Genomic DNA, 57,671 nt, shown 5'->3' with positions numbered 1-57,671 from the left:
GTCGACCTGCTGGACATCACCGGCCCGCCGGAGGTGTTCGCCCTGCTGCAGCGGGAAGTCGACACCGACACCGGCTACCGCGTGCTCCTGGCCGCCGAAACCACGGATCCGGTCACCACCGCGGCGGGCGTGCGCGTCCTGCCGGACGCCACGTTCGACGAGGTCAGCGGCCAGCGCATCGACACCCTCCTGGTTCCCGGCTCGGTGCGCATCGACGCCGACCAGCGCGTGACCGCCCTGACTGACCCGCAGGTCACCGCCCGCGTCAGGCAGCTCGCCGGCACATCTCGCCGCATCGCCTCCGTGTGCGTCGGCGCCCACATCCTGGCCGCCGCGGGCCTGCTCGACGGGAAGCGCGCCACCACGCACTGGTCGACCGCCCACCAGCTGGCCGCCGACCACCCCGCCGTCACCGTGGACGCCGACCCGATCTTCATCCGCGACGGCGCCGTGTGGACCGGCGCGGGCATCAGCTCCTGCCTGGATCTGTCCCTGGCCCTGGTCGCCGAGGACTTCGGCGAGCCTGTCGCGCTTCGCGTGGCCCGCCATCTCGTGATGTACCTGAAGCGTCCCAGCGGGCAGAGCCAGTTCTCCGTGCCCCTCGAACCGGTCTCCACCACGCGCCGGATCGAGGACCTGCGGCACTACATCGCCGGCCACCTGTCCCGGCCCATCGGCCTCGCCGAGCTCGCCGAGCACGCCCGGGTCTCCGAACGCCAGCTCGCCCGCATCTTCAAGGCGGAACTCGGCATGACACCGACCGCCTACATCGAATCCGCCCGCGTCGAACTCGCCCGCAATCAGCTGGAATCGACCGACGCGACCCTGGACCGCATCGCCACCACCTGCGGGTTCGGCACCGTCGACACCCTCATCCGCGCCTTCCGCCGCCAACTGGCGACCACGCCGAGCGAATACCGCAGCGGCTTCCAGTACGCCCCGCAGCGGTAGCCGCGCTTAGGATCCAGCCATCACATGCGTGTCAATGTTCGGGAGTTGGGCGTGCGCATCGGGGAACTTTCGGAGCGGACCGGCACTTCGCGGCGGTTGATCCGGTACTACGAGGAGCAGGGGCTGATCGTCGCCGACCGCTCCCCCAACGGCTACCGGGAATTCGCGGAGTACAACGTGGACCGGGTGATGCAGATCCGCGGGCTGCTCGACGCGGGGCTGCCGACCCGGATCATCAAGCAGATCCTGCCGTGCCTGGACAAACCCCGGGTCATCTACTTCCCCGACGCGACACCGGAGATGATCGCAACCCTGGAGCACGAGCGGGACCGCATGACGGACCGAATCAGGTGCCTGACCCAGAACAGGGACGCGGTGACGGAGTACCTCGACGCGGTCCTGGAGTACCGCCGCACCGGCGAGGCCCCGGAACCGCCGACTGCCTCGGCACCCGGTGGGGCGCGGCGGGATTTCGCACGGAATTGACCCGCCACCCGGGCGAACCGGGCGGTCAGGCGGGTTCGGCGTTTTCGAGGGCCACCATCGCCACCCATTCCCTGCGAGTCGGGGTTCGGGCCGTCGGGCCCGCTTCGGCGATGTGGGCGCGCAGGGCCGGAGGCAGCGCGATACCGCGGTTGGCCAGGTAGTACGTGGTCAGCTCGGACCAGATCCAGGTTCCATCGGTGCGCAGCGTGACCGGGACGACGGGTTCGTCGTCGCCCGCGAAGAGATCCGGGATGCGGTCCGCCTCCTCGGTCAGCGGCTCGCCGGATTCGAGGTAGGCGATCTGGGCGTCGCGGTCCGGGCCTTCGGGCTCGCGGTCCTCGCTCGTCTCGTCGAAGCGGGCGAGCTCGATGGTGGGCTGCGGGCCCACCGCGTAGATCTCGCGCCCCTCCACCAACGCGCCCGCGTGGTAGTGGAAGTCCAGCGCGCTTTCCGGCCGGAACACCTCCACCTGCGGGCTGGCGATCCCCGCGTCCCACAACCGGTCGGCGAGCTCCGCCGCCAGCATGTGCGGTTCCGGCCCGGCCTGGGTCTCCACGAGGTGCATCAGGCGGCCCGGGTTCGCGGTGTCGCCCTCCGGGAGGCGCAGCACCTGCCAGGCCGTGTGCTTGCCCGGCTGCGAATCGAGGTACTTTCCGACGACGTCCGCGCAGGCCGCCGAGAAGTCGTCGTCCGCCGCGCGGAACTCCCACACAAGCAGCGTCAAGTCCACCGCGTCCGCGAGCGGGGCGACCAGTTCCGCCGTGGCCGGGTCCACGCCGTCGAGCAGGACCTCGCGGGCCTCCGGCGGCAGCGGGTCGTTGCGGTCGCCGAAGACCTGGGCGATCAGCCGCACCGCGTGCGACCACTGCCCGGCGGCCAGCCAGCGCCGCGCCTGCCACACCACGTCGTCGGGCAGCAGCGGCGCGAACCGGAGCAACAGCTCGTGCCGCGCCTGGTCCTGTTCACCCATCCCGCACCTCTCACCGAAGAACCACGTTGCCCCGTCGAATCTTGCCGAGATCGGGCGGGCGGGCAAGTAACCGATATCGGGACTCCGCCCCGGGACCGACGTTCCGCAGTTTCAATTGAAACTGCGGCCCCACCGGGGGTTACGCGACGGCTTTGCGCAGCGCGCGGGCGAGGATGCGCATCGACGCGCGCGAACCGGGGTTGATCAGCACGTCGACGCCTTCGGTCGGCAACGCCCCGACCAGCTCCGAGGCGCTGGCCTCCCGCCAGCCCGCGACCCGCACCCGCTTTCGGTGTGCGGGGGCCGTGGTCACCAGCATCGAGGCCACGCCGTCCGGGGCCGGCGCGACCACCGGGTTGTCCGCCTCGTCGACGGCGATCCCGAACACCGCTTCGCGCAGCGTCGCCAGCAGCGCGTTGGCGGTGGCATCGCCCTTGTTGACCAGCCGCAACGTGGCGTCCACCGGGTCGGTCGGAGAGTCCGGTCCGGACGGCAAGTAGTCGACGTTGGCGTGGAAACGACCGGTCGTGCCGTCGGCCTCGACGTGCCAGCCACCCACCACGGCCTGGCGCGGCGGCCGCTGCGGATCGCCGCCCTGCGCCTGCCAAGCCGGGTCGATCAGGAAAACCCACCGGGGTTCCTCCGGCAGGGCCGAACCATCACTCATCGCAAAAGCCTCCTACCTGCTATCACGCTACCGCTCGTCCTTCCCGTCCTTCTCGTCCGGCGGGACCGGTCTGGCCTAGATGTCGTTCCAGGCAAGGGAGAACAACTCCCGCAGTCGCCTTTCGTACCCGGGTAGCACTGCCGGCAGCCTGACGCTCCGTCGAAGACGTTCGGGTTCGACCAGGTCCCGGGCCTGGTTCTCGTCGATGCCGGATTCCGGCATCAGGGCTCCACGGTGAGCGGCTGCGGTGGACGGCGCCAGACCACTTCCCCGGTCTTGTTGTTCCGGATCTCGACGATGTCCGCCGGCGGGATCGTGCCCGTGAAGGCGACCTCCTTCTCCCATTTGAAGGAGTAGTTGACGCCCCATCGCCGGAAGGTTTCGGCCACGTCGATGCCCGTCTCCGAAGGCACGATCTTGTAGCGGTACGGCCGTCGCTTGTAGTTGAGTTCGGAGTCGTAGGTCGTGGATACGAACTGGGTGCGTCCGGTGGTCCCGACGTGCGTCTCCAAGGGCCGGACGTTCTCGGGTTCCTTGGGCTCGAGCCCGTCGGCGAGCGCCGCGGCCGGCTCGGTGTCGAGGAAGCGGTACACCGCGCCCGGCTGCACCTCCACGATCCCCCGGTCCAGGTCCTCGGGCACGAGCAGGTCGTGCTTCACACCACCCAGCAGGCCACCCGCCGGTTTCGGATACCTGTCGGTGAACTCCTTCAGCCCGCGGGCGAACTCCAGTGCCGCCCGATCGCCCTGCTCCCGGCGAACCCGGTCGATCATGGCGAGATCCCGCTCGTACTGCGCCTGGGCGGCGGCATCCTCCGGTCCAAGGCTCAGGTGCTTGACGCCGGCCTGGTGCGCGATCGCCCGGGCGAGCGGCAGGGGCACATCAGCGGTCTTCCCCTTCTCCGCCCACCTTGACAGCCGGTCGTACTGCTGCCGCCATGACTCGTAGGACGCGGACTGAACGGCGGCCGGGCTGAAGAAGATCTCCTGCCCGTCGTAGCTCGTGCCGCGCGCGACATCCGAGCCGTTGCCCGGCTGGGAATCCGGAGTCGGGCTCGACGAAGCGCCATTGTCGGTCTGCTGAGCCGGTTTGGGCACCAGCGCCTGCTCGAACAGGTCCGCCAGGTTCTGGACCGACGAGTCCGAACCGGCGTCGGTCTGTCCGGTCTCGTCCTCTGTGGACGTCGTGGACTCGTCGGTGGCGGTCACCGACGCATCGCCGGTGCCAGCGGTGCCACCGGTGGAGGAGAAGCTGCCGAAGGTGCGCCGCACGGGATCAGCCCCGGACTGCGTCGACGGCCCGGTCGTGGCGGCGTCGGGCGAGATCTTCAGCTCCTCGCCCCACTCGACCCCCTGGATCCCGCGCTCCGCGACGGCGGTTTCGTTCGAACTCTGGTCGTGGCCGAACGTCTGCAGGGTGTGGTTTCCGCCACCCGCGGAGCTCTCCGGCACCATGTTCGCGGTGTGCTCGTTGTCGGCTGGCCGCTGCGTCGACGGGCCGCCGGTGCCGGCCTCGGTGTCCCCGGTGACCGGCGATTGCGCGCCGTCGAATGCGTTCCAGCTGCCACCGTCGGTGATCACCATGTAGGGGAAGAACGATTCCTCGTCGTTCATGAACCCGACGGTGACTTCCTCCGTGGGTGCGAACACGGCGCCGCCGCGGTCGAAGTTCGCGAGGGCCTGCTGGAAGTCGTAGGCGGCACCGCCGGGCTCGGCGAGCTTGCCGGCTTCGCACGCCAGCAGCAGGTAGGAGCCGGGGGCGGACGTCGGGCGCGCGGCACGGAACGCCGCCGACTTCGCGACGATCTCGGCGAAGGTCGCTCCGTCGACCGACACCGTCCTCCCGTTGAACAGCGTGACCTTCAGGGCCGTCGGGCCGGCATGCGCGTTGATGACGAACGGGGCTTCGGAGGAATCGGCCCAAGGAACGGGGGCCTGGGAGTTCGAGGGCTCCTCCAGCTGGCCGATGGACTGGGAGAACTCTTGGACGGATCCGGGGAAGAAGTAGTTCTCCTTGGCGGCGCTACCACCCTCCTCGGCCCACGCCTGCATGTGCTCGACCCATTCCGCGTCGCTCAGGAAGGTGACGCCGATGGCCTCGTTGTCGGCGCTGGTCAGCGTTCGCACCTGCACGGCATTCGGCTTGAAGAAGATCTCCTGGTCCGCGCCCCAGCCCCGCAGCACACCGGACTCGTCGTCGGACTCGGAATCGTCGTCGGACTCGGAATCGGTGGTGGACTCGGAATCGGTGGTGGCGTCGTCGCTCGACTGTTGCACCGCATCGGGCGACAGCACCTGTGCGAACAGCTCCTCCATGCTCTGGACGGACGAGCCCAGGTCGGCGACCGGCTGTTCGAAATCGCCTTGCCCAACCGAGTCCACTGTAGACGTCGTGAGGTCATCGGTGTCGACCGACGCCGACGTGTGACCATCGCCTTGAGCCGAGGAGTAGCTACCGAAGGTGAGCTGCGACATCGGCACGGACATCGATTCGATCCCGGCGGCGCCGTTGCCGGCGATCGCGGACCGCAGCTCCGCCAGCACCTCGTTGAACGCCTTCTCGTCGCCGCTCGCCAGCGCCTGCTCGATCGGCTCGTTGAACAACGCGAGGTGCTTCTGGTCGACGACGGCGACCTGTCCTTCTTCCCTTCGCTGGTAGAGGTGGTTGTTCACTTCCGCCGCGATCAACTCCGAAGCGGCCTTCGGCAGGTACTCCGGCATCCCGTCGAAGACGTTCGCGTTCAGCACGAAGTGGCCCGGCTGGTAGAGCACGCCGTCGATCTCGATCGGGCCGCTACCCAGGTACCTGCCACCGATGATGTACTTCTGGGCGATACCGCCGGCGAAGGTGATCTCGCGCTCTCGCTGCATGTCCGTCGCGGGACCGAGCGTGTGGTTCGCCGCGATGCCACCGGGCGCGAGGATCCAGTACTGCCAGGTGTGCGTGCCCTCCTTGGCGTAGCGCGAGCTGAGCGAAGTGCTCACGAACATCGAGTTCGTGTTCTTCTCGACGTACTCCACCAACGAGATGTTGTGACCGTCCGGGCGCAAGTTGCCCGGATTGCGCGGGGAGAAGCCCGGACGCCGTTCGCCGTCGGCGCCATCGGCGCGCTTGACGCTGTAGATCTCGCCAGGCGAGAGCTTGTCGACGCGGTAGACGAACAACGGCGCGTTGATCACCCGGGGCCGCGGGACGGTGTTGTGGAAGGGCACATCGGTGACGGCCGCCGGTGGCCTGCCGTCCGACCACTCGTAGCGCAGCAGCTCGGTGATCCCCGGCTCGACCGGGTGCATGGCACCGATCTTCGTGCGGGCCAGGATATCGGGCCCCGACCAGACGTACTCGCCACCGAGAACCTTCGCCGTGACGTTGATGGCATCCGAGGTGCCGGTCGCGGCGATTTCAATGCTGCCGTCCAGGGACGTGGTGCGAAGCCACAGCCAGTCCGCGCTGTACTGGACCACGCGACCGCCCTGCACCTCCCCCGGCTGCCACTGCTCCCAGATCCCGTGGGGCAGACTCGTATCGGCGTCGGGCGAATGGTGCCCTTCGTCCAACTTGATCGGAGACCGGACCGGCGCCTGGAAGACCGGCGAACCGCCGTCGTTCGAGTAGAGGGTGCGGACTCCACCAGGACCGGCGGTGATTTCGCCGGTGGCCTTGGTGAACTCCAACTGCCGGTAGTACTTGCCGTTGTCGTTCCAGTGCGGGAATTCGAACACCAAGCTCCCACCGGTGTCCGAGTGCAAGACGCCGAGGTGCGCCGCACCGATCCGGTCGACGAGCAGCACCTGGTTACCGTTGGCGGCGAGCCTGAAGTGGCCGATGTTGTCGCCGGTGCGGCGGATCTGCCGCTGCTCGCCCCACACGATGTCCTCGATCGGGCCGGGCTCGAGGTGGCCGACGCCTCGCTGCTCTACCGAATCGGGCGACAGCATGTGCGCGGACTGGTCTCCTCCGGCGTGCACCGCCGGCCCCGCGGCGAAGTCCGACTGTTCCGCACCGCCCTGGGCAGGTGAGTGCTGCGACGTTTCCGGATCGTGCGCCACGTTCCCGGGTGCGACCTCTTCGAGCACCGTCAGGCCGCCGCCGGTCGAGATCACCTTGAACCTGCTGCCCGCCGGGAAACCGAGCTTGCCGTCCGGCAACAGGTGCGCCGATCCCCATTCCGCGCCGGGCGCGGCCAGGAACACGACCTCTCCGTCGTTCGCCGACGTCGACGCGAAGGCCGTGGCGGTCAGGCTCACCTCGTCGCCGGGCTTCGCGTTGGCCGGCCAGCCCATTCCACGCGCCGCACCTCCGGCCACCGTTCCCCCGGCGGCGGTGGCCATCGGGAGCCGGCGCACGCCGTTGTTCACCAAACCATCCACCAAGAGCGCGTTCGCGTCCTGGTCGCCTTGTGCCGACGCGAGGGCGTTGCGGAAGTCGGCCGCATCCAGGACACCCGATGCCGCGTGGTGCGCGGCGACGAGCTCGATGTCGGCCGAGGTCCCTGTCATCGCGGTCTCGGCTCCCTGGGCGAACAGAAAGCCCATCACCGCGGTGAAGTCGTCCTGGAGTCGCCCGCTGCTCTGCCAGAGACCGGTGTAGAAGGCGTAATCCCCTTCTGTCGCTTGGAAGTCCTGGAGGATCTGCTCCGCCGGCTCCTGATCCTGGAACGCCGCACCGTCTGCCGCCTGTTCGACATCGTCCTGCGCGGTCCCGTCCTGGCCGTCCGGCTGCGGCGACGTCCGCAGGGCGTTCGACGCACCCTCGTCACCAACGGAGTTCTCCGCTGCAGCGCTGTTGCCGGTGAGCTGCCCCGCCGTCGATACCGAGAAGACCTGACCAGTCGGGCCGTTCCCCGCACCGGGGACACCGGTGTTCTCCGTCGGCACGGCGACGACCTCTTCGAGCACGGTCACGCCGCCGTCGGTGGCGACGACCCGGAACCGGCTGCCCGCCGGGAAGCCGACATTGTCCTGCGGCAGCAGGTACGCCGACTGCCAGTTCGTGCCAGGTGCCGGGCGGAAAACCACGTCACCGTCGGTGTCGTTCGCCGAAGCGAAGGCCGCAGCGGACAGGCTCACCTCGTCGCCGGGCTGGGCCTCGGCCAGCCAGCCGGCCCACCGAGCCCCGCCGGTCACCTGAGCGCCGGTGAACGCCGGGAACCGGCGCACGCCGTTGTTCACCAACGATTCGATGAGCATCGCCCGCGGTCGCTGCTGCTGCAGGCCCGCGGAGAAGCCGAGGTGGCCCGCGTCGTCCAGGGCACCTGAGGCCGCCTGCTGCGCCGCGTACAGCTCGATGTCCGACAGCGCACCCTGCAGCAGGTTCGGGTCGTGCTCGGCCGAGAACTCGTACACTTCATCGTCTGCCGCCAGCAGCTGCTCTTCCTCCCAAAGCCGCTGGTAGACCTGGTAGTCCTGGTCAGTCGGCTCGAAGCCCGCGGTGATCCGCTCCTGGGCCAGCGCGGTGTCCTGCCAGGCCCGCATCGACGTGATGGCCTCGTGCAGGCTGTCGCCGAGTCCGGCCAGGTCTTCGGTCGAGTCGGTGTAGAGCCGATCGGTGTCCTCGATGTCGTTGGCCTCCAGGAAGCCGCGCAGGCCGCTGGTGAACCCGCTCAGCTCCAGGAGATCGGCGGTGCCGAACCGGTCATCCGATGCGAAGGCGCGGGCCAGGCCGAGCAGCGTCGCTTCGTCGAAGTCCGTGGTGGCGCGGAGCTGCTCCAGCTGCTGGACCGAGATGCCGAGCTCGGTCGCGATCTGCTCGGACATCTGCGGGATCGCGTCGCGGATGGCCTGGGCCAGCGCGGCTTCGGCGGTCTCGTCGGGCCCGGTGCCCTCCGGTAGCTGGTGCAGCTGCCAGCCGTTGTGGGACATGGCGTTGGTCAGCGTCACCAGCTGGCCCAGGGTCGGCTCGGGCAGCAGGTCGCCGGCGGCTCCCCGGTAGTGGGGGTTGACCACGTGCAGGCCGCTCTCCTGGAGCAGCGCGGATCGCACGTACTGCTTGCCGACGCCGCCGGGGAACCCGATTTCCTGCTCGAACGCCTTGTTCGTGGCGGGTCCGAGCGTCGCGTTGACGTCGACACCGCCCGGCGGCGCCACGATCTCGAACTGCCAGGGAGTCCCCTCGATGCCGAACGACGCGGAGCGGGTGGTGCTGACGAACATCGAGTTGTAGTTCTGGTGCACGTACTGCGCGATGTCCATGTTGTCGGCGGAGAACCCGCCGTCGTCGTCGTAACCGCCGAGCGGAATCCGGTTCGACGTGTTCAGCGGCGCGAAACCGGCCGGGAACACGATGACCGGACCGCGCCGGTCGATGCGGAACAGGACATTGCCGTCCGTCCGCCACAGCGGCGGCGGGTAGATGTTGCTCAGGTCCGCGGTCGGGTCGGCAGCCACCAACTTCGGGTCGGCGGCCGGCTGCGGGCTCGGCGCTGGCGCGATCGGGTGCTGCTGGCCGACGTAGGTTCCCGAGACGTCGACCGGCGGCCCGGGGGCGCCCAGGTCGTTGCGGACGAACTGGTAGCCGGCCAGCTTCGCCTTGTCCTCGACCTGGCCGAAGCCGGTACGGAACTCGTTGCGGCGCAGCTCGCCCCGGATGTGCTCGCCGTGCGTGCCCTGCTCCGCCACCTCAACGGTGATCGAGCCGTTCGGGTGCGCCGTGCGACGCCAGTTCCCGTCCAGGCTGAGCTGTGTGACCGTTCCGCCGGTGACCTGCGGCGCGCCCCAGTTCTCCGCGGGGCGGCTCGGCCCCGTCACGGCCGGGTCCAACCAGTGCTCCAGCTGGATCGCGGCCACCTTGAACTCGCCGATCTGCCCGGTGTCCAGGCTGACGGCCACGTGCTCACCGGCGGCGAAGTGCAGCGTCGTCATGCCGTCCTGGTGCGGCGTCTGCGCGGTGACCAGGTGGGCGGCGCCCAGCACGTCGATGAGCAGCAGGTGCTCACCGTCGGTGGACCGCCAGATGTGACCGATCGGCGCATCGTCGTGGCGGAGCTCGCTGCGGTCCCAGCCGTCGGAGGGCGCATCGTTGCGAACACCCGAATCCACCGCGGGATTCAGGGAGTCGTCGTCGCCCGGCGACATCGAGCTTTCGTCCACTGTGGAATTTGTGGCCGCCGTGTTCTGGTGCTCGGGCGCGTCCTCGGCCGTGACGGTGTCGACCTCGTTCGGCTGCCCGTTCTCACCGGCTTCCTGCTGCGCGGCCGAGGAGTCCGCGTCCGTCTGCTGCGTCGTGAGCGTCAGCTCGGACTGGATGTGGTCGGCCAGGCCCAGAGCCGGGTCGGCCTCGGTGTCTTCGGCCGCTGCCTGGCTCACCGCCTCCTCGTACGGCGGCGGTGGCGGCTGGTACGTCGGGACCGGGGTCACGGGATCGGCTTCCTGCGACGGGTTGCGCCGCCGGCCGTCCAGGTACTCCTCCCACGCCGCCGTGCTGGTCAGCCCCCGGGTGACCAGCACGTTCCGGAGTTCCGCCAGACCAGCCTGCCCGTCCTCGACGTCCGCCGAGATGGCGTTCCAGTCATTGCGGAAGAACGTCGCCAGCGCGTACGGCTCTGCCCGGAGCTCCGCCGCCGCCCGCAACAACGTCGGCGCGTCCAGGTCGTTGGCCCGCGCTGCGCGCGGCAGTTCGTCGGGAACCCGCCCGAGCGCCTGGCTCAACTCCGCCAGCCTGGTCGCGTCGAGGCCGTGGACGTCCACCAGGTCGCGCAGTCGCGCGGTGTCCCGCGCGGGGTCGAACCACGACTCGCCCCACAGCTGCGGGAAGTGCTCCCGGGACCAACTCTCGAGCTCGGCGCCCCGGCCCATCAGGCCCTGCCACCAGTCCCGGATCAGGTGGTCCGACCTGGTGGTGGCCGAGTCGGGGCGGGCGTCCCGGTAGTCGCTGAAATTCGCCAGCTCGCCGGGGCCCACCGCCGGGATGTTCCGGAAGAACCGCAGGTAGCCCGGCGAGAGGTCGGCCAGCTCCAGCCAGCTGTCGATGGCGCCGGCCGCGACCTCGTGCAGCGGCTCCTGGGCGGCCAGGCTCCCCAGCCAGGACATCCGCAGCGCCGGGAAGATGGCGGCATCGGAGATCGCGGCGAGATCGCGCACCTGGCCCAACCGGATTCCCCAGCCCCGCGCCGCCGTCAACAGCTCGCCGCGACCGGCGCGGCGCAGCTCGTCGACCTCGCGCACCAGCGCCGTCCGGTCGCTCGCGTCCAGCCCGTGGGTGTTCGCGTAGGTGGCCATGTCCACCAAGTCGCGCGAACCGCGGGCTCCCGGCCGCAGGCCGAGCTGCCAGCCGGCGATCAGGGGACGCAGCCCGTGCCGGTTCGGGTGGTACGCGATCGAGATGGCCTTCATGACGTTCGGCCATGCCTGGGCCGCGTGGCCGAACCTGCCGCGGCGCGTCCCGTCCACGCTCATGCCGTGTTGGGTGAGGTAGTTCCGGAAGCCGTCCAGGTCCGTCCGGCCCAACTGCCGAACCTGGCCGCGGAAGGACGCGAGGTCCTCCGGACGCAGCCCGTATCCCGCCAGCGCATCGCGGAGGTTCGCGGCCACCGACTCCGGCGGGGCGTCCCGCCCGATCAGCGACTGGTCGAGCAGGCCCAGGTCGTCGGTCGTGACACCGAGCTGCTGGCCGACCTCGCTGCGGAAGTCCGAGCCCCCGTGCGCCGGCCCCGTCGCGGACAGGGCCGAGCCGGCGATCGCCTCCGCCATGCCGGCAAGGGACGCCCCGGAGCCGAAGATGCCCTGTGCGAGGTCGGCAACGGACAGGCCAGGCCCGGTGATCACCGGCGGAACGCCCATGTCGGCGAGGTTGAAGCTGGTGAGCCTGGAGCGGAGCACGTTCGTCCACGCAACCCTCGGGTCCAGCCCGGCGGCCACTTCCTCGTCCACCACCTGCCGGACTCCCTGCTCCTGGGCCAGCCCGGAAAGCTGGTTCGCGAAGACGCCCAGCTCCTGCGCGACCGACGCCTGGATGTCGGAGAACCGGAATTCCCTCGGCTGCTTGGAGTCCTGTTGCTGCGGTCGCGACGAGCTCGACGAACCGGCCGCGTTGGACGAATTCGCCCGGTTCGACGGGCCTGCCTCGTCGGAGCCGAACTCGCCCGTCAGGTGCGCCCAGTTCTGCGCACCGCCCAAGGTGCGCGGGCGGGGCGGGTACAGGTCGGGGTAGTTGCGCACCAGGCCCTCGGCGAAGTCCTTCGCCGCCTCCGAGCCGTTCTTCAGCTCTTGCCAGATCATCTTGATGTGGTCGTCGAACTGCCGACGGCCCGCGGTGTTGGTGGCGTCGATGCCCAGCAAGTGCACGCCGGCCTCGGCGGCGATCGCATGTGCCTGGTCGTACGCCCCCGGGTTGGTGGGCATCTTGCCCTTCGGCAGCCACGCCTCCAGCTTGGCGTACTTCGCCGCCCACTCCTGCTGGGTGCCGGAAACAGCGTCCTCGACCGGCTCGGTCGTCGATGTCTCGTCGTCGACCGCTTCCTCGGTGGACTGGTTCTGGGAATCCGCTTCGTTCAGGAGGTTGTTCGCGCCGGAGTCCTCCGGCAGGTCCTCGATCGGCGTCGGCTGCAGCGGCGGTCCGTCGTCCTGGTTCGTGGTCGAGGATTCGGTGTGGGCGTCCGTGGCCTGGTCGTCGTCGCTGGTCTGCTGGGCGGTCTGGGAGGTGACGGTCTTGGGGAGTTCCCAGCCGAGGGCTTCGGCCTCCTCCTTGGTGACCGTGGCCCACAGGCCGTCCCGGTGCACCGCGTCCTGCTGGTGGCTCGTCTCGATGCCGAAGCGGGACAGCGCCTTGGCCATGGCGGTGTACTGGACGTCGAAGGAGTACAGGTAGCGCGTCTGCGGCCCGTGCTCGGTGAAGACCTTCCGCTCGATCCCGTCGAAGGAGTCCTCTGTGGACTTGTTCTTGCGGCCGCCTGCGGCCTCCGCACCGATGTAGACGTCGCCCTTCATGCTCGTGCTGCCGAGCCCGAACTGCGTGCCGGTGCCGTTCGCCTTGGACTCCGACACCGACCAGATCTGGTCCTGCGACGTCTCCCCGCCGTTGGTGCGCAGCACCGTCAGCAGGCGCGGGTTGGCCAGCTGGTACTTCATCCCGATCTCGTAGTCGCTGGCGAACGCCTTCTCCGCCAGCTTCATCTCGTGCGTGACCGCGCCGGTCATGAACTCCTTGGCGTTCGAGCGCAGCATCTCGTCGGACAGCAGCTCGCCCAGCTGCATCCGGTGCGGGCTGGCGTGCCCGGCGAACCGCTGCGCGGCCGGAAGCACGTCCGTGCCGGACTTGGCGGCCTTGCCGACGGCTTGGGCCGCGAGGTCGACCAGGCCGTTGCGGTACTGCTTGGTCACCTCCAGCGACTTGGCGCTCAACGCCGCCTCGGTGACGTTGTTGTCGTCTGCGGCGAACGTGCCGAGGTGCAGGCCCCAGCTGTGGCCGACCACGTCCAGCAGGTACTTCGGCATCTGCAGCGTGGCCTGCGCCGGCACGGTGTCGAGCGTGGTGGACACCGCGGCCGCGTCGCGGAACGTCTCGGGCTTGAGGGTCTCCAACAGGAAGGAGTCGGCCTTGTAGTACTTGACCTCGTAGTGCAGCTCCACCGGCAGCTGCACCTCGATGTGCTCATCGCCGTGCTCGATCCGGGTGCTGTGCTGCCCGCGCGTGTCCCCTGTGGACAGATCTTCGGCCTCGCTGCGGTTGTACCCGGCCTGCACCGACGGGCCGGTGATGACGGCCGGGTCGGAGGTGTCGAGGAGGATGTTGAAGGCGCCGGACACTCCCTTGTTCGTTGCGGTGGAGCGCTGTCGCTGGTCCCCGTGGCCGCCCTGGGTCTCGGAGAAGGACCGCCCGGTGGGCAAGTCCGTCACGTTGGCCCGCTGGTTCCAGCCCTGCACGGGCTCGGCCCAGACGTGCAGGGAGAAGTAGCGCGCGCCCAGCTTCTTCGGGGCACGCTCGTAGAACGTCACCCCGCCGTTGAGCAGTTTCTGCTGCATGGCCGGGTTGTCGAGCTGCTGGAGCCGCCGCGACGTCGGCTGGTCCGCACCGCGCACCAGTGCGGGCGCGTGCTTTTCGAGGAACTTCACGAAGGGCTCGTCGAGCGGCTTCGAAGTGGCCAGCTTCGTCAGCCTGGTGTCGGAGCTCATCGCCTTGCCGAGGTCGGCGAGGCCGGCGGCCGGCTTCTCGGGGCCGAGCGGGATCGCGCCGCCGTCGAACAGGGCGTTGGCCTCCCGCTCGGACATCACCACCAGGTACGCATCGCGCATCAGGTAGCTCTGGGTCTTGCTGCTGCCCTTCGCCGGATAGGGGTTGAACAGGTCCCCGTGCAGCGCGTTCTGGCTGGTGCTCACCCGCTGGTCCACCACCGCATGGGCCAGCACCAGCACCTGCTTCTCCTGCGGCACCTGCTGGGTGATCTTCGTGGCGCCGCTGCTGGAGCCGGACTGCCCGGTCCCCCACGAGCCGGCCAGGGTCGCCACGCCGTCGACGCCGATCACGCCGAGCTGGCCGTTGACGCCGCCTTCGAGGCCGGTGCCGGTGCCGTGCGACACATTGCCGCTCAGCTTGGTGGCTTCCTGGGCCGTCAGCAGATCGGCGGGCACCTCGCCGAGCACCTTGGAGCCGAACAGCGTGATGCCGGCCTGCTCCATCGACGACCGGTCGTAGCGCCCCCAGGAACCGTCCTTGACCGCGTTGGCGACCACCTTGGGGCCCTGGTGCGCGACCGACGCGGCGGTGGCGAACGCGTTGGGTTCCGGAAGCACGTGAGACGTCGACCGGTGGGTGAAGGGCAGCTTCAGCCGGACGTCCTCCCACCACGCCTTCACCGCGTGCGTGCCGTCCATCTGCAGCTGCTTCGAGTGCTCCTTGAACAGCTCGAAGAGCTTGTCACCGTCGGGCGCCGAGACGACCAGCAGCTTGTCCGACGGCAGCTGCGGACCGAGGTCCGAGCGGGTGGTCGCGTCCTGGCCGGCGGGGAGGAGCTCGACGGTGCCCTGGTGCAGCTCGTCGGCGTGGTTCGCCTTGAACTCCGGGACCTGGTACTCCGCCACCGTCTCGACCGTGGCCTGGCGGATGCGCTGGAGACCGCCCTTGCCGGACACCTTGACCATGACGTCCAGGTCGAGGCCCTGCTGGAGCTGCACCGCCGGGCCGCGGTAGTTCTGCTTGGTCTCGATGGTCGAGGCGGAACCGGCGCCCGAGCCGGTGCTCCAGGACTTCTTGGCGTGGCCGCCGAGGTTGGCGTTGAAGTACAGGCGGTTCCCCGGGGCCGATACGAAGTTCCGGATCCGGAACCGGCCGTTGACCACTAGCTTGGCGGCGATACCGGTGCCGGTGCTGCCGCTGTTGGACACCTCGACGCCGCGGGTGCTGGAGAGCTCGGCATGTGCCACGTGGTCGGCCCGCAGGAAGTCCTTCGGGGTACCGGTGACCGACACCTCCATCTTGTAGTCGCCGAAGTCGAAGGTCGCGGTGAAGGCGTGCTTGCCCCGGTCGCGGGCCCGTTCCTGCTGGTTGTCCAGGAGCTGCTGGTAGACCTTCGGCCAGTCCTCCAGCTCCATGCCCTGCTTGCGCAGCTGCTGCTCGAAGTCCTCCAGCGCTTCGATGGCCGACTTGTCGCTGTGCACCGCGAACTTGCGGCCGCCCACCTCCACGTCGGTGGCGATGGAGGTGGTGCCGATCTGGTTGAACTCCCGCACCAGTTTCACCGGGTCCAGCGCGGCGGCCTTCTCCGCCAGCTCGGCCAGCAGCTGCTTGCGTTCGTCGGTGGTCAGCGAGGTGTCGGCGATCAGCGCGTCCCGGCCGGCCCGGAGCACCTTATCCAGCACGCCCTCGGAACCGTGCAGGTACTTCAGATCCGTCAGCGGGGTGTTCTTGGCGAGGGCGGCGTAGTCCTTCTTCCGCTGCTCGGTGAGGTCGGGGTCGGGCTTCGGCAGCGGCGCGCGCTGCAGCGAACCGTCCAGTGCGGACTTCAGCACCTGTTCGAAGTTCGCCTTGTTCTCGTCGCGCACTGTCACGTACACGCTGATCTGTTCGCTGCCCGAAACCTGCTTCGGGTGCGGCTTGCCGTCGACGTCGACCGACATCGAGAAGTCGAGGGACATCTTCAGCTCGTACTTCGTGCCCTCCGAGGTGTGGAAGGCCTTCTCCTTCAGGTAGGGCTTCTCCTTGCCGCCGAAGCCCTTGTCCTGACCCGCCCCCGCGCTCAACGCGCCGTTGATGCCCGCCTGCACCGGGAGCAGGGCGTTCATCACCGCGGTAACGGTCTTCAGGAAGCGGGCCGTGACGCCCAGTCCGAAGCCGCCGCTCGCGCTGTTGCCGAAGGTGAACCCGAAGTTGCGCCGCCGGGTGGTGCCTGCCGTGACGGTGGACGTGCTCACCTCCTCGACGCCGTGGAGGCGGAAATCCCCGGACAGGTTCAGGTCGAGCCGCTGGTTGCCCGCGGTGAACTTGTTGCGCAGGAACTGCGCGACGGTGTCCAGCTCCGGCGGTAGGCCGTCGATCGCAGGCCGCTTCGGGTCGAGCTGCACGACCGAAGTGGCGGGCACGGACATCTTCGTGAACACGCCGCGCAGGTAGTTGTCCATCAGGCCGTGGCCGGAGATCCGGTCCGCGACGTTGCGGTTCAGCGCCTTGTCGTGCGGCGCGATGTCCGCCAGGAGGTCCAGCACCTTCTGCCGGAAGCCCCGCAGGCCGGTGTAGCCCGTGACGGCGGCGATGAGGTTCTCCGCCGCGAACGGCATCGCCGGCGCCTGGCGTCCGGGCGGCAGGGTGTGGCGCACGGGATCGGTGATCTTGTTCCCAACGGCATCGGCCGGGTAGCCCAGATGCGCCTTCTCGGGCAGCTCGCTGATCATCTCGACCGGCGCCGCGTCCTTGTCGTGCAGCGTCGCGCGCAGCTCGAACCCGACCTCGAAGACATCGTCGATCTTGTTCTTCAGGACGTGCAGGTTGCTGTCCGTCTCGGTGAAGCCGAGCTTGACCGCGGTCTCCCCGGAGAGCTCCAGGAGCGGCAGCACGTAGAGCAGGTCTTCGCCGATCGGGGTGATCACCCCGCTGACCGCGTTCACCGAGATCTGGTGGGCGTGGGTTTGGGAGCCACCGCCCGCCGGCGCGGTCTCCAGCGCGGCCTGCTGCATCGCGGCCTCGGCCAGCGGGACGTTCAGCACGTGGGCCGCGGTCTTCGCGTCGAGGTGGAGCCACAGGCGGCGGTCGTCGCCCATCGGCACCATGACGCCCTCGCTGAGGGAGATCAGCAGGCCCACCGGGCCGCGACCGCTGTCGAGCGTCTCCAGGTGCGTGCGCAGCGCGGCCAGCGCATCGGCGTCGAGCGGGTTCCGCTGGTTGTTCCGCACCCCGTCGACGAGCATGTCGAGCAGCTTCGCCCGAGCGGCGTCGAGGTCGGCGACCGAGTGTTCGCCGATCTTGAGCAGCGCGGCATCGGTGGTGATCGTCTTGTCCTTGGCCAGCGGAACCGGCGTCCGCTCGTCGAAGGCCGGGCCGCCGTTCAGATCAGATAGGTTGGACGAGTCGCTGGACTGCTTCGGGGCGTCCTCCGAATCGGACTCCACGAGCGTCGTGGTGCCCAGGACCTTGTTCGAACCCTCGCCGGACAGGCCCGCGTGCTGCTGCGAAGGACCCGAATCGACGAAGTGGGCCTGGATCGGGGTCTGGAACCCGTCGAAGTCGATGGAGTCCACATCGGACAGGTGGGCGTTGTTCGCGACGTCGTCGTCCGGCAAAACCGGTTGCTTGCCCTTCGACAGGGCATCCGGCTTCGGGAGCCCGAACGAATCAAGCGACTCCACATCGGACAGCTGGGTCTTGCTCGCGACATCGTCATCGCGAACCGGCGTCTCCCGCTGCTGCTGGGCTTCCTGGATCGACTTCAGCAGCGCATCGAACTCGCCCGGATTGTTCGGGTCCGCGTTCGACAGCTGCTGCACGGCCCGGTAGTAGGCGGCCAGCTCTTCGTCGGCGCCGGCCAGCTCCTCGATCCCGGACAGGTCAGGGCCGGTCGACCGCGAGGTGGCACCGGTCGTCCGGTCCTCGGTGGTGGTCGTGTTCTCGTCGTGGGAGCGGACCTTCGCCGCATCCGCGGCGTCCACGTCGAACGACACGCTGTTCGGGTACTGCACCCGCTCGTCGCCGGCCTTACCCCACTTCCCGCCGCGCTTCTGGGTTTCCACCTCGATCTCGTAGACGACGCTGCCGTGGAAGCGCTCCAGCTCCGCCTTGGACGTCTTCTCGTTGCCCTCCTCCTTGGTGACGTTCTGGACGCCCAGCTGAGTCGCGGTCTTGCGGGTCAGCGGGTTGAAGCCGGTGTTGTTGGTGCTCGGTGGAACCGTGGTCAGATTGCCGGACCCGAGGTAGCCGCCCTTCTCCGCGTTGGTGGTGAGGTGGCCGGTGTGCTTCCGATCGTGCTTCTGCTGCTGCGCGGGCAGCTTCCAGGACACCTCGTGCTCGGGGTCGAACAACCGCATCTTCACGCGGAGCCGGATCTGCTCGTTGCGGGTGCGGTCCGGCACCTCGAACTTGATGGTCTGGCCGTCTTCGCTCAGGAAACTCCTCGCACTGTTCTGCAGCATCTCCGGGGACAGGAAGGTCTCCAGCTTGTTCCGGTTCGCCGTCCCGGGCCCGAACGCGCGGGCCTCCGGGGTGCCGAGCCCGCCGATGAGGTCGGCGGCCTTCTGGGCCAGGTCGCCGGGAAGCACCTTGGTGACGTGGAACGACGACATCCCGGGCACGTCCGCGGTGATCTCCGACGGCGGGTCAGTGGGCGCGGGCACGCCTCGCGAGTAGCCGTCGACGCCGCTGCCGATCAGGCCTTCCGGCAGCTCCAGACGCGTCACGCCGGTGAAGCCGTCGTCGGTGTGCACCGTGCGCGAGCCGACGTCGCGGAACGATTTGCCGCCGGCCAGGCCGTTGGTCAGCGTGCTCACCAGCAGCGACGGCCGGTCGACCTTGATCAGCTCGATCCTGAACCGCCCGCCCTGCTCGAACTGCGCGATGTCGCCGGTCCGGGTGCGGTGCTGGTAGTTGTCCGTGACCGTGTTGCTGACCTCGACGCCCTCCGCCACGTGCCCGCCGAACACGATGGCCGGTCCGGCGCTGCCGTGCGCGTTGGGGATCATCGGGCGCAGGACGAGACCGGCGGTGGTCTTGACCGACCGGGTGCCCTGCTTCTCGGCCGAGACGTTGTAGGCGGTCTCCGCCGAGCCGCCGGAGCCCTGGTGGATCAGCTGCGTGGCCGGACCGACCGGCTCGAAGGTGATCTTCACCGTGTAGCGGGTGCTGCCGCTGAAGAAGTTCGCCCGGGTGAAGGTGTGCGTCCAGCCGCCGTTGAGGATCTGCCGGATCGCCCCGGGGCTGTTCAGGCCGGACAGCGCGCGCACCGGGTCGAACGCCGGCGGCCGCCCGCCGCCGGACGGGTTCCAGTGCGGCACCACCTTCGGGAACTTCTCCGCGACGGACTTGACCGCCCAGTCGAACAGGCTCTTGTTCCCGTGCGGGATGAAGTCGACGACCTTGACGTCCTTGTCGAGGGCCTCGCCGATCCGGCTCAGCACCGGCACCCCGTTGGGCTTCTCGACGCGCTCGACGTGCGGCGGGGTCCACCCGTCCGGTGCCGGCAGGCCCTGCGCCACGCGCTGGTCCTCGGTGATCGCGACCACAGCGCTCTTCCGGTGCAGGAACTCCGTGCTGCCCTGGGTCGGCTTGGCGATCTTGGGGGCGATGTCGGCACCCTTGGTGTTGGTCTGGCCCCAGAGCTCCTGCCAGGTGTCGTGGAACACCGTCGCGTCGAGGTCGACGAGGTAGAAGTGGATCGGCGACGCATTGGACGCCGTGGTCTGCTTGTCCGTGCTGGCCAGCGCGTCCCGGTCGCTGTTCTCGGCCTGGTAGCCGAAGCCGGCGCCGAGTTCGCCGACACCGAACAGGACCGTGGCGTTCACGTCGCCGGCGATGCCCGAGCCAACGCCCTCGTGCACCGACTTCTCGCTCGTGGTGGCGCCGTGCCACTTCATGCCGTCGACGGTGCCGAGCGGCACCGGGTTGTAGTACTTGTACTCGAAGCCCCCGGCCCCGCGCCGGTCGAACGCGTAGCCGTCGACCGTCCCGAAGTTGCGCGTCTGCGGGCCTTCGCCCGCCGCCTGCTGCACGATGTCGAACCACTGGCGGCTCATGTCGTCGGCTTGGGTGAAGGGCTTGGTGAACCACAGCTTCGACTGGTTGCCGTTCGCCGTCTGCAGGTCCCGGAACTCGCTGTTGAGCGGCCGGTAGTTGTCCGGCGACCAGACCAGCATGGCGTCCCGCACCTCTTGCGCGAACGCCTCCGGGTTCTGCTCCATGTGCTTCGTCCGGGCATCACCGCTCAGCGGGGCATCGGTCTGCAGCTTCGCCGGCAGGTCGATCAGGGGCGCGGGCACCAGGTAGCCGGCGATCGCGTCGACGTCCACCTCACCGAGATCGGTGCGGATCTGCGACTGCCCGAGCTTCGTCAGGTCGGACGGCTTGTGCACGGCCGCGTTCAGCCGATCGCCGAGGCTGACGTCGAGGGTCTCCTGGACCTGCACGTGGAAGGTGACGGCGCGCTCGACGATGCTGCCCGGACCGGTGTACTTGAGCTTGTTCTCGTGGCCGGAGGCGGCGAGGTGGCCGCCGAGCCGGTGGCCGTCGCCCTTGCCCTGCGCGCTGGCCCCGACGCCGGCGTAGTTCGGGTTTCCGAAGCCGTCCTTGGCCAGGCGCCCGCGGAGGATGAAACCCAGGGTGCCCTGGAAGCCGAGGGTGTTCTTGTCCCGTTCGCGCCAGTTCGTGCTGTAGGAGCGGGTGCCGGTCGAGACGATCTTGTCCTTCTTGTGCTCGGCCAGCATGTCGCCCAGCAAGCCGTCCACGGTGACCGCGTAGTGCCGGTTCCCGTGATTCACCTGCACCTGCAGGGGATTGTCGGGCAGGTCGTCGTAGTGGTGGGCGAGCCGGGTGAACTTGGCCGCCAGTTCGAACGCGCCGAGCCCGGCGAGCTGCCTCTTGATGTCGCGCAGCGCGGCTTCGTCGAGTTCGACTCCTTGGTCGTTCAGGCGGCCGACGATCAGGTCGTACGCCTTCTCGAAGACCTGGTGCGCGTTCTCGACGTGCTTCAGGTCGTTCAGCAGCCCGCTGTTGGACACCACCGCGCGCAGCGCCGCGGCCCGCTGCGGGTCCAGCGCGGTCTTCGGCGGCGGGCCGGACGACTCCGGCTTCTCGCTCTGCAGGGCTGCGTCGAGCGCATTGCGGAACGCCTTGGTCTTCGACTCCTCGACGGACACGTAGTACGCCCCGCCGTCGCTTACCCCGAGGTCGTGCTTGGTGACCTTCAGGTCGCCGACCTGCCGCGTCTCCAGGTCCACCTGGAAGCCCGTGTCCAGCCGGAAGAGCCGCATCGGGGCGTCGACCAGCAGCTTCTGCTTGGACGTCCAGGACACCTTGTTGGTGTCGGTGCTCTTGCTGGTCGCCCCGACGCCGAGGTGCCCGTTCGGCGCGGCCTGCAGGTGCGGCAGGATCTCGCCCGCACCGCCGACCCGGATGCCGGGCTCGAAGCCCATCGTGGTGCTGCTCTCCTGCAGCTCCTCGTAGGTGTGCCGCCGGTCGATGCCGATGCCTGCGGTGAACTCGCCGAGGTCCTCGTAGCCGCGGACCTTCGGCTGGAAGTGCAGTGTGGACTCGGCGGGCTTAGTGCTCTGCCAGAACCGGAACCGCGGCAGCTTGCTCCCGACGTCCGGGCGGTGCGTGATGGAGAACCCGTGTGCCAGGGACGGGACGGACTCCTCTTCGAACTTCCCGGCGTTGACCTTCGCGCTGAGGTCATTCCACCACCCGGTGTGCTTGCGGATGTGGTCCGGGAGGTTCTTGAAGATGTCCTTGTGCAGGTTGCCGAGCTTGACCGCGTCCACATCGGCGGCCAGCTCGGTCACCTCGGTGGGCAGCGCGACCGGATCCTTGCGGACCGGGACGTTCTCGCGCAGGGCCTCGACCGCCGGGGCCAGCAGCTCCTTCGAGTAGGCCAGCTTCGCGGTGCCGAAGTGGGCCTGCCCGGAGAGTCCGCCGTCCGCCTCCCAGCGCAGGTCGAAGTCGACGTCGAAGATGCTCTTCGCCGAGCTGAACTTCACCGTGCTCGTCACCGAATCGGAGTGCCGGGCGCCGAACTTGTTGCCGCGATCCCCGTTCAGGGTGAGGGTGGGGACCACGTTGACGACGCCCCGCGCCACCGACAGCACCACGCCCAGCGCCGCGTTGAACGGCGTGCGCCGCACGTTCTCCTTGCTGTCGTGGAACGTCTCGGCGGTCTCGTTGACGGTCTTCTGCTGCAGGTTCGTGTCCGAAACGCCGGCCCGGATATCCGTGAGCGACAACTTCAGGTGCACGTCGTGGTGCTGCGTCGTGGTGCCGCTGCCATCGGCGTTCGGCACGTCCACCGCGACCTTGAACAACCTGCCGTTGGACAGCGCTTTCAGCAGGCCCAGCTCACCGCTGTTGTAGACCAGTTCGGTGAGCTGTCCGGTCAGGTTCTCGGTGGCCTTCTCGTCGCCCAGGTCGATTCCGCCCGCGACCTTCTCCGCGACCTGCTGCGCGGCCTGCCAGCGGGTCTTGCCCTCGCCCGGGCCCGGAACGACGTCGAACAGCTTCTCCACGCGGATGGTCTTGCCGGTGATGACGCCGTCGCGCACCAGCGTGATCGGCACCTTCTCCGGCATCTTCTGCAGCTTCTCGGCCGCCTGCAGGAAGTCGTCCCGCATGCTGCCGAGCCCGGTGTCGGTCAGCTCCAGCTTCGGCGCGCCGGAGGTCGAGGAGTCCTCGAACCGGCCCATCTCCTCCCGGAAGCCCGGGCCCCGGCTGTCGTTGTCGAGGCCCTTCAGCAGCTGCTCGGCGAAGTCCTTCGCCGCCGAGCCTCCGGACTGCTCGTTCAGGTTGGTGGTCGAGGCGTCCGCGTTCGGATGCGCACCGCTGTTCTGCCCCTGGTTCGACAGCACGGACATCTCGATGTCCTCGCCGGAGTCCTCGTCCGGAACGCGGCGCAGCGGGGCGTCCGGGCTCTCCGGCGTCTGGTGCGCGCCGGTGCCGGCGGACACCATCGTCGCCGCCTTCGAGAACTCGGCGAGCCGGTGCGTCCGGGCGTCGGGGTCGGGGATGTCGAGGTAGCGCAGTGCCGAGTCGGGCAGCCGGACCGGGCGTTCCGTGAATCCGGAGCCGTTGCTGTCGGTCACCGTCGTGACATCGGTGACGCTGGTGACCATGCCGGCCAGTTCCGGGCGAGACGCGAGGTAGCCGAGCGCGGCGGTCCAGATGACGTCGGGCCTCTCGTGCCGGGAGACCAGCTCGTCGACCAACGTCAGGTGCAGGTCGCCACCGCGGTTGTGCAGTTCCCGGATCAGCGTCTGGACGACCTTCTTGGTGAGGTTGACCGTCGCGGCCGGATCGCCGGCCCGCACCGTCTGGAGCGGAACCGTCTGCCTGGTCCACGAGCGGCCGCTCTCCACCTCCATGTCCGGTGCCTTCGGGAAATCCGCCCGGCCGCGCTCCAGTCCGAGGTTGGTCGCGATCTGGTCCAGGTTGTCGGGACCGGTCCGGTGCATCACGGAGAACCGGCGAGCCTGCAACTCGGGCAGCCCGTGGTAGAGGTTCGCGCCGGCGCTGCTTTCGAGGCTCCACTGGGAATCGGGGATCAGCTCGCGCTGCGACTTGGTGTAGTTTCCGGCGAGGTGCGCCAGGTAGGTATCCGCGAAGGGATGTCCCTTCGGCAGCACGAACAAATCGTTGCCGGCAGTGCTCGTCCTGTCCTCCTTGACGTGCACGCCGTACCCGGGGCCGGTGCTGGCGGTGGTGGCGGATGCCTGGAGGTAGCCCGCGCCGGTCACGTACTCGCCGTCGCTGTAGAGCCCGCCGAAGCGCTTCAGCACCTCCATCCGCAGAATGTCGCTGGCAGCGGCGTAGCCGGCCTTGGTGCCCTTCGCCAGCTCGGCCAGGAACGGCGTCTGCAGCTTCATCGGCGCGTCGCCGTTGAACACCTCGTGGACGTTGGCCAGGATGACCCCGTGGTCCTTCGCCCAGGCCTTCAGCTGGAGGACTTCCGGGGACGCGCCGCCGGCGAACTCGGCGCGCGGCACATCGATCCACAGGACGACCCGACCGCCGTTGCAGCCGAGCTCGGTGGTCGACTTCTCCAGGTTTTCGAGCATCTGCAACTTGCTCGCGGAAGAGCCGGCGAAGAAGTCGGTCACCGGACCGCCGAGCCAGATCGAATGCCGCACGTGCGGCATTTCGAGCTGTTCCGGAAGCGGTGAATCGGCGTTGGGAGCCCAGTTCGGATTGGTGGGCTGGTACACGGTCACCGGCACGACGCTGCCGTCGAGCGCCTCCGGCATCAGCCCGCCGGTGGTCAGGTCGTCGCTGGACCTGGCCAGATCGAGCTTCTCCAGCAACTGGATGCCCTGACCGGCGCTCAGCTTCTCGAAATCGGCACCGTAGCTGGTGCTCGGCACCGACTTCGGGAGCGATTCGGAATCCAGCAGGCCGAAGTAGTCAGGTTCCAGAACCGTGTTGGCGTGCTGCGGGCGCTGCGGGTTCGGCAGCGTGTCCTCGGTCAGCTTCGCGATCAGCTCGTTCGCCGCGGTGACGACGTCGAGATCCGGCCCGCTGCCCTCGTCCGGGGCGCGGCGCGGCGGGACGTCCGAGTCCTCGGCGAGCTGGTGCGCCTGCGTGTCGGGATCGCCGGTGTCGGTCACCGTCTTGTGGGTGTTCGCCTGGGAGATGTTGAAGGCGCCCATCTCGCGGGCGAGCCATTCGATCTGCCACAGGTGGCGGGGCTGGAGATCCTGGTCCGTGCTCGGCCTCGCGCCCATGAGGTTGTTCTTCGAGTCGTGGCCCCGGTGCCGGCGAGCCGGCGGCTTCTTCTCTGCGGTGGTCTTGCCATCCGCCGCGTCGCCGACGGTGCTTTCGGTGGCGAGCCCCTTCGGCCGGACGGGCTTGCTGTTGAACACCGGCGGGGCGGTGTCGAGGTGGTTGAAGAGATATTCGTCGACCAGGCCCAGGGCGTGCCCGATCTCGTGGAGGTAGCGGCCCTCGTTCTCGCCCAGGACCCAGTGCCCCTGGTCCGTGGCCTTCGGCTTCTTCGCGTCCTGCTCGACGAGGTTCACGGTGTTGTGCGCGTCGGTGGCCTTGCCGACGAACTCCAGGTTCACGAGGAACTCGTCGCCGCTGGGCAGCTTGTAACCCGCGTTGAACTTCTCGGCGACCAGGGCCTTGGTCGCGTTCATGACGTGCGCGCGCTGCTCCGGCGTGCCGCCGACGAGGTGGATCTTGTGCGTGTACTCCTGGACGTGGGCGTTCGGGCCGACCTGGATCTTCCGCAGGTCGTAGCCGACGGTCCCGCGCATCTGGCCGAACTTGTGCCGCTTCACGTTCGCCAGGTCGGTGGCGGACACGTGGGTCACCACGTCGTGGATGTTGCGCAGCAGCGGGTTGCCGTCGGCGTCGAATTCGGTGCTGGATTTGAAGGTCTGCGCCGGCACCTCGTACTCGGTGCCGTGCTTGTCCCCGTCCTTCGCCATCCCCAGCACGTCGACGGGTTCGACCTTCACCGTCACGACCGGAGCCGAGTTGCGCAGGCGCTCCCACTCGCCCTCGGCCAGCTGCTTCGGGTCGAACGGCGGGTGCCCTTTCGGACGCATCCACGGCTGCTGTTCGATCGTGTCGTCGGTGTGCCGCAGCCGCAGGTCGTCCAGCCTGCGCCGGCCCTCGTCGTTGAAGCGGAAGTCCGGCTGCTTCCGATCGCCGTCCTGCGTCGGCGGGTTGTCGTCGCCCTCCTTCGTCTCGGACTGCGCCTGCTGCGCCGGGGAGTCCGGGTGCGCGGCGGTGTCGTTCGGCTGCGGCACCGGGGTATCGGAGCTGGTGGCGACCGGGTTCGGCGGCGTCGGCGCGGTTTGGCCGCCCGTGCCGACGTGCTGGGTCGCAGTGGTGGCGGTGGTGTTGCCGGAGCCGGTGGACGGCGCCGGCCCGGACTCGGTGGAGACCTGCTGGCCGTGCTGCGTCGGCGCGGGGTCCTGCTGCACCGCGCTGTCGTCGGTGATGTTCGGCGCGGGCCGGGTGGGAGTGCTCGACTCCGTCACCAGCTTCTGCGGCGTCTCCAGCGTGGAGTTCGGGGTGTTGCTGTGGCTGGGACCCGGGCCGCCCGACTTCGACACGGACTGCGGCGTCGTGCTGGGAGCGGTGGAATTCTGCGGGCCGGACGTCGTCTGCACCGGGGTCGGCGGGGCGATGCCACCCTGCGGCGGAGCGACGACCTGCTGTTCACCGCCCGAAACATCCTGCTGGTGCTGGCGGACTTGATCCTCGGGATCGTCCACTTCGAGCATTTCGAGGTCCGACTCATCCACGTCGCTGGTGTCGAAGTCGGAGTCGTAGTCGCGGTTCTCGTCCCGGGTGTTCCTGTCGTGGCTGTTGCTGTCCGAGCCGTCCGAGGTGGTGTCGCCGGGGAACTCGCCGGTCGAACTCGTGGTGCTGTCGGACATCCACGACCTGACCGACCTGTTGTCATCGGACGAGGAGTCGCTGTTGCCGTTGACCGTCGAGGTGTCGCTGTTGTCGTTGACCGTCGAGGTGTCGCTGTACAGCGAGGTGTTGTCGGATTCGGTCTTGAGGTCCGACGCGGACGGCGCGTCCGGGATGGACATCTTCGGGTGGTCGGCGCCCCACACCGCCTGCTTGACCTTGTCCGAGAGCGGATCTCCGACGAAGCTCTCGCCCAGGTGCTCGGCGGCACCCATCGCCATGCCGCCGGTGAAGCTGTACCAGCTGACCTTGAACTCGTGCTCCTCGCCGAAGAACAGGTTGTTGAAGCCCTCGCTGAGCACCCCATGGACGCCGTAGACCGGCGACCCCAGCACGGAGGTGCCGAACATGAACATCTTGGTGCCCTTGTGGTGGTCGAGCACCGCCTTCTGGATGGCGTCCGGGTAGTTCTTGGTCAGCCCCTCGACGGTCTCCTTGCCCAGCACCTTCTGGTGCTTGGACAGCACGTCGCCCAGCTCCTTCTTGAGCACGTCGGGGTGGTTCTTGCCGACGTTCTTGGTGATGGTCTGCGCGACCTTCTCGCCGAGCTCCTTGGCCTGCTTCTCGCCCATCTCCTTTCCGAAGTTCTTCGCGAACACCGAGCCGAGCTGTTCCTTGAACTTGAAGCCCGGGCCGGCGGTGAGCGTCTTGGTGAGCCCCTTGATGCCGGCGAAGTTGCTCATCTTGTCGCCGCCGAAGCCGGTCATGAAGTACGTCGAGAAGCTCTTGGTCTTGGCCGCCAGGTCGTCGGCGAACTTGCCCGGCGCGCCCTCCGGGAAGGAATCCTTGACGCCCTTGCCGAGGAAATCGTCGAAGTCCTTAAACTTGCTGCCGAGCTTGCTGAACGGCAGGAACTTGTTCATGAACTTGCTGTTCAGGAGCTTCGCAAGGCCCTTGGTGAGGAACTTGCCCAGCCCCTGCGCGCCCATGCTCGCGATGCCGCCCAGGGCACCGGAGACCGCCGCGCCCTTCATCGCGCTCTTCGTGAGCTCGTCGTCCTTGCTGTCCCGGAGACCTTGGTCGATCTGCCACTGCTGGATCGCCGCGTCCAGGATGGCGGCGAAGATGGTCTCCATCGCCAGCGAGATGATCGTGTGGATCAGCAGCTGCATCAGCAGCCGCAGCACCACCTGCGTGATGGCCTTGATGAGCGGGATCTTCAGCAGCGAGAGCCCGCCGCTGGGGACCGCGAGCGCGATCGAGATCGCGATCTCCACGAACATGAAGATCAGCTGCCCGATCGCCTGGATCTTCATGTACTCGACCTGCGCGGCGGTGTTGCGCAGGTAGTCGTGCATCCCGCGGGCGCCCTTGGCGGCCGACTCCAGCGGGATCTGCCCCTCCTTGTTGGGGGAGATGTACTGGTTGGCGTAGTCGGCGAACGCCTTCGCCATCCGGCCGTCGATCGCCTCGTTGATGTTGCGGACGAACGTGTGCAGGTGCCCCTGCAGCGAGTCCAGTTCCTTGGCGAGGTCCTCGTACCGGTCGGCCAGCGCCCGCAACCGGTCCTCGTCGGCCTCGGGCCACTCCGAGCCGGTGAGGCCCGCGAACGCCTTGGAATGCTCGGGAGGGATGTACAACGCCATGGACGAAGACATCCCCTTTCCCGGTCATCCGCCGCCGGCCTTCGGAGGCGGTCGGTCCTTCTTTCGTTGCGCGGTCGTGCGCGCCCGCTCGGCGCGGGCAGTTCTGCCGGAAAGACCGTGCCCTGGAGTTCCGGCGGGTCAGGTGCCCGCGGAAACGCCGGCCGGCTCCCGGTTCACAGGCTGTTCGAAAGGTCCGAGTTGTGGTCCGATTGGCCCTCGTGCTTGTCCGCGGCGCGCTTGCCCTTCACCTCGGTGAGGTTGAACAGGTCACCGAGCGCGGACAGCATCTCGGTGATGTTCTTGTTCAGCGCCGTGGCTTGCTTCTTGATGGACCTGGCCGTCTCGTCGTCGTTGCCCGCTGCGATGTTCAGCTCGTCGTCCAGGCCGGCCCAGATCTCCCTGGCCTGCCGGACATCCGATTCGGCCAGCCCCAGCGAGGCGAACTTCGTCTTCAGGTCCGGGGGGATCGCGATGATCTCTTCTTCATCGGCCATTGCCGCGGCTCTCCTTCAGCCAGGCGGAGGTCTCCTGCTGCATGTCCAGCAGCGGTGCCAGGAAGTCGCCCCACGCGGACTCGTCGCGCATCGACTTGCGCATTTCCTCGGTGTCGCTCAGGTGCGGCTGGACGGCCTCGCTGATCTCGGCCGTCATCTGGCCCTGGGCCTCCGCCACGAGCTTGACGATGGCCGCGCCCAGCTCGGCCTTCGCCATCGACCGGTAGCGGTCGTCGTGGAACTCCAGTTTGGACAGCTTGCCGCCGGCATCGACCGTGGCCGTGAGCATCCGGTCCTTGGATCGGACCGACTTGGTCCGCTTGACCAGGTCTGCCTCGACCTGCTGCAGCTCTTCCCGCTGCTTGTTCAGCTCGGCGAGGGCCTGGTCCAACTGCGCCTGCAGGTTGCCGAAGTTCACTGCGTCCTCCCAATTTCCTGGATGTTCCCGGAGTTCAGCGGCCGATGGCGGTGGTGAAGCCGCCTTCCAGCCCCCACTTGTCCGGGTCTTCGGAGAGCCAGGTGGTGCGCTGCCGCTCCTTCTCGCCCGGGCCGCCGGCGCCACCACCGGCCATCGGCGGCGGCATCATCGGCTGCTGCCCGTTCTGCCCGCCGCGGCCGAAACCGCCCGTCTCGGTGGGCATCGAGAACGGCTTGCGCAGCTTGTCGTCCAGCGCCGAGGAGTTCATCGTGGTGCGCTTGGTCGGATCGCCGATCTCGGCGGGCGACAGGGGAAGCTTCTTGCCGGGCCCACCGCCCAGCCCGAGCTTGTTGTTGTGCACCGCGTCGGGGACCACGATGGACTTGCCGCCGGGGCCGAAGATCGACCGGCCCATCGGGTCCACCAGGTGGCCGGTGGGGCTGAGGCGGGATCCGTTCGGCGCGTAGATCTGCTTGCCGTCCGGCCCGGTGTACGGGGTGCCGTTCGGGTCGAGCAGCGAGGTGTTGGGCTTGATCGTGGAGCCCTTGGGCAGCACCAGCGGCTTGCCGTCCGGGCCGAGCACCTTGGAGCCGTCGGGCTTGGTGATGGTGCCGTCGGGGTTGATCATCGATCCGTTGGGCACCGACAGCGGTGTTCCGTCCGGTCCGCGCATGAGTTCGCCGTCGGGCGTGAAGATGGAGCTCTGGCCGGAGCCGTTCGGGTCGTACTTGCCGGAACCGTTCGTCGAGCCCAGCCCGGAGTTGACCGGCCCGTTGCCGTTGCCGAACATGCCGCCGGCCGGGCCGAGCCCGTCCTTGCCCGCGCCCCCGGTACCGGTCAGGTCTGACGTCGACGAGTTGTTCCCGCCCAGTCCCTGCGTCTGCTCGTCGTCGGCGGAGTCGAGCCCGTCCAGGTCCGTGTCGCCGCCGGCACCGTCCGAACCGCCGCCCAGGGTGTCCTTGTTCTTCCCGGTCACGTCGTTGAGGTCGGAGGTCTTCTCCTGCAGGTCCTTCTCGTTCTGCTTCTGCTGCTCCTGCTGCTCCTTCTTGGAGTCGTCGAGGTTCTTCTTCTCCTCCTCCAGCTTCTTCTTCATCTCGTCGAGTTCCTTGTTCGCCGGGTCGTCCTTGCTCGGCGAATAGGTAGACGAGAACGGTCCGATCTTCGGTTCCGGGTAGATCCGGTTCGCCGTGGTCTGCAGGCTGTGCAACAGCGGGTTGTGGAACCCGGGCAGCGGCGTGTCGAGGTGTGTGGAGAAGTGGTTCTTCCACTTGTCCTTGGCGGCCTGCTCGATGTTCCCGCGCAGGTTCTCCTCCCACGAGTCGCGGACCTCGAACTCGCCCCAGGTCGTGTTGATCGACTTGACCGTGCCGTTCACGTGGGTGATGGATTGCACGTTCTCGTTGAAGGCCGTTTCCACCGCGTTCACCGGGGACCACAGCCCGCTCTCGTGATCCCGCCAGCTGATGAACGCGGCCAGCAAGCCGTTGACCTCGGCGACGTACTTGTCCTGGCTGTCCTTCAAGGAATCCAGCACCAGCGGGTCACCGACGATGTTGGCGAACTGCTCCAGCGAGTGGCTGCCGTTCTGCAGCAGGCTCTGGAACGATTTGGCGGTCTCTCCCTTGAAGTTGCCGCCGGTCTCGATGCTCTTGGCCTCTTCCGCGAACCTGTCGGCCCAACTCTGGATCTTCGCGGACGCGTTCTTCAGGGCGTTGATGGCGTAGCCGAAGCTCGGGATGCTGAGCACCTGGTTCTGCTGCGGCGCGTGCACCAGCGGATCGAGGATGTTCCCGCCGATGCCGCGGATCTGCAACCACGGCCCTTCCGGGTTCTCGAACTCGGGGTAATTGATCATCACGCCGACCCGGACCGTGCCGCTCAGGGTCGTCGTGTCGGTGATGACGTTACCGCGTCCCTCGCCACCCTGCCGGCGCTCCGTCGTCGTCTGCTTCTCGGCGTTGGTCGACTTCGTGAAATCCCACGAGTCGGAAACACCCTCGCCGACGTTGTCGTAGTCAACGCCCCGGATCCATTGCTTGCTGGTCAGGTCGTCGCGTTTCGCGACCGCCTTCTCGGCAATGGTGTTGAGCACGTCTTCCCAGGCCATCGCCCGAAACCTCCGTGATGCGACCGGATTCGGCCACTCGCCGACAGGGCCCTCCCGAAACTTCCGGCCGGTCTGGTGCGACCGGCCGGAAAGCCCGGTTCAGAAGGTGACGGTGACGCCGTCGGCCTTCTCCTTGTTCTCTTCCGTGGTGCTCTCGAAGTTCTTGTCGACCAGGTTCAACTTCCCGGTCAGGTCGGGAAGCGTCTGGAGCACGAGGTTCCGCACCTGGGTAGCGATGTTCTCCCGGGACCGCTTGAACTCCGAGGCGATGAGCTTGCCTTCGTTCGTCTGACCCGCCAGGATGTCGAATGCTCCTTGCAGAGCGATGATCTCGGGGGCACTGGTCAGATCCTTGCGGCACTCCTCGAACATCGTGCGGTACTGATCGGTCGCCGACTTGTCGTGAGTGATTTCCTTGGCCATGACTCACCGACCGCCTGTTCCTAGAAGCCCTGGGCGTTCCGCCAGTCGGTGTTGATCTGGCCGTCGCTCATGTCCTGCAGGATCAAGGTGGCCTTGCCGAACGCTTCCTGCATCTTGCCCTTGGCGGCGTTGACCTGGCCCTGAGCGCCCGTCCAGGCTTCCTTCCAGGCACCGGAAGAGACGGCGCTCAAGCCGTTGCCGTCGGTGATGACCTGGTCGATCAGCTGCTGCATCTTGTTGTTCTCCTGGTGGAACCTGTCCAGGATCTCGTTCACCTTGCGGGTGTCGATGTGAAGGCTCATGGTCTACGCTCCTCAGCCCTTGATCCCGTTGTAGAACGAGTTCGGGCTCATGTCCTGGTTCATCGCCAGGTTCACGTTGTTGTCGCTCATGTTGTTGACGTTGTTGTTGGTGACGCCGAGCTGGTTGACGACCTCGTCGAACTTGCCCTTGACGGTGTTGTAGTTCGTCACCCACTCCTGGATCTTGCGACCGAAGATCTCGGTCTCCGGGCCGGTGTAGGCCGCCCGCAGCTCGGCCTCGAAGCCCCCGATCGTGGTGGCGATGGTGCTCATCGACGCGATGTGATCTTTGAAGGCCGAGACCTTCTGCTTGTGGACCTCTTCGTTGAGATCGATAGACGGTTGGTTCACGCCGCTCCTCCGGGTTCGTGCGAAGGGATTGCTGCCGGACAACACAGAAACTAGGGCCGCCTGCTCGCCCCTACCACATCCCAGAACAGGGACGTGGCAAGGGGATCAGCACTGCGCCGGGGTCACCGGCGGCAGCGCGGTGACCGGCTGGCCGGCCTTCGCCGGGTCCAGCGCCGGGCCGGTGGGCAGCAGGTCGACGAGCATCGCGGGCATGGCCACCGGAGGCGTCGTGTACCCGAGCTTGCTCGCCGCGTCCGTCGACGGGACCGGGTACTTCACCCCGTTGTCGGCCACCAGGTACGTGGTCGACTGCGCGACGTCGCCGGTGGACAGCGCGGAGACCAGCACACCGCTGCCCGGCGGCACCGCCACCCGGTCCGGCCTCGGGCAGGACACGGTGATCCCCGGCTGCGGCACGACTGGCTTCGCCTCGGCCACGACCGCCTCGGGCACCAGGGAAACGCTCGTCGAAACCGGCGGGCCGGGCGTGGTGGACGCGCACAGCGCCTGCTCTTCGTCATCCGGAACCAGCGCCGGCGGCACCTCGGGGAACGCCCCGTCGCGCGTCAGATCGCCCTTGGCCGCGGGCGGGGCGGTGTGCGCGGTGATGTCCTTGGCGCCGATTCGCCGCGGTTCCACCGGCTGTCCGCCGTAGGCGATCGCCTGCGTGCGCGGGTCGCCGCCGATCAGCTTGAACAGGGTGTCGGTGAGCGGCACCAGGCCGGCCTTGGTCAGCAGGTAGGGCTTGCCCGCGGCATCGCGGAACAGCTGCCCGATCACGCTCGGCGCGCCGGCGAGCTGCGGCCCGGCCTCGCCGCGGTTCGCGATCTCCGGCGCGACCAGGTCGGGCCCGGTCGGCAGCGCGTTGAGGAACCCGGCGGGCACCTTGATCGGATCGGTGGTGCCGTAGCCGAGCGCGGCGGGACCGGCGGATTCGGTGTCCATCCGCAGCTTTCGGCTCGACCACACCAGGAACACCGCGCCGTCCGGGCCCGCGACCAGGGCGCCGTCGGTTTCCGTCAGCGGCATGCCGTCGGCCTCGCCGACCAGCATGGCGAAGTCCCGGGCGCCCCCGGTGGGCCCGGTGGGCCCGGCGGGCGCGGCGCAGGACAGCCACGGATCGGAGCTCAGCGCGGCGGCCGTCGGCAGCCCATCCGGTGCCCCGGGAATCCCGATCGGTGCCGCCCGCGGCGTGCCGAGCAGCGAGTTCTCCGAAACCGTGTGCACCTGCAGGCGGTCACCGGCGAGCAACCGGGCCGACGCCTGGTTGAGCACCGGGTGGAGCGCGCCGTCGAGGTAGATCCAGCGCGCCCCGCTCTCCTTCTCCACCACGATCGCGCCCGGCGCCTGCCAGGCCGTCGCCCCGCCGGGCTTGATCAGCCCGAATAGGAACGTCCCGAGCCCGAGCAGGACGGACACGATGATCCCGATCGACACGCCGCGCGACGTCCGCCGCTGCGGCGTGTCGGCGATGTCGGGGTCTGCCCGCAACATGCCGGCGCTGAGCCGCCCCATGACGAACATGTGCGCCTGAACCTGATCCCGCCGCGACTGCACGCTCCCACGCCCTCTGCGAAACTCTCGTCAACTCGAAAAATCATCACGAGCCGGTGGGTCCGTGCGCACTTTCCGCTGCTATGGCAGCACAATCCGCGCACGACCCCTGACCGGCCAAGACCTCATCCAGCGCCTTGCGCCATGCCGGGACAGCCCCGGCGCCGCGCATCGGACGCCCGCAGTCGAGATAGCGTCCGAGGTTCCGCCACCTGCACCGCTGCGCGAGATGAGCCGGGAAGCACGCCCTAGCCGTTGAAGGCCCGGATCCAGGCGAACACGCCCAGCACCAGCAGCATCAGCGGCAGGAGGCTCACCGCGAGCAGCACGTGCAGGATGTCCGCGGCCCGTCCCCAATACGGAACCAGGCGGTTACCCGGCACGATCCAGCCCGCCACCATCAGCGCCACGCCCACCAGCGCCACGCCCACGAACACGAGCAGCCGCCCGAAGAGCTCCTGCGTGGACAGCGCCAGGACCAGCACCGTAAAGCCGTAAGCGCCGGGCACCACCACCGATAGCCGGTGCCAGACGCCGCCGACGTCGCGGCCGTGCAGCAGCAGAACCGCGCTCAGCACCCCGGCCATCGTGTAGGTCGGCCAGCCCGGCTCGGTGAGCAAGCCGGTGACGCCCGCCGCGCAGATCACCCCGACCGCCAGGTACAGCGCGGTCATGTAGCGGTCGGCGACCACGGTCCGGTCCAGCACGTTGCGGCTCGGGTGCGGGTCGATGCCCTCCTGCAGCTGCTCTGAGTTCGTCGGCAGCGGCGGCATCCTCAACCCCGCGACGCGGAACGCGAGGCCCGGGATGAACGCGCCGAAGACCACCGCGATGACGGACGTCGCCGCCACTGCCTCCGCCAGGGTGTCGGTGACCAGCATCAGCAGCGCCATGATCACGCCGAAGACGCACACCACGAGCACGCCCAGGAACGCGTGCGGGTAGGTGCCGGAGGCCGCCAGCGCCAACACCACCCCGCCGGCGGCGGTCGCCGACGCGGCGAGCAGCGCCGCCATGCCGGTCGCCTCCGGGCCCGGCACGAGGAACCCTGCCAACGCGAAGAACGGCACCGCCGCCACGCCGAAAGCCGTGCCCGCGAAGGCGTCGCCGACCGCGCGCGACGCCGAGCCGGCGGCCGCCAGCAGCAGCAACGCGACGACACCGGCGGCCACCGACCGCACCAGCGAATCGCCGGGCAGCAGCAGCCCCAGCCAGATGACACCCGCCGCCACCAGCGTCAACCCGTGCAGCAGCCGCTTCGTGGCGGCCGGCTTCCAGGCACCGGGCCGCTCCTGCATCCCGGTCGCGACGCCGTCCACCAGATCGTCGAAGTGCACCGCGGGCATGGCTTCCTGCCGCGACCGCAGGTAAAGCGCCTGCCCGTCGTACAGCCCGAGGGTCTCCGGCGTTACCTCCTCGTCCAGCGGCTCGCCGCCGACGTCCTGCAGCAGCCAGCCGCCGTGCTCCAGGCCGGCTTCCTCGACCTGCGTTCCCGCGTAGCTGACGATGGTCGGCATCAGATCGATCAGCGGCACATCGGTGGGCACCGCGAGATCGAAGTTCCGGTCCGGCGACCGGATGGACAAGCGGCACAGGCCCGCAACCGTGCTGGTGCTCACCGGTTCACGCTCCCTTTTGGCGGAGAGTTCAAGGAATCCGACTGCGTCGGGCACCGGACCCATGCTTCGGTGCCCGACGCCGCCGGTGGCGCCTCGATCGCCCGGGGGACAGTTGCGTTCGAGGCGGAACGGCCGACGGCGCGGAGCAGGTTCGCGTTGAGACGAGTGCGCCGTCGTCCTGACCGAAACCATAGGGCGTGATTCGGCAATGGTGCTGTCGCCGATTTACGTGACCTGAAAATCCCCCCGCACCAGTGGAATTCTGCATTGGTCACAGTTTTCCCCAGCGGGAAGGGAATCCGCGTGAGCGTCACGCTGTTCCGCCGTCCTGAACGGCAACCCGGGCCGCCGATGCCGTCCGGCGAGCTGAACCTCCAGGAGCCCCCGGAGCTGCCGGAGGTGCAGAGCGGTTTCTCCGGGATGATCACCTACCTGCCGATGGCGCTGAGCTCGTTGGCGATGGTGATGATCTTCCTGCGGCCCGGCATGGGCGGCGGCGGCACGATCATGTACTTCGCGATGGGCATGATGGTCCTCGCCGCGCTCGGCATGCTCGCGGCGAACTTCCTGCGCGCGTCCTCCGAACGGAAGCGGCAGATGTCCGGGTCCCGCCGCGACTACCTTCGCTACCTCGGTCAGGTGCGCCGCCAGGTGCGCAAGACCGTGGTGGCGCAGCGCCGCGCCCAGACCTGGCGGCATCCCGAACCGACCGCCGTGTGGTCACTGGTGCGCACGTCCCGGTTGTGGGAGCTTCGGCCGGACCACCCGGACTTCGGCGAGGTCCGCATCGCCGTCGGCGACCAGCAGCTCGGCACCAAGATCGCCGAGCTGACCACCAAGCCGGTCGAGGACCTCGAACCGCTTTCCGCGCACGCCCTGCGCCGCTTCATCCGCGCCTACGCCACGGTCTCCGACCAGCCGGTCCCGGTCTACCTGCGGGCCTACGCCCGGGTGCTGCTGCGCGGCGACCTCGACGCCGCCCGCAGCATGGTGCGCTCGATCGTCGCGCAGCTCGCGGTGCTGCACGCGCCGCAGGACCTGCGGATCGTCGTCCTCGGGCGGGAGATGGCCCACTGGGAGTGGGCGAAGTGGCTGCCGCACTGCCTGCACCCGACCGACACCGACGGCGCCGGCCCCGTCCGGCTGGTCGCCGAGACCGCAGGCGAGCTGGAAGGCCTGCTCGGCGAACAGCTCGCTGGGCGGCCGTTCTTCGACCGGGACGCTATGCCGACGCACGACGAGCCCTACGTCGTGGTGCTCATGGACGGTGCCCAGGCCTCGCTCGGCAGCCGGATGACCGGCTCGGGCTACCGCAACGTCACCGTCATCGACCTCGGTGAAGCCCTGGACTGGCAAACCGATCCCCGCACCCTGCTCATGCGCGTCACCCCCGAGACCGCGGAGCTGGTGCGGATCGGGCGGGCGGGCAAGGAGGACACCTCCCCGATCGGCCGACCGGACTTCCTGAGCCCGGCCCGCGCCGAGTCCCTTGCCCGCCTGCTCGCCCCCTACCGGCTGGCCATCTCGACCGACACCACCGAGCCGCTGGTCTCCGACTTCGAGCTCACCACCCTGCTCAACATCAACGACCTGCGCGGCTACGACGTGGCGAAGGTCCACGCCAAGCGGTTCTCCGGCGGCGCGCGGCTGCGGGTGCCGATCGGCGTCACCGGCGACGGCACGCCGATCGAGCTGGACATCAAGGAGTCCGCGCAGGGCGGCCAGGGCCCGCACGGCATGCTCATCGGCGCCACCGGTTCCGGCAAGTCCGAGCTGCTGCGCACCCTCGTGCTGGCGCTCGCGCTGACGCACTCGTCGGAGACCCTGAACTTCGTGCTCGTCGACTTCAAGGGTGGCGCGACGTTCCTCGGCCTGGACAAGCTGCCGCACACCTCGGCGGTCATCACCAACCTCGCCGACGAAGCGTCGCTGGTGGAGCGCATGAAGGACGCCCTGCACGGCGAGCTGATCCGCCGTCAGGAGCTGTTACGCAAGGCCGGGAACTTCAGCTCCGCCACCGAGTACGAGAAGGCGCGCGCCGACGGCGCCGACCTGGATCCGCTGCCGACGCTGTTCGTGGTGGTCGACGAGTTCAGCGAGCTGCTCGCCGCGCACCGCGAGTTCATGGACCTGTTCGTGATGATCGGCCGCCTCGGCCGAAGCCTCTCGGTGCACCTGCTGCTGGCCTCGCAGCGCCTCGACGAAGGCCGCATGCACCAGCTGGAATCGCACCTGTCCTACCGGATCGGTCTGCGCACCTTCTCGGCGATGGAAAGCCGTGGCGTGCTCGGCGTTCCCGACGCCCACCAGCTGCCGTCGCAGCCCGGCGCCGGCTACCTCAAGACCGATGTGGACACCCTAATCCGGTTCAAGGCCGCCTACGTCTCGGGCACCTACCGGCAGGCGCGGCGCGAGGTCCGCCAGGCCGTGGTGGCCCGCCAGATCGTGCCCTACGGCACCTCCTACGTCCCGCCGCGGGAGCCGCCGATGCCCGAGGAACCCGAGGTGCCGCAGGAGGAGGGCGGCGAGTCGCTGCTGGAGATCGCCGTGCAGCGGCTGATCGACTCGGGGCCGCCCGCGCACCGGGTCTGGCTGCCGCCGCTGGACGTCTCGCCGACGCTGGAGCAGATGCTGCCGCAGCTGGCGATCGACCCGGAGCGCGGTCTGAACGCGGTGGACGCCGCGCAGCACACCCTGCAGGTGCAGGTCGGCGTGATCGACCGGCCGTTCGAGCAGCGGCACGAGCCGCTGCTGGCGGACCTGTCCGGCTCCGGCGGGCACGTGTTCATCGCGGGTGGCCCGCAGAGCGGCAAGAGCACCCTGCTGGCAACCCTGATCACCACGCTCGCGCTCACCCACACCCCGCGCGAGGTGCAGTTCTACGGCCTGGACTTCGGCGGCGGCATGCTCTCCTCGCTGGCCGGCCTGCCACACGTCGGCGGCGTCACCGGCCGCCTCGACATCGAGCGGATGATGCGCACCATCAACCAGGTGAACGCCCTGCTGGAGGAGCGCGAGCAGCGGTTCGCGCAGCTCGGCGTGGACTCGATGACCACCTACCGGCGGCGGCGCGCGGCCGGCGAGCTCGCCGACGAGCCCTACGGCGACGTGTTCCTGGTCGTGGACGGCTGGGCCACGATCCGCCAGGACTTCATGGAGCTGGTGCCGCAGTTCACCCTGCTCGCCACCCGCGGCCTGAACTACGGCATCCACCTCATCATCACCGCCACTCGCGGCGGCGAGGTCGCCTCCGGCCTGCGGGATCAGCTGGGCACCCGGTTCGAGCTGCGGCTCGGCGACGCGGTCGAGTCGACGATCAACATGCGCGCCGCGGCGACCGTGCCGAAGATCCCCGGCCGCGGTCTGACCGATGACCAGGCCCACTTCCTCGCCGGCCTGCCGCGCCTGGACGGTCCGGGCGACACCGCTGAGGGCACCCAGGAGCTGATCACCACCATCGCTTCCGCCTGGCACGGCCCGCCCGCGCCGCGGGTGAAGATGCTGCCGGCGGTCCTCGACGTCGCCGACCTGCCGGCCCCAACCGGTCAGCTGCGGGTCCCGCTCGGCCTGTCCGGCGAGGACATCGAGCCGCTGTGGCACGACTTCACCCAGCACCCGCACCTGTTGATCGCAGGCGATGACTCGACGGGCAAGACGAACCTGCTGCAGCACATCGCCGCCTCCGTCGCCCGCCAGTACACGCCGGACCAGGCGCGGATCACCTTCGTGGACTTCCGCCGCGAGCTGTTCGACGTGGTGCCCGAGGATTACCGGCTGGGCTACGCGGTTTCGAAGGACATCGTGCGGGAGGCGGTGGCGGGAACGTCTCGGGCGATGCGGGAGCGCCTGCCCGGCCCGGAGATCAGTCCGGCGCGCCTGAGCAAGCGCGACTGGTGGACCGGCCCGGAGCTGTTCCTGATCGTCGACGACTACGACATGCTGAGCTCCGATCCGAGCGACAACCCGTTCGTCCCGATGCTGGAATGCCTCGCGCAAGGTCAGGAGGTCGGCCTGCACCTGATCGTCGCCCGCAGCGCCAACGGCCTGTCCCGCGCCATGTACGACCCGCTGGTGCGGCGGCTGCTGGAGGTGAACACCCCGGCGGTGCTGCTGTCCTGCCCGCCGTCGGAGGGCCAGGTGTTCCACGACGTCCGCCCGAAGAAGCTCCCGACCGGCCGAGCGCAGTACATCACCCGTCGGAAGACCGTCCAGCTCCAGACCCCGCACCGGAAGAACCCGGCGTAACGCCCTGCGGGAACGGCGGTCCTGCCGGTAACTGTCCCGTCCGCATGACTTCCGGACAGTTACCGGCAGAACTGCTCCCGGTGGTCGGGTGGCCGCCCGGCGGTTTCCGGCGAAACCGCCGGGCGGGGGGAGCTGAGGAGGCGGCTCACCGGATAGTCTTCGGCTCTGTCGGGATTGAGCGGAGGCGGGCGGTGGACAGCGGACCTTCCAGCGCGGGCCAGGACGCGGTACGCCGGCGTCGGGTGCTCGTGGTCGAGGACGATCCGATGATGGCCGAGGTCATCGCCAGCTACCTCAACCACGCCGGGATGCTGGTCGCAGTGGCCAGCGACGGCGTCATGGCGCTCGACGGCTTCGCCGCCTTCAACCCGGATCTGGTGATCCTGGACCGGATGCTGCCGCGCCTCGACGGCACCCACGTGTGCCGCAAGCTGCGCGAGCAGAGCTCGGTGCCGATCATCCTGGTCACCGCGCTCGGCGAGCAGGACGACCGGATCCACGGCCTCGAACTCGGCGCCGACGACTACGTCACCAAGCCCTTCAGCCCCCGCGAGCTCGTGCTACGCGCCCAGGCGCTGCTGCGCCGCTCCGCGGCTCAGCAGCAGGCGCCGCCGGAACCGCCCTCCCGCCTCCAGCAGATCGAAGACCTGACGTTCGACCCGACGACCCGCCAGGTCACCAAGGCGAACAAACCGCTGCGCTTCACGGGACGAGAACGCGACCTGGTGGAGTTCCTCTTCGCGAACCCGGGAAAGACGTTCCGCAAGGACGAACTGATGCAGCGGGTGTGGCAGTGGCAGGTGGGCGACTCATCGATGGTGAGCGTCTACGTCCGCCGGCTCCGCGAGAAGATCGAAACGGACCCGGCGAACCCGACGATCCTGACAACGGTCTGGGGAGTCGGCTACCGCTTCGGCCCCAGCCGGCCATAACCCGAGCTACCAGCGAAGACCTCGAAGCCCGCCAACGAAAGCGGCCCACTGAGCCCGGGAGAACACCAAGGTCCCCCCGTCCCGGTCCTTCGTATCCCGAACCCCGACAAGGTCGGGAGCCAAAGCAACCTCGACGCAGTTGCCTTCAGCCGCACTGTAGGAAGACTTCAACCAGCCCACCTCGACGCAATCCGACTGGCTCCCGCTGTAGGAGGACTTCGACCAGCCCACCTCCACGCAGTCGCCTTCTGCACCGCTGTAAGAGGACTTCCGCCAGCCGGCTAACTCAGGAGTCATGTCGCGCCTCGCTCTCGTACTGCCGCACGTACTGGTTCAGTATCTCCCGTGAAGCAGCCTGGTCGGACGCCTGCGTTTCGAGCAATTTCACTGCATCCAAGAACAAGCTGACGTCTTCAGGCGCATCGATGAATGCGCCCGACCGCCGCGCCTCCAGGTACACCACAGGGCGGGACTTGACGAACTCGTACAGCACGAACGCTCCGCTCAGCCCTGCATGCGCACCGAGCGATCGAGAGAGGACCTGCACGGTTACGTTCTCAGCATCGCTTGCGGAGACGACGTGACGAAGTTGCTCCGCCATGACGCTTGGGCCACCAACAGGCCGCCCGAACACTGTCTCGTCTATGTAGACGCGCAGCTCGACGGGGTCCCGCTGGCTGAGAATGCCTTGTCGCATCTGGCGAATCGCCACGCGTTCCTCAAGTACGGCATCGTCGACACCAGAAGACTCCATGATCTGCCGCGTGTATGCGCGAGTCTGAAGCAAGCCGGGTACCAAGTTCAGCGACACGTTGGTGATCCGCTTGGCGCGCTGCTCCGCGTCGATGAGTGCGGTCAGTTGTTGCGGCAGGTCTCGGCCGAGCTCCCACCAGGCAGGTTCGCGGATGTCCCGGGCCATCTTCAGCAGGCGTTCGCGGTCCTCGCCCTTCATCCCGAGGACGCCGAGCATCGCTTCGACGTTCTGCACCAGGATTCCGCGTCGCGCGGTTTCGATGCGGCTGACCTTCGCCTCGGACCAGCCCAGCACGCGAGCTAACTCGCGCGCGGTCAAGCCCGCCGCGTTGCGAGCTGCCCGAAGTTCCTTCGCCAGAGCGCGCGCTCGTGGGGTGTCCGACATGGGCACAGCTTACGAGCGCCCTACCACCCGTTTGATCTCGCTCTTTCGTGTAATTGATCACTTTGCCAGAGTTCGGGCAAACTTGCCTAAACCGTTCCAGAAAGGGAGCCCGGATGTCCGACTACTTGACCTACGTCTGGCGCCCGGTCACGGGAGGCCGCCACGCTTTCCCCATCACAGCAACGAAAACCCCTGCGGGCGTGCCGGTGGCGGCGTTCTGCGGAGCAGAAGCGGATGCAGTGGAGTTGCACGATCGCTCCGAAGTGGACTGGATCCGCGAGGACACCTGCATGGACTGCTGGCGGCGGATCACCGCCGGGTGGGCCACAGGCCCGTGAGTGCTTTGGGGCGCTATGACACCCCAAAGCACTCACGGGCATTGAGCAGCAGAAACAGCAACTTCCAAGGCAAGGGGAAACCATGTTCTGGATTCAGCTCAGCACGTTCGTCCTGTTCAACCTGCTGATCCTCGCCCTGCTCACCACCCGAACCATCGCCTTCACCACAGGCCAGCACGCCGGAGGCGGCGAAGGCGCCTACACGGTCTGGCACCTCATAGCCGACATCCAAGCCGAAACCCGAGAAGAACACGGGCCGGAACACGAACATCCCCGCATACCACCGGAATTCCCCACCACCGACCCAGACGAACCCACCGGACGCCACCACCTGCGCACCTGAACCCTCGTGAGCGTTCACTCCGGTTCTTACCGGAACCAACACTCACGAGACCCACCTCCCGAAGTGAACGCTCGTGAGTGCTGACTCCGGTTCTTACCGGAACCAACACTCACGAGTCCTGACCTCCCGAGCCGGGCCGGTGCGGTGACCTCCCCGACCTCCGCCGCACCGGCCCACCCCGGTGACCGGGCGCGACACGCCCCCCGCCCCACGCGCCCGGTCACCGTTGACCAGACTTCGAGGGCTCTTCGAGCCACGCCCGGTTGCCCGCCGCTACGTCACTGCGGGCCGGGAGGCGGGCGATGAAGCGGCAGCCGTCGGTGACCTGGTCTATCCGGATGTCTCCGCCGTGCGCCCGAATCAGGCCACGGGTGATCGCCAGGCCGGCGTCGCCCGGCTCGACGGAGTCGCCGAGATCCATGAGCCCTCCGCAGCCGTCGACCACGATCACCTCGATCTCGTCGCCCGACACCACCGCCGTCACCGTCACCGGCTCGCCCGGCACCGTGTGCCGCACCGCGTGCATCACCAGGTTCGTCAGGGCTCGCGTCGTCACCGCGATGTCGACCAGCACCGGGTCGGTCGCGCTGTCCAGGCCGACGCCGTGCAGCCGCACTCCGCGCTCCAGGGCGACCGGAAGTGCCGTCGCCAGCGCCGAATCCAGCAGGTCCGCCAGCCGGGTCGGCATCCGCTCCACCGGCGCCGCCTGGATGCGCGCCAGCTCGAAGAGGTCGCCGGTCACCCGGTTCAGCCGCTGCGCGCCGCCGACCAGGCTCTCCAGGTATCGCTCGGGCTCCTGCGCCACTCCGTCCCGCAGCGCTTCCGCGGCGGCGCGGATGGTGGCCAGCGGGGTGCGAAGCTCGTGGGAGATGGCGGTGATCAGCTCGCGCTGCGCGCGCCGCAGATCGGCTCGGCCCTGCTCCGCTTCGATCAGCGCGTTGCTCGCGGCCGTGAGTTCTTGCCGCAGCCAGCGGAGTTCCGGCTGCGGGTAGCGGCGCGTCCACCGCCCGAGCGCCCACCCGGCCGCACCCGACGCGAGGCACACCGCGACCAGCGCCTTGCTCACCCTGGCCACGTCTGGTCACCCCTGAGATCTGCTCCATTGGCGGCGGTAACCGCTCGCGGTGTGGGACGCGGCTCGCACCGCTGCCGGTTCCCGTGAACCTTCCCGCGGGGTTCTCCGCGAGTTCGGTCCTTCGTGCTGTCGGGGATCCCAGCGCGGGACGGCGTGTCAGGTTCCGCCACCCGCACCGCTGCACAAACCACTCTCGAAACGCTCCTTAAGCGCGTTCGCCGGGTCCGGGTGGGACGGCTGGCTCTCCGATTAGTCCGCTCCATTTAACCTTCCGGCAACCACGCTCCGGGAGTCCCATGAAAAGGGGTCGGCGGGCGACGTTGTTGGGACTAACGCTCGCGCATCGCGCCAGGCAGGCTGAGACCACCGTTTCAACCCAAAGCGGATTTAGCGGTCGCTAGCGGCCGGATCCGCGCGGCCGATGGAGGAGAGTGGCGTGGCACGGCCTGTGCTTTCGGTCCGCCCGGAGGGGCCCGACGGTCATCGGACCATCACGGCGGCATTGGAGCAGGCCCGCCCCGGCGCGGTGATCTCGGTGCATCCCGGTCGCTACCAGGAGAACCTGGTGATCACCAAGGTCGTCACCATCACCGCCGCCGAGGGCTCGCGCACCGTGGAGCTGGCGCCGGTGCGCGGCAGCGCGGTGCGGGTGGTGTCCGAGGCCGTGCAGCTCAGCGGCCTGGTGCTGCGCGGACGCGACCCGGAACTGCCCACTGTGGACGTTCCGCGCGGCCAGGCCGCGATGGACGACTGCGAGGTCACCGGATCGGCCTGGACCGCGGTGCTGGCAAGGGAATCCGGCTCGCTGGCGATGCGCGACTGCCGGGTGACCAACGCTTCCGGCGCCGGCATCGTCGACACCTCCGAGGCGGGCAGCGTCGTCGAGGACAGCGTGATCGAGCATCTCGGCAGCTCGGCGATCGTGATCAGCGACCGCGCCGCGCCGACGATCCGCCGCTGCGTGCTCCGCGACAGCCGCGGCAACGGGATCTGCGCGAACGCCGAATCCCGCGCCACCGTCGAGGACTGCCAGATCTCCCGCACCGACAAGCCCGCCATCGCGCTGGAAGGCGCCAGCAGCACCACCATCAGCAACACCTTCGTCAAGGACGTGGCGATCGGCGCCTACCTGAACAGCACGGGCCGCCCGACGCTGCGGGACTGCTCGATCACCGGCACCCGGGAGCACGGCGTCGTGGTGCTCGGCGGCAGCGAACCGGTGCTGACCGGCTGCCGCGTCGGCCGCAGCAAGGCGCACGGCCTGCTGATCACCGACAAGGCCAAGGGCAGCTACGAGGAACTGCGGGTGTTCGGCACCAAGCAGGCCGCCATCCACGTCGGGGAGTTGGCCGGGCCCGTGTTCCGCGAGACCACGGTGCACGACAGCGCGAAGGACGGCGTGGTGCTCACCGACGAGTCGGTCGCGGAGTTCGACCGGCTCGAAGTGCGCGACGTCGAGGGCACCGGGATCAGCGTGGGCGCCGGGGCGAACCCGATGCTGCGCCGCGTCACCGTGCAGGAGGCGCGCGGCGACGGGATCGCGGTGTTCGGCGGCGGGCACGGCCGGCTGGAGGACTCCGAGATCGGCGAGGTCGGCAAGGTCGGCCTGCGGATCGGCGAGGACGCCGACCCGTACGTCAGCGGCACCGTGATCCGGGCCGCCACCGGCGTGGCAGTGGAACCCGGCGGCACCGGCATGTTCCGGGACTGCGAGATCCGGGACTGCACCGGCGACGGCGTGACCGTCGCCGACCACGCGGAACTGACCATGCTGCAGAGCAAGATCCGCAACAACGAAGGCCACGGCGTGCTGGTGAGCAACGGCGGGCGCGCCACGCTCGACGAGTGCGAACTGGTCGACAACACCCGCGACGGCGTCCGCGTCGAGACGACGGAACCGGTCTCGGTGACCAACTGCACGGCCACCGGCAACGGCGGCTCCGGCGTCAACACACCGAACAGCGGCGGCAGCGGCGCCGACCGGCTGGAGATCGAGAACCTGGACAGCCGCGACAACGCCAACACCACCGACACGGAGGCCGGGCCGCTGGTCGAGCTGGCCGCACTGGTCGGCTTGGACGGCGTCAAGGAGCAGGTCACGACGCTGGTGAACCTGACCGAGATGGCCAAGCGTCGCGAGGCGGCCGGGCTGCCCGCGCTGCCGATGAGCCGGCACCTGATCTTCGCCGGGCCGCCCGGCACCGGTAAGACGACCGTCGCCCGCCTCTACGGCGAAGTGCTCGCCTCGCTCGGCGCGCTGCGCAGCGGCCACCTGGTGGAGGTCGCGCGCGTCGACCTGGTCGCGCAGATCGTCGGCGGCACCGCGATCAAGACCACCGAGGCGTTCAACAAGGCGCTCGGCGGCGTGCTGTTCATCGACGAGGCGTACACGCTGAACGCGCAGGAGGGCGGCGGCCCCGACTTCGGCCGCGAGGCGGTCGACACGCTGGTGAAGCTGATGGAGGACCACCGCGACGACGTGGTGGTCATCGCGGCCGGATATTCCGAGCAGATGCAGGGATTCCTGGCCTCCAACCCGGGCCTGGCGTCGCGGTTCAACCGCACCATCGAGTTCGAGAACTACTCGGTGCCCGAGCTGGTCACCATCGTCGAGCGGATGTGCCAGGCGCACAGCTACGAGCTCGGCGACGGCACCCGCGAGGCCCTCGAACAGCACTTCGGGCGGATGCACCGCGGCGCCGACTTCGGCAACGGCCGCGCCGCCCGCAAGCTCTTCGAGGAGATGATCGACCGGCAGGCCGTCCGGCTGGCCGCGCTGCCGGATGCCGGCCAGGAAGAGCTGTCCCGGATGCTGCCCGCTGATGTGGGCGCCGAGCCGGAGCCCGCGGCGGATGACAAGCCGTCGGCGCTGACCCGGCTGCGCGAGATGATCGGCATCAGCTCGGTGAAGTCGGCCGTGGAAGACCTGGTCAACCTGCTGGAGGCCAACAAGCGGCGGGTCGCCGCGGGCCTGCCGACGCCGAAGATCAGCAACCACCTGGTGTTCGCCGGGCCGCCCGGCACCGGCAAGACCACGGTGGCCCGGCTCTACGGCGAGGTGCTGGCCGGGCTGGGCGTGCTGCCGACCGGCCAGCTGGTGGAGGTCGCGCGCGCCGACCTGGTCGGCAAGTACATCGGGCACACCGCGCAGCTCACCCGCGAAGCGTTCGAGCGGGCGCGGGGCGGCGTGCTGTTCATCGACGAGGCGTACACGCTGACGTCCTCTGGCGGCAACGACTTCGGTCGCGAAGCGATCGACACGCTGGTGAAGCTGATGGAGGACCACCGCGACGAGGTGGTGGTGATCGTCGCGGGCTACCCGGCGGAGATGCAGGACTTCCTGGCGTCGAACCCGGGCCTGGGCTCGCGGTTCTCCCGCCACGTCCAGTTCGAGGACTACACGGCATCGGAGCTGGTCAGCATCTTCGAGCGCACCGCGGAGACCAACGGCTACGAGTGCGACGAAGACGTCCAAGCGGCGCTGCTCGACCACTTCGAGCAGGTGCCGCGAGACCGGAACTTCGGCAACGCCCGCTACGCCCGCCAACTCCTGGAGTCGACGATGACCCGCCAAGCGGGTCGGATCAGCAGCCTCCCCACCCCGACCCTCGACGACCTCCGAAACCTCCAACCCTCCGACCTCCCCCTCTGACGCCCCACCGCGCAGGAGCGAAGGAAGGGGCCGGGCCTGCGTTTCCGCAGGTGGAGACCCGTGAGTACTTTGGGTCGCTATAGCGACCCAAAGTACTCACGGGTCCTGAGCAGGCGAAGTGCCGTCACCGGAAGGTTCTCGTGCCCTCAGCCCAGACCCCGTCGGTCAGCGAGCTGAAGCGAACGGCCTGTTCACTCCGTCTATCGGGACGAACGGTCCGTTCACCCCACCTCCCACCCATCGACAACCTGAAGCGAACGGCCTGTTCACTCCGCCAAACGAGACGAACGGTCCGTTCGCTCCGGCGGGGCGATCCCCTTTTCGGGACGTGTTGCCGGTGGGCACCAGGGCCTAGCTTCGGGGCGTGCGAACTTGTGCCAAGTGGGCGGCCGTTCTCGGGGTGATATCGGTGCTTTCCGCGCCGGCGGCGAGCGCCGCGCCGGAGCTGCCACCGATCACCCAGGTCCTGTCGAACTCCCAGGGCTGCCGCACGGCATCCACAGTGGACACCAACGACATCCCGTGGGCGCAGGCGATGCTCCGCCCCGACCGCGCCTGGCAGCACGCGAACGGCGCGGGCGTGACGGTCGCGGTCGTCGACACCGGCGTGGACGCGACGTCACCGGCCCTGGCCGGTCGGGTCGCCAACGCCGGAGAGGACTGCGTCGGCCACGGCACCTTCGTCGCGGGCCTGATCGCCGCCGCACCGCGCCAGGGCGGCGGATTCACCGGCATCGCACCCGGCGCGCACGTCCTGGCCGTCCGCGCCACCGACCAGGCGGGCAACGCCACGGCCGACGGCGTGGCCAACAACATCCGCTCGGCCGTCGCGGGCGGCGCCCGGATCATCCAGGTCTCGGCCTCGGTCGCCGAGGGCAGCGACGCGCTCGCCGCCGCGGTCCGGGACGCCACGGCGGCCGGAGCCGTCGTCATCGCGCCCGCTTCGACCGGCGACCCGGACAAGGCGGTCCCGTCGTTCCCGGGCGCTTATCCCGAGGTGCTCGCGGTCTCGTCGATCGCCCCGAACGGCGCCCCGGCCCGCACCTCGGCGCCGCAGATCAAGGTCGACCTCGCCGCGCCGGGCTCGGCGATGACGGGCATCGGCCCGCGCGGCAACGGCCTGTTCATCTCGGGCGGCGACGCGGTGGCGGCCGCGCAGGTCTCCGGCACCGCGGCCCTCGTCCTGTCGTACCGCCCGGCGCTGTCCCAGCAAGAGGTGGTGCGCCGGCTTCGCGACACGGCCTACCCGCCGCCCGGCGGCGCCCCGGACCCGCTGCTCGGCAGCGGAGTCATCGATCCGGAGGCGGCGCTGACGGCGGAATTCCCCGCCGCAGAAGGAAAGCCGCCCGCCATCCCGGCAGCCGTCCACATGCCACCGCCGGCCGATCCGACCCCAGAGGTGACGGCGGCAGTGGTGGCAACGGCAGCTGCTGTCGTGATCGCAATCGTGACGATCGCGGCGGTGATCATCCCGCGAGGCCGAAAGCGCGGCTGGCGCCCAGCCTCCTGAGCCTCCTGTGCGGTCAGCCGCCCAGGAGCAACGGTTTCACGGGGCCGTGAGTCTTTTGGGCTGCTGTAGAGGCTGTTTTGGATGTGGTGACGTGCGGATGTGGTAACGCGGGCGTTTTGTCTTTGAAGCGGCGCAGCCGCTTAGCCCACCCACGCAACCGGCACCGCCGCGGGTTCTCAGAGGTCTTCTCGCGAGGACAGCCCCGACGCGACGTATTGGACATACGTGTGTCGGGGATCCCACAGCCGAGAAGACCTCTGAGGTTCCGCCACCCGCACCGCTACGCAGGACGAGTTTGGAAACAGGCTCTATAGCGACCCAAAAGACTCACGGCCCCGTACCTGCAGGAACGTTGCTCCTGGGGCCGAAGCTCCAGACAGCACTCACAGCCTGGCCACCGAAGCGGTCAGACGCGCGTCGGTTCCGGGGCGATGACGAGCTTCGTGCTGCTGACCCGCTCGTGCCAGCCGAGCGCGGCCACCATCGCCACCACGATCACGAACCCGATCCACTGGGTCGCGCTCAACTCCGCGCCCAGCACGAAGACGCCGATGATCGCCGCCGTCGCCGGGAACGACAGCTCGGCCAGCGTCGCCCGCGCCGCGGGCGTGGTGCTCAAACCGATGTAGTAGAGCCAAAGCGCGAGCAACCCGGGAATCAGCGCCAACAGCACCAGCCCGAACGCGTTGTGCCAGCCCACTGCCACCGGCGACCCGCTGAACAGCAGGATCACCGCCGTCGCCGGCAGCCCGATGGCGAACCGCAAGGTCGTGACGTCCCGCGCGGGAACGCTGCGGCTGACGAACCGCCCCAGCACCGTCCCGGCCGCCCACAGCACCGCGGCGCCCAGCGCCAGCAGCGCGGGCACCACCTGCGAAACCTCGATGTGCAGCGGGTTCTTGAACGCCAGCAGCCAAGCCCCGATCAAGGCCGGGATCGCGAAGGCGAAGTAGCGCCCGCGCAACTTCTCGCGCAGCAGGGCGAACGAGGCGACGGCCGCGAAGATCGGTTGCAGCTTCTGCAGGACCAGCGGCGTCACCGGATCACCGAACTTGAACGCGGCGGTGAACAACGCTGTCGCGAGCGCGGACGAGCCGACCCCGACGACGACGATCGCGACGCGTTCCCGCCAGCCGCAGGCCCGCAGCGCCCGCCACGCGCGCGGCAGGAACGGCGCCAGCAGCGCCACGATGATCACGTGCTCCCAGAACACCACGCTCGCCGACGGCAGGCTCGTCGCGAGCGGCTGCCGCCACAGGGCATCCGTGCCCCACATCGCGGTGGCCAACGCCACCAGCCAGGTCCGATCCGCACCCCGCGATAACCCCATGCCCACAATCTATGATCTTGCGCCGCCCGCGCCGCCGGCCGCTCGCCATCTGGGACGCGAAGCGGCCACGATCCGCGGATTTCGTACCCCTGTTCGCACGACAGGACATGGACCGCCGGCACCCATACGCTCGTTTCGGGCCACCGCTGGACGCCGGTTTCGGCGCGTCGGCGATCACGGGCAGAATCGGCGTCGATTCAGACAGTAACGACAAAGGACGGAAACCTCATGCTTCACCAGAGCACTCGACTGACCGGTTCGATCTTCGGCCTGTGCACGGCGGCCGTGCTGCTCGCCGGATGTGGTGGCGGACAGGCCCCGCCGGCGCCCGGGCAGAGCCCCGAGCAGCCCGCGTCCCAGGAGCACGGCGAACACCAGGCTGCCAAGCAGACGTCGGCGACCTTCGAGCCCTACAAGGAAGGTGCCACCGCGATCACCTACAACCCCGAGCAGGTCCCGGCCGGTTCGCACGTCAACCTGTCCTCGGAGCGCACCAACGGCCAGACCAAGATCACCGTCGACGTCGAGGGCCTGCAGCCGAACCGCGACTACGGCGCCCACGTGCACACCAAGCCGTGCGGCCCCACCGGCGAAGACGCGGGCCCGCACTTCCAGGAGAAGGCCGACCCGGTGAAGCCGTCGGTCGACCCGGCCTACGCGAACCCGCAGAACGAGGTGTGGCTGGACTTCCACACCGACGCCCAGGGCAACGGCACGGCCACCGCGGAGGGCAACTGGTCGTTCGACAACCGGCAGGACGCGAAGTCCTTCGTGATCCACGAGATGCACACCCACACGGAGCCCGGCAAGGCCGGCACGGCGGGCGGCCGCCTGGCCTGCACCAACGCCACGTTCTGACGCACCAAGCGCTGGGCGCCTCCGACCCGAGACTCGGAGGCGCCCTTCTCTCGGCCCAATTCTTTAACTGAGCACTCAGTTAATTTGCTAGTCTGGTGGCATGGCTCGAACAGTCGACCCGGAACGCTCCGCAGCGCGACGCAAGGCGATCACGCAGGCGGCCGCGACGTTGTTCGCGGAGCGGGGCTTCGAGAACACGTCCGCAGCGGAGATCGCGAAGGCTGCGGGCGTCAGCTCGGGGAGCGTCTTCTACTACTTCGCCGACAAGCGCGCCGTGTTCCGCTCGGTGTTCGAACAGGACCTGCCCGCGTCCCGCGAGCTGGTGCGGCGGTGCACCGCGGGCGAGGACCCGGTGGCGTCGATCCTGACGATGGTGGACGAGCTGGCGGTCGAGGCGATGGATCCGATCGCGCCCGGCCTCCTCGTCGAGATCCTGCGGCAGGCCGGCAAGGACCCCGAGTTGGCGCAGGTCATCGGCCAGAACACGGCGATCCTGCGCGCGGGGTTCGCGGAACTCGTCGAGCGCGGCATCCGCACCGGAGCCATCGACCCGGCGCTGGATCCGGATGAGACGGCGGAGGCGATCGAGGTCGTCATCGACGGCGCCTTCGTCAACGCCGACCCCGACCGCGACCCGCGGCCGATGCTGCGCCGGATCGTCGCGAAGTTGCTCTCCCACCCGTGCGAACCCGCTGGAGAACCCGCATGACCACCACCGAAACCTCCGTGACCCTCCGCATGTCCAACGCCGTGCTGTGGCTGCTCGGAATCGGCTGCGGCGCCGCGGGCTTCGGCCTGGGATTCCTCGTCAAACCGGTCGTGGAGTGGATCGTCGACGCCGTGGGCGATGCGCCGGGCCCGCTGCGGCTGGCCGCCGCCCTGCCGACCGTTTGGGCGGTGCCCGTCCTCACCCTCGTCGGCCTCCTGATCGGCGCCTGGCTGGCGAGCATGGCGCAGAAGGAAAGCCTGGTGCTGACGGTCAACGCCGCGTGCGTCGGCCTGCGACAGGACGGAGCCGACCGCCACATCCCGCGCGACGCGATCGCCTCGGTGTTCCTGGACGGAAAGGAACTGGTGCTCCTCGACGCGCGGACGAAGCAGATCGCCCGCCACAAGGCCTCCGACCTCTCCAAGACCAACGTGCGCGCCACCCTCGAACGCTTCGGCTACCCGTGGGCGGGCATGAGCGATCCCCACGAGCAGGAGTTCCAGCGCTGGACGGACGGGCACCCGGATCTCGACGAGCACGCCAACGGGCTGCTGCGCGCCCGCGCCCGGGCGCTGACCGACAAGCAGGCGGGCGCGGCGGCGGACCTGGCCGACCAGCTCCAGGCGGTGGGCGTGGTGCTCCGCGACCGCGACGGCGCCCAGCAATACCGCCGGGCCCGCTGAGTGGGGAGTGTTTCGGGCACAGATGACCGCGCGCCAGCCTGTCGCCGGCCCGCATGGCGGCAGGCTCCGCCGCGGTCACATCGGACGGATCACGCCGGACCGGACCAGGTCGTCGTAGTTCGCGACGATCTCCTGCTGCACGATTTCGGGCGTGAGCGCGTCCGGCCCGTACTTCTCGTGCAGGTCGATGCCGAACTGCACGGCGGCCTGGTCCGTCGGGTCGGTCCGGTCCTGCGTGCCGTAGTCGGCGACGTTCGCGCCGGCGTGCAGCTCGTCCTCGCTGAACCCCGCCTCCAGCCCGACGTAGCCGTAGTGGATGTTCGACCACGTGTCGTACCGGATCTCGCCGGGCACCCCGGGAATGGGCGTGTACGTGTTGTCCTCGACCGTCATGCCCAGGATCTTCGACTTGTGGTCCCACTCCCCACCCGGCTTGACGAGGTTGCCCCAATCCACGTAGGCCCCGGCCTTCTCCAGACCGCTGAGGACTCCGCCGGACCGGTTCTTCTCCTGCAGGTCGAGCACCCTGGAATCCTTGGAGTTGTTGACCATCTCGTCGGTCATGTACTCCACGATGTCGCCGAACTCCCCGAACGCGTCCCCGGGTTTGCGCTGACTGGTCACACCGGAATCGAGGTACTCGACGGCCTGGGTGGCGTCCGCCATGATCTGCCGGACCTTGATGGCCACGTCCGCGGCGAACGAGCCGAGCCTCTCCCGCATCTTCGGAAGCGCTCCGTACGCTTCGCTGTTGCTCCAGATGAGGTGGCTGATCTTGTTCTTGGTGTCCTCGACGATGTTCGCGAACAAGGTGGCGTGATTGCTCTGCTGCACGCAACTCAGCCGCACCACACCGGTCGCGGCAACGATGTGGCCGACGTGCGTGGCGAACACCTGCCCCGCCGAGTCCGGCCACGCTTCGCCGAATTCTCCGGAATGGACAGGGAGCGTGGTGAACGCCAGCGAGGCGTCGCGCCAGGATCCGGCCAGGTCGCGCATGCGGTCCTGGTCGGTTTCGGGCCACCACCAGAACTCGGCATCCGTCGATTTCACGGCATTCCAGAGTCCGTTCGGATCGGCCGGTTCCGGGATGAACACGATCCCTCCTATCGAGGAAAACAGCCGGTGGCGTCCTGCTGGGCGAGGAAGTAGAGCGCCACCGCGTCCGTGCCGTTCTTCCCCTGCGTCAGCCACCGCCCCGGCAACGGATCGGCCAGGGCGAGAACGGATTCCCGGGCTGGGCCGTATTCGCGCCGGAACGCACTCCCCAGCGGATCGCGGCCGATGCGCGACTCGCTCGACTCGATCGCCGCCCGGTGCCGGCTCCACCCGGTCTGCATGTCCTCGCCGACCGCGGTGAGGACCCGGGACAGGTGCTCGAAGTCCTCTGGCTTCATGTGGATGCAGTTGGGATCCGCCATGTTTGAAAGCGTGAACCGCCGGAAGCCCCGCCGCGGCAGGCTGACCGCTTCCGGCCAGCGCCCGCACCGCCGCGCCGGGCGGCGAACTGCCGACCGCGCACTATCCCGCGTCCAGGTGGCGGCGCAGCACGTCGTAGGTCGGGGCGAGCTCGCGCAGGACCGCAGCAGCTGCGCGGTCGTCGCCGGTGACCAGCGGGTGCTGGAGCGCACCGACCAGCCGCGCCTGCTCGGTGATGACGACCGCCGCCCCGGTGCGACCGACCCGGTGCAAGCACGTCGCGGCGTCAGCCAGCCGCCGCGCGCCAACGCGGATCACGAAGTCGACGAGCAGTTCGCGCATATCGTCCTCGCAGCCGGATTCGAACAGCTCCGCCAGGGCGAGCGCGGCGGTGCCGCTGCCCGGTTCGGCGCGCAACCAGTGGGCCGCGCGGTCGAGTGATGCGCGGATGGCGTCATCCGGATCGACCTGCGCGGTCCGATGGAAGTTCGCGCGCAAGGTGAACGGCTCGCCGTAATCGATGGTGTCGCCTCGCCACGCCGCGACGAAGTCGCTCACCGGCAGGCGTGCGTACGGGTACCCCTGCGGGTCGTGCAGCAGCACGTGCTCGTCGTCGATGCCGAGTGCCACGAGGTAGTGGTCCGCGCCGACGGGCCCGGTCATGCCCGGCTGGTACCGCAGATGTCCCATCTCGACGGGGCCGACCATGACCGGACCGTTCGCCAGGCTCGCCGAGAGACGATCCAGCGCGGCATCGACGTCACCTCCGCTGGTGGACTCCGCGGCCCAACCGAGGGCTGCCATGGCGTCGTCCACGCCGATCTCGGGGTTCCAGCCGGGCGGATCGAAGAACGGCTGCGACCCGCCGACCAGCTGCACGCCGAACGGGCTCCCGGTCGCCGTCTCCACGACACCGACGTCCGGCGCATCCGCACCGATCATCATGACGAGGCTGTGCGAGTAGCAGTACGGCCCTGAGCCGCGATAAGCGATCATACGGACAAGATGGCCTTTTTCGTGCGAAAACACCACCAGTGCGGCAGGTTCGGAGCGCCTTCCGCCCCCGGCGCGACCATCGAGGTCGCGGGGGCTGAAGGTCGTTTCGGGCGTCAGCGACAATGGGGAGCGTGACCGCCACCTTGTCCAAGCCCGCCTTGAAGATCGGCCCCTACGAGGTCGATCCGCCGGTGGTGCTCGCGCCGATGGCCGGCATCACCAACGTCGCCTTCCGGCGGCTCTGCCGGGAGTACGGCGCCGGGCTGTACGTGTGCGAGATGATCACCAGCCGCGCGCTGGTCGAACGGCACCCGAAGACCCTCGAAATGATCACCTTCGACGCGGACGAGCACCCCCGCTCCATGCAGCTCTACGGCGTCGACCCGGTGACCATGGGCAAGGCCGTGCAGATGATCGTCGACGAGAACCTCGCCGACCACGTCGACATGAACTTCGGCTGCCCGGTGCCGAAGGTCACCCGCAAGGGTGGCGGCTCCGCCCTGCCGTACAAGCGGCGGCTGTTCGCCGAGATCGTCTCGGCCGCGGTCCGCGCCGCCGAACCGGCGGGCATCCCGGTGACGGTGAAGTTCCGCATCGGCATCGACGACGACCACATCACGTACCTCGACGCGGGCCGCCTCGCCGAGGAGAACGGCGCCGCGGCCGTCGCGCTGCACGGCCGCACCGCGGCCCAGCGCTACTCCGGCACCGCCGACTGGACCGCCATCGCCCGGCTCAAGGAGCACGTCAAGACCATCCCGGTGCTGGGCAACGGCGACATCTTCAGCGCCGACGACGCGCTCCGGATGATGGCCGAGACGGGCTGCGACGGCGTGGTGGTCGGCCGCGGCTGCCTCGGCCGCCCGTGGCTGTTCCGCGACCTGCAGGCCGCGTTCGCCGGGCAGCCGATCCCGCCCGGCCCGGCGCTGGGCGAGGTCACCGGAGTGCTCCGGCGGCACGCCGAGCTGCTGGCCGACCACATGGGCGAGGAGAAGGGCCTGCGCGACCTGCGCAAGCACATGGCGCAGTACCTGCGCGGCTTCCCGGTCGGCTCCGACCTGCGCCACCAGTTCGGCCTGGTGTCCAGCCTCGCCCAGCTCGACGACCTGCTCGCGCAGCTCGACCCGGACATGCCGTTCCCGGCCGACGGCGAGGGCCCGCGCGGCCGCCAGGGCTCGGCGGGCAAGGTCGTGCTCCCGGAGGGCTGGCTGGACGACCCGGAGGACGCCACCGTGCCGGTCGGCGCGGAGATCGACAGCAGCGGCGGCTGAGTGGCCGCGCAACGCACCACGACCCCCGATTCCGTTGCGGCGCGCCGAATTCGCCACCGATCGATTTTCCTCGTCGGCGTGTCGGCGGTGCTTTTCGCGGCCGGATGTGCCCGGCAGCCAACCGAATCCGAATCGCTGCGACTGTCCAAGCAGTACTTCGCGGACAACAACACCGCCGCCGCGCAAGGACCCCAGGCGCAACAGGAGTTCTTCCGGCGCACGCAACATGCCGATTTCCAGGACCAGAACTGCGATCTCGGAACGATCACGGTCGAACTCGACCCGGCATTGTCGACGCTGCGGCCCGATCCGGGTTTCGCCCCGGACGGCGTCCGGCCGCGCGGCGAGATCTGGGTCGTCGGCGTCGAGGTGACCACCAGGACAGCGGGCAGCACCACCGGCCACCAGATCGGTTCGCAACACCTCGTGCTGCTGGACGGTCGAATGCACGGATTCGCGCCTTGTCCAAACGGGTAAATGGTTGCGCACTCAAGCGCTGTAACGCGAAGGACGGGCGAAACCGATGAAGTTGCAATGTGGTGACGAGAAACACACACTGGTCTGCTCGTCCGTGCGGGTGGGTCCGTTCCGTTTTGCTTCCACACACACCCCTCCGCCCGGTACACATCCTAAGCAGCTGCAGATTCGCGCGGCGCTCGCCAATTCGGACCAGGCCAGGGTCAGCCGGTTGAGCGAATTAGGGCGGTGCGCGAGTCAGACCAGCTCAAGCGATCCGTCCCACCCGACGACACCACGGACGGGAGGTGAGTGCGATGACCGGACTGCGCAACGGTTTCGCCGGGCCGGAGCCACTGCGTGACGACGACCCGCCCACCGCGCTGCCTCCCGGCCGGCGCACCCGCCAGGACCTGGCCAACGGGACCGGGATGGCGGAGCTGCACGAATCGATCGCGAACCTGCTGGCGTCGCGCGGCCAGTGGCGGCAGGCGTACCACCACCTGCGGTCGGCGCTGGACCTGAAGTCCACTGCGGATGCGCCGCGGGTGCCGGAGCAGCTGCGGCACGAGGTCAACCGGCTGCGCCGCGAGCACGCCGAGGCCCGCGAGCAGAGCCTGCGGGACAGCCTGACGGCCAGCTACAACCGCCGCTACCTCGACGAACGGCTGGCCGACCTGCTGGACGACCACGTCGGCACCGACGACGGGCTGGCCGTGGCACTGGTCGACCTGGACTGGTTCAAGCAGGTCAACGACACCTACGGGCACCTGCTCGGCGACCGGGTGCTGCAACGCGTCGTCGACCTTCTGCAGGAGGTGCTGCCGACCGGCGCGTTCTGCGCCCGCTACGGCGGCGAGGAGTTCGTCCTGGTGCTGCCGAACATCGAGCCGGCGGCGGCAGTGGCGGTGTGCGAGACGGCCCGCTCCCGGGTGGAGCGGTTCCCGTGGGCGCAGATGGCGCCGGGGCTGCGGGTGACGGTCAGCGTCGGCGTCGCACACGAGCACACCGCGGCCGATTCCGCGCCGGTGTCGGCCGAACAGCAGTTGCTCAGCGCGGACGCGCTGCTCTACGCCGCGAAGCAGTCGGGGCGCAACGCGGTCGCGTACCGGACGGGGGCAGAAGTCCGATTGGCCGGAATTGCGGCCGGGGGGGGGGGGGGGGGGGCGGGCGGGGGGGGGCGCCGGGGGGGGGGGGGGGGCCGCCCCCCCCCCCACCAGGGCGGCTGCGCCCCCACCCCCCCG

The 57,671-nt window shown here is 69.0% G+C and carries 33 protein-coding genes (1 of these 33 running past the window's edge); 14 read left to right on the top strand and 19 right to left on the bottom strand.

Annotated features, from left to right (window positions below):
- Together AB0I53_RS15885 and AB0I53_RS15880 are read left to right on the top strand one after the other, a co-directional pair.
- Positions 1-951: the 3' portion of a helix-turn-helix domain-containing protein gene (locus AB0I53_RS15885; protein WP_358602526.1), read on the top strand. The gene continues 45 nt to the left of window position 1, outside the view; only the last 951 of its 996 coding nucleotides appear in the window; its start codon lies off the left edge, out of view; its stop codon occupies positions 949-951.
- 51 nt (positions 952-1,002) lie between these two features.
- The gene (locus AB0I53_RS15880) at positions 1,003-1,437 is read left to right on the top strand and encodes a MerR family transcriptional regulator (RefSeq protein ID WP_358500913.1); all 435 of its coding nucleotides are present in this window, start codon (positions 1,003-1,005) and stop codon (positions 1,435-1,437) included.
- Positions 1,438-1,462: 25 nt separating this feature from the next.
- Here AB0I53_RS15880 and AB0I53_RS15875 read toward each other — a convergent pair whose 3' ends face one another.
- The 12 genes from AB0I53_RS15875 to eccD all read right to left on the bottom strand — a co-directional run bounded on the left by AB0I53_RS15875 (position 1,463) and on the right by eccD (position 35,472).
- Positions 1,463-2,407: a hypothetical protein gene (locus AB0I53_RS15875; RefSeq protein ID WP_358602524.1), complete on the bottom strand. Its 945-nt coding sequence runs from the start codon at positions 2,405-2,407 to the stop codon at positions 1,463-1,465.
- Between the two features lie 139 nt (positions 2,408-2,546).
- A complete protein-coding gene (locus AB0I53_RS15870; RefSeq protein ID WP_358602522.1) occupies positions 2,547-3,074 on the bottom strand; it encodes a type VII secretion system-associated protein in 528 nt (175 codons plus the stop codon).
- A gap of 75 nt (positions 3,075-3,149) precedes the next feature.
- Complete coding sequence (locus tag AB0I53_RS15865; RefSeq protein ID WP_358602519.1) at positions 3,150-3,296, bottom strand: hypothetical protein; 147 nt, start codon at positions 3,294-3,296, stop codon at positions 3,150-3,152.
- Complete coding sequence (locus AB0I53_RS15860; RefSeq protein WP_358602516.1) at positions 3,296-28,204, bottom strand: hypothetical protein; 24,909 nt, start codon at positions 28,202-28,204, stop codon at positions 3,296-3,298. The genes AB0I53_RS15865 and AB0I53_RS15860 overlap by 1 nt, the downstream gene beginning before the upstream one ends.
- A gap of 173 nt (positions 28,205-28,377) precedes the next feature.
- A complete protein-coding gene (locus AB0I53_RS15855; protein ID WP_358500887.1) occupies positions 28,378-28,698 on the bottom strand; it encodes a hypothetical protein in 321 nt (106 codons plus the stop codon).
- Positions 28,688-29,116: a YbaB/EbfC family nucleoid-associated protein gene (locus AB0I53_RS15850; RefSeq protein ID WP_358500889.1), complete on the bottom strand. Its 429-nt coding sequence runs from the start codon at positions 29,114-29,116 to the stop codon at positions 28,688-28,690. Before AB0I53_RS15850 ends, AB0I53_RS15855 begins: the two co-directional genes overlap by 11 nt.
- A 34-nt stretch (positions 29,117-29,150) precedes the next feature.
- Positions 29,151-31,223 (bottom strand): hypothetical protein, encoded by a 2,073-nt coding sequence (locus tag AB0I53_RS15845; RefSeq protein WP_358602513.1) that lies wholly within the window; start codon positions 31,221-31,223, stop codon positions 29,151-29,153.
- Between the two features lie 99 nt (positions 31,224-31,322).
- Entirely contained in the window at positions 31,323-31,646 is a 324-nt protein-coding gene (locus AB0I53_RS15840; RefSeq protein ID WP_358602510.1) for a hypothetical protein, read from the bottom strand.
- A 20-nt stretch (positions 31,647-31,666) separates the two neighbouring features.
- Entirely contained in the window at positions 31,667-31,948 is a 282-nt protein-coding gene (locus AB0I53_RS15835) for a hypothetical protein (protein WP_358500894.1), read from the bottom strand.
- 12 nt (positions 31,949-31,960) lie between these two features.
- Positions 31,961-32,299, bottom strand: a complete 339-nt coding sequence (locus tag AB0I53_RS15830) for a hypothetical protein (protein WP_358602507.1) — start codon at positions 32,297-32,299, stop codon at positions 31,961-31,963.
- A gap of 105 nt (positions 32,300-32,404) precedes the next feature.
- Positions 32,405-33,856: a type VII secretion protein EccB gene (eccB, locus tag AB0I53_RS15825; RefSeq protein ID WP_358602504.1), complete on the bottom strand. Its 1,452-nt coding sequence runs from the start codon at positions 33,854-33,856 to the stop codon at positions 32,405-32,407.
- Positions 33,857-34,101: 245 nt separating this feature from the next.
- Positions 34,102-35,472, bottom strand: a complete 1,371-nt coding sequence (gene eccD / locus AB0I53_RS15820) for a type VII secretion integral membrane protein EccD (protein WP_358602501.1) — start codon at positions 35,470-35,472, stop codon at positions 34,102-34,104.
- 303 nt (positions 35,473-35,775) lie between these two features.
- On the opposite strand from eccD, the gene eccCa reads away from it, so the two are divergent.
- Positions 35,776-39,717 (top strand): type VII secretion protein EccCa, encoded by a 3,942-nt coding sequence (gene eccCa / locus AB0I53_RS15815; RefSeq protein WP_358602498.1) that lies wholly within the window; start codon positions 35,776-35,778, stop codon positions 39,715-39,717.
- A gap of 191 nt (positions 39,718-39,908) precedes the next feature.
- Positions 39,909-40,649 carry a response regulator transcription factor gene (locus AB0I53_RS15810; RefSeq protein ID WP_358500904.1) on the top strand — a complete coding sequence of 247 codons (741 nt, stop codon included), beginning with the start codon at positions 39,909-39,911 and terminating at the stop codon, positions 40,647-40,649.
- Between the two features lie 6 nt (positions 40,650-40,655).
- On the opposite strand, the gene AB0I53_RS15805 is transcribed toward AB0I53_RS15810, so the two are convergent.
- Together AB0I53_RS15805 and AB0I53_RS15800 are read right to left on the bottom strand one after the other, a co-directional pair.
- A complete protein-coding gene (locus AB0I53_RS15805; protein ID WP_358602495.1) occupies positions 40,656-40,946 on the bottom strand; it encodes a DUF397 domain-containing protein in 291 nt (96 codons plus the stop codon).
- Complete coding sequence (locus AB0I53_RS15800) at positions 40,936-41,787, bottom strand: helix-turn-helix transcriptional regulator (RefSeq protein ID WP_358602492.1); 852 nt, start codon at positions 41,785-41,787, stop codon at positions 40,936-40,938. Before AB0I53_RS15800 ends, AB0I53_RS15805 begins: the two co-directional genes overlap by 11 nt.
- A 113-nt stretch (positions 41,788-41,900) precedes the next feature.
- Between AB0I53_RS15800 and AB0I53_RS15795 the strand changes: the two genes are divergently transcribed.
- Positions 41,901-42,125, top strand: a complete 225-nt coding sequence (locus tag AB0I53_RS15795; RefSeq protein ID WP_358500909.1) for a zinc finger protein — start codon at positions 41,901-41,903, stop codon at positions 42,123-42,125.
- 82 nt (positions 42,126-42,207) lie between these two features.
- Positions 42,208-42,468, top strand: a complete 261-nt coding sequence (locus AB0I53_RS15790; protein ID WP_358602489.1) for a hypothetical protein — start codon at positions 42,208-42,210, stop codon at positions 42,466-42,468.
- Between the two features lie 220 nt (positions 42,469-42,688).
- Here the strand turns inward: AB0I53_RS15790 and AB0I53_RS15785 are convergent, their stop codons facing one another.
- A complete protein-coding gene (locus AB0I53_RS15785) occupies positions 42,689-43,543 on the bottom strand; it encodes a HAMP domain-containing sensor histidine kinase (protein ID WP_358602486.1) in 855 nt (284 codons plus the stop codon).
- Positions 43,544-43,979: 436 nt separating this feature from the next.
- On the opposite strand from AB0I53_RS15785, the gene AB0I53_RS15780 reads away from it, so the two are divergent.
- Both AB0I53_RS15780 and AB0I53_RS15775 read left to right on the top strand, forming a co-directional pair.
- Positions 43,980-47,195: a right-handed parallel beta-helix repeat-containing protein gene (locus tag AB0I53_RS15780; protein WP_358602483.1), complete on the top strand. Its 3,216-nt coding sequence runs from the start codon at positions 43,980-43,982 to the stop codon at positions 47,193-47,195.
- Between the two features lie 364 nt (positions 47,196-47,559).
- On the top strand, positions 47,560-48,705 hold the full coding sequence (locus AB0I53_RS15775) for a S8 family serine peptidase (protein WP_358602481.1): 1,146 nt from the start codon (positions 47,560-47,562) through the stop codon (positions 48,703-48,705).
- 406 nt (positions 48,706-49,111) lie between these two features.
- Here the strand turns inward: AB0I53_RS15775 and AB0I53_RS15770 are convergent, their stop codons facing one another.
- Positions 49,112-50,035 carry a DMT family transporter gene (locus AB0I53_RS15770; RefSeq protein ID WP_358602478.1) on the bottom strand — a complete coding sequence of 308 codons (924 nt, stop codon included), beginning with the start codon at positions 50,033-50,035 and terminating at the stop codon, positions 49,112-49,114.
- 228 nt (positions 50,036-50,263) lie between these two features.
- On the opposite strand from AB0I53_RS15770, the gene AB0I53_RS15765 reads away from it, so the two are divergent.
- The 3 genes from AB0I53_RS15765 to AB0I53_RS15755 all read left to right on the top strand — a co-directional run bounded on the left by AB0I53_RS15765 (position 50,264) and on the right by AB0I53_RS15755 (position 52,285).
- Positions 50,264-50,893, top strand: coding sequence for a superoxide dismutase family protein (locus AB0I53_RS15765; RefSeq protein WP_358602475.1), 630 nt, complete (start codon positions 50,264-50,266; stop codon positions 50,891-50,893).
- 100 nt (positions 50,894-50,993) lie between these two features.
- Positions 50,994-51,602: a TetR/AcrR family transcriptional regulator gene (locus AB0I53_RS15760; RefSeq protein ID WP_358602472.1), complete on the top strand. Its 609-nt coding sequence runs from the start codon at positions 50,994-50,996 to the stop codon at positions 51,600-51,602.
- Entirely contained in the window at positions 51,599-52,285 is a 687-nt protein-coding gene (locus AB0I53_RS15755) for a hypothetical protein (protein WP_358602470.1), read from the top strand. The genes AB0I53_RS15760 and AB0I53_RS15755 overlap by 4 nt, the downstream gene beginning before the upstream one ends.
- 75 nt (positions 52,286-52,360) lie before the next feature.
- On the opposite strand, the gene AB0I53_RS15750 is transcribed toward AB0I53_RS15755, so the two are convergent.
- From AB0I53_RS15750 to AB0I53_RS15740, 3 genes are all read right to left on the bottom strand, one after another.
- A complete protein-coding gene (locus tag AB0I53_RS15750; protein WP_358602467.1) occupies positions 52,361-53,383 on the bottom strand; it encodes a polymorphic toxin type 44 domain-containing protein in 1,023 nt (340 codons plus the stop codon).
- A gap of 8 nt (positions 53,384-53,391) precedes the next feature.
- Positions 53,392-53,706: a hypothetical protein gene (locus AB0I53_RS15745; RefSeq protein ID WP_358602464.1), complete on the bottom strand. Its 315-nt coding sequence runs from the start codon at positions 53,704-53,706 to the stop codon at positions 53,392-53,394.
- A 100-nt stretch (positions 53,707-53,806) separates the two neighbouring features.
- Positions 53,807-54,700, bottom strand: a complete 894-nt coding sequence (locus tag AB0I53_RS15740) for a hypothetical protein (RefSeq protein WP_358602461.1) — start codon at positions 54,698-54,700, stop codon at positions 53,807-53,809.
- A gap of 122 nt (positions 54,701-54,822) precedes the next feature.
- Between AB0I53_RS15740 and dusB the strand changes: the two genes are divergently transcribed.
- The 3 genes from dusB to AB0I53_RS15725 all read left to right on the top strand — a co-directional run.
- Entirely contained in the window at positions 54,823-55,971 is a 1,149-nt protein-coding gene (gene dusB / locus AB0I53_RS15735; RefSeq protein ID WP_358602458.1) for a tRNA dihydrouridine synthase DusB, read from the top strand.
- Between the two features lie 78 nt (positions 55,972-56,049).
- On the top strand, positions 56,050-56,448 hold the full coding sequence (locus tag AB0I53_RS15730; protein WP_358602455.1) for a hypothetical protein: 399 nt from the start codon (positions 56,050-56,052) through the stop codon (positions 56,446-56,448).
- 296 nt (positions 56,449-56,744) lie between these two features.
- Positions 56,745-57,671 (top strand): GGDEF domain-containing protein (locus AB0I53_RS15725; protein ID WP_358602452.1); only part of this gene is annotated, 927 nt, incomplete at its 3' end.

Origin of the sequence: Saccharopolyspora sp. NPDC050389, assembly GCF_040655595.1 — a bacterium.
Classification (GTDB): domain Bacteria; phylum Actinomycetota; class Actinomycetes; order Mycobacteriales; family Pseudonocardiaceae; genus Saccharopolyspora.
The sequence above is the reverse complement of the archived record's forward strand: the minus strand, read 5'-3'. Positions and strand labels throughout refer to the sequence as shown.

What these genes read in the sequence shown, in the direction of transcription:
- AB0I53_RS15875 (WP_358602524.1), bottom strand. Translation starts at nt 2,407, where the DNA reads ATGGGTGAACAGGACCAGGCGCGGCACGAGCTGTTGCTCCGGTTCGCG.
- AB0I53_RS15870 (WP_358602522.1), bottom strand. Translation starts at nt 3,074, where the DNA reads ATGAGTGATGGTTCGGCCCTGCCGGAGGAACCCCGGTGGGTTTTCCTG.
- AB0I53_RS15865 (WP_358602519.1), bottom strand. Translation starts at nt 3,296, where the DNA reads ATGCCGGAATCCGGCATCGACGAGAACCAGGCCCGGGACCTGGTCGAA.
- AB0I53_RS15860 (WP_358602516.1), bottom strand. Translation starts at nt 28,204, where the DNA reads ATGGCGTTGTACATCCCTCCCGAGCATTCCAAGGCGTTCGCGGGCCTC.
- AB0I53_RS15855 (WP_358500887.1), bottom strand. Translation starts at nt 28,698, where the DNA reads ATGGCCGATGAAGAAGAGATCATCGCGATCCCCCCGGACCTGAAGACG.
- AB0I53_RS15845 (WP_358602513.1), bottom strand. Translation starts at nt 31,223, where the DNA reads ATGGCCTGGGAAGACGTGCTCAACACCATTGCCGAGAAGGCGGTCGCG.
- AB0I53_RS15840 (WP_358602510.1), bottom strand. Translation starts at nt 31,646, where the DNA reads ATGGCCAAGGAAATCACTCACGACAAGTCGGCGACCGATCAGTACCGC.
- AB0I53_RS15835 (WP_358500894.1), bottom strand. Translation starts at nt 31,948, where the DNA reads ATGAGCCTTCACATCGACACCCGCAAGGTGAACGAGATCCTGGACAGG.
- AB0I53_RS15805 (WP_358602495.1), bottom strand. Translation starts at nt 40,946, where the DNA reads ATGACTCCTGAGTTAGCCGGCTGGCGGAAGTCCTCTTACAGCGGTGCA.
- AB0I53_RS15800 (WP_358602492.1), bottom strand. Translation starts at nt 41,787, where the DNA reads ATGTCGGACACCCCACGAGCGCGCGCTCTGGCGAAGGAACTTCGGGCA.
- AB0I53_RS15795 (WP_358500909.1), top strand. Translation starts at nt 41,901, where the DNA reads ATGTCCGACTACTTGACCTACGTCTGGCGCCCGGTCACGGGAGGCCGC.
- AB0I53_RS15790 (WP_358602489.1), top strand. Translation starts at nt 42,208, where the DNA reads ATGTTCTGGATTCAGCTCAGCACGTTCGTCCTGTTCAACCTGCTGATC.
- AB0I53_RS15770 (WP_358602478.1), bottom strand. Translation starts at nt 50,035, where the DNA reads ATGGGGTTATCGCGGGGTGCGGATCGGACCTGGCTGGTGGCGTTGGCC.
- AB0I53_RS15765 (WP_358602475.1), top strand. Translation starts at nt 50,264, where the DNA reads ATGCTTCACCAGAGCACTCGACTGACCGGTTCGATCTTCGGCCTGTGC.
- AB0I53_RS15760 (WP_358602472.1), top strand. Translation starts at nt 50,994, where the DNA reads ATGGCTCGAACAGTCGACCCGGAACGCTCCGCAGCGCGACGCAAGGCG.
- AB0I53_RS15755 (WP_358602470.1), top strand. Translation starts at nt 51,599, where the DNA reads ATGACCACCACCGAAACCTCCGTGACCCTCCGCATGTCCAACGCCGTG.
- AB0I53_RS15745 (WP_358602464.1), bottom strand. Translation starts at nt 53,706, where the DNA reads ATGGCGGATCCCAACTGCATCCACATGAAGCCAGAGGACTTCGAGCAC.
- AB0I53_RS15740 (WP_358602461.1), bottom strand. Translation starts at nt 54,700, where the DNA reads ATGATCGCTTATCGCGGCTCAGGGCCGTACTGCTACTCGCACAGCCTC.
- dusB (WP_358602458.1), top strand. Translation starts at nt 54,823, where the DNA reads ATGGGGAGCGTGACCGCCACCTTGTCCAAGCCCGCCTTGAAGATCGGC.